Genomic DNA, 54,792 nt, shown 5'->3' on the forward strand with positions numbered 1-54,792 from the left:
GTGGGCTACGGAAACCGCCGTGTCCAGAACTGGCGGGCGGAACGCAAGCTGAAACCCTGGCGGGACGCGGCAAAGGCGGAACAGGCGGCGGTCAAGGCCAATGCGGATTTCTACTATCGGAAAGCCGTGGCGGAGAACCCCCAGCTTGCATCCAATCCCATCTCCCGCCTGTGGCAGAAACGGAAGCTGCAAAAGCAATATGCGGCGGCATACCGGGCGGCGGGCAAGACCGCCCAGGCTGGAAAAACAGCGGAGGCCACGGCAAAGGCGGCCAAGAAAACCGCCCAGGAGTCCAAGCGCACCGCCCTTTTCCTGAAACGGCATTGGAAGGGCTCTCTGATCGTGGGCGGCATCGGCCTTCTGTTGGTGATGCTGCTGGGCTCCCTGCAATCCTGTTCCTCCATGTTCGGCGGCGGTGTGTCCAACATTATGGCGTCCTCCTATCTCTCTGAGGATGCCGACATGCTGGCGGCGGAAGAAGCCTACTGCGCCAAAGAGGATGAATTGCGGGAGTACCTGGACACCTACGAGGCCACCCACGACTATGACGAGTATCACTTTGACCTGGACGAGATCGAGCACGACCCCTATGTGCTGATCTCCATTCTGTCGGCTCTCCATGAAGGGGTATTCACCATTGACCAGGTACAGGGCGACCTTCAAACCCTCTTTGACAAGCAATACATCCTCACCGAAACTGTGACCACGGAGACCCGCTATCAGACAGAGACACGGACGGACAGCGAGGGCAACACTTATACGGTTCGGGTGCCCTATACCTGGACCATCTGCACCGTCACGCTGGAAAACTTCGACCTCTCCCATGTGCCGGTCTACATGATGGGCGAGGAACAGCTTTCCTTATATGCCACCTATATGTCCACTCTGGGCAACCGCCCCGGCCTGTTCCCATCCTCCGGGTATGTGAGCAAGTACATCGAGAACCCACCGACTGCCTGGGAGATTCCCGCTGAATACCTGACGGACGAACGGTTCAACACCCTCATTACCGAGGCGGAAAAGTATCTGGGCTATCCCTATGTGTGGGGCGGCAGCAGCCCAAGCACTTCCTTTGATTGCAGCGGCTTCGTCAGCTATGTGCTGACCAACAGCGGCCTGTGCAATACCGGGCGGCTGGGCGCCCAGGGGCTCTACAACATTTCCACCCCGGTATCCGACCCCCAGCCCGGCGATTTGGTGTTCTTCGTGGGCACTTACGACACCAGCGGCGTATCCCATGTGGGCATTTATGTGGGCGACGGGATGATGCTGCATTGCGGTGACCCCATCCAGTATTCCAACCTGAATACGAGCTACTGGCAGTCCCATTTCTACGCATACGGCAGACCGCCGTACAACTGATTTGATTGGAGGAATGATTTATGGCAACGGTTGAGAAAATCCGCAAGGACATCGAAAAGACGAAGGAGAAGATTTCCGCCCAGCAGAAGCGCCTTCGGGAGCTGGAGGCGCAGCTTACCGAGGAGGAAAACCTGGAGATCGTCCGCATGGTCAAGGCGGTGCGCATGGACAACAAGGAACTGACCGCCTTCCTGAAGGCTTACGCCAGCGGCCTGATCACCCTGCCCGTCGGAATGATGGAGGCGGAGGCGATGGCGACTATTACACCGGGGAGCCTGCCGAGACGGCCCCGGAACCCACCGAGGAACCCGCCACCGGCGGCATGGAGCCGGAGGGCCAGCCCCTAACCCCGGAGGGCAACGCCACGCTGGTGGACGACTATTACGGCGACAAGCAGCTTATTACCGTGACCACAAAAGCGGGCAACTATTTTTACATCCTGATCGACCGGGCCAACGAGGACAAGGAGACCGCCGTTCACTTCTTGAACCAGGTGGATGAAGCCGACCTGATGGCGCTGCTGGAAGATGGGCAGACGGAGGAAACTCCTGCGGTCTGCACTTGCACCGAGAAATGCCAGGCTGGTGCGGTGAATACCGCCTGTCCGGTCTGTGCGGTGAATATGAGCGAGTGCGCCGGGAAAGCGCCGGAGGTGGGGCCGGAGCCCGAACCAGAGCTGGAGAAGGAGTCCGGCAGCGGCGGAGCCTTGGTCCTGATCCTGCTGCTGGCGGCCCTGGGCGGCGGAGCCTTCGCCTATATCAAGTTCATCAAGCCTAAACAGGGCACAAAGGTCAGCACCGACCCGGACGATTATGAGTTTGAGGACGAGGAATACGAAAACGAGGATGTTGAAAAGATGAACTGATACAAAAATGGCCACCATAAATGGTGGCCATTTTCTATTCATAGTCAGATAAAGAGTAACAGCCTTTCCGCTCTCGCTTGCCATAACTTTCCCAATAAGAATAGCGGCTCAAAAGAAATTCTTTTCGTTCAGGCGAAATTTTTGTCATGCGTGAAATAGCGGTTACAAATCCGCTCACCAAAGTCAAATTATCGGCTGTTCCTGGCGAGTATCGATATGTAGGCGGAACTGTTTTTACTGTGTATGTTCCGTGAGATAAAGTCGTACATAATAGATCACTACATTTGGGCTCTGGATACAGTCTATCAAACGAAATAAGGCTTACACCCTCTGGAGCAAGGTGAGCACGCTTGTTCGATAAAAGTGTGTTAGACTCAAATTCTGATCGTCTCCCATAAATAAGCCCATATTGTGGAGCAAATTTTTTTGTCTGACCCAATCAGGAATTTTGAAACATTCATAGAATTGCAGTACATTTACTGGGTTGTTTAAAATAGCCTGCCATTCTACTATCTGACCAAATGCCTGGGTTAAATCAGCAGTCTGCGTCCCTGCTTTTGTAAAGTTTTTTTTATTTGGCTTTTCGATTTCAATTAACACTGGAGTAAAAGACAGGCTATCCTGTGCCAACCAAATAAAATCAGGAATGCGGTCAAAAAGGCCACCGCAAAGCTCTGGTTCGGCAATTAAAGACTGTGTAAATGGATAGTGACCGGATGGAGCAGACAATTCAAACGCACCCGGAACGAATGATGGATTTTGCTCGAAGAAGCGCTGAAAAACAGACTCGTCATCCCCGTAATTTTGAAGAAGTGACTGATATTCCTCATAACTTTCTTTAGCGTATTTTTCCCATGACATAGGGGCAGGTGCATCTCGAGTTATTTCGTATGTTTGTTCTAACACGACTAAATCTCTCCCCGCTGTAGTTTCCAAATAATTATATGGTTTGAGTCATTAGAAAGCAATAACTCAAGGAGGAATTTTATTGAAACTAATTGTCTGTGAAAAACCGAGTGTAGCAAAGAGTATTGCGTCGGCCCTGGGTGTCACATCCAGGGCCGATAGCTATTTTGAGGGCGGCGGCTGGCTCATTTCCTGGTGCATCGGGCATCTGGTGGGGCTGGCGGACGCGGCCGCCTACGATGACCGCTACAAGAAGTGGCGGTATGAGGACCTTCCCATCCTACCCAACCCCTTCCGCTATGTGGTGTCCGAGGAAAAGGATGCCCAGTTCCGCATTCTCCGTTCTCTGATGGAACGCCCCTATGTGACGGAACTGGTCAACGCCTGCGACGCGGGGCGCGAAGGTGAATTGATCTTCCGGCTGGTCTATGAGGCCGCCGGATGTTCCAAGCCCTTCTCCCGCCTCTGGATTTCTTCGATGGAGGACGCGGCGATCCGGGAAGGCTTTGCCGATCTGCGCCCCGGTAAGGACTATGATCCCCTGTATCAATTGGCGCTTTGCCGCCAAAAGGCGGACTGGCTTATTGGGATCAATGCCTCACGGCTCTTTTCGGTGTTGTATCATCGAACGTTAAATATTGGGCGGGTGCAGACGCCCACCCTGGCAATGCTGGCCGACCGGGACAGCAAGATCGTCTTGTTCCGCAAGGAGAAATACCATCATGTGCGGCTGGCGCTGGATGGAGCCGAGGCGGTTTCTGAAAAAATCCCGGCTATGGAGGATGCCCAGGCTATCCGGGACGCCTGTGACGGGCAGCAAGCCGTGTGTGTATCCCTGGTGCGGGAGAAAAAGGCGGAGAAGCCGCCCAAACTGTACGACCTGACCACCTTGCAGCGGGAGGCAAACCGGGTGTTCGGCTACACGGCCAAGCAAACCCTGGATTATGCCCAGTCGCTCTATGAAAAGAAGCTGCTGACTTATCCTCGCACGGACAGCCGGTATCTGACGGTTGACATGGCGGAGACTGCCTACGTTGTACTGCATCTGGCGGCGCGGGTGCCCCCCTTCGACGCCTGCCCGGAGTTTTTCCCCGATGTTGCGGCGCTGGTGAACGACAAGGAGGTATCCGACCACCACGCCCTGATTCCCACTCTGGAGCTGGAAAAGGCGGATGTGCCCGTGCTGCCTGTGGGCGAGCGAAATATCCTTCTGCTGGTCTGCTGCAAACTGCTGTGTGCGGCGGCGGAGCCTTTCGTGTATGAGGCGATCACAGCCACCTTTGATTGCGGCGGGCACACCTTCACGGCAAAGGGAAAGCAGGTGCTTTCCCAGGGCTGGCGGGCCATTCAGGAGGTGTTCCGTTCCTCCCTGAAGGAGAAGCCGGCGGATGAAGATGCCGGGGGCGTTCTTCCGGCCTTGACCGAGGGACAGGTCTTTGAGCCGGTCACCGCCTCCGTCACCGAGCATTTCACTTCACCGCCCAAACCCTACACGGAGGACACCCTTCTGTCGGCCATGGAGAACGCGGGCAAGGAAGATATGCCGGACGAGGCAGAGCGTAAGGGCCTGGGTACCCCGGCGACCAGGGCGGCCATCATTGAAAAGCTGGTGTCCAGCGGGTTCGTGGAGCGCAAGGGCAAGAACCTGATCCCCACAAAGGCAGGTGTCAACCTGGTCACGGTGTTGCCGGAACTGCTGACCTCTCCCAAGCTCACAGCGGATTGGGAGCAGCGATTGAACGAGGTGGCAAAGGGTCAGGCATCGCCGGAGGACTTCATGGACGGGATCGAGGCGATGGCGGCGGAGCTGATGCGGAAATACTCCCACATTTCCGAGAATGGGCAAAGGCTGTTCCAACCGGAGAGGGAGACTGTGGGACTCTGCCCCCGCTGCGGTAAGCCGGTCTATGAGGGCAAGAAAAACTTCGCCTGTTCGGACCGGGCCTGCCAGTTTGTTATGTGGAAGAATGACCGTTTCTGGACCAGCCGCCGCAAGGAGATGACCAGAAAGATGGCGGCCGATCTTCTGAAAAAGGGCCGTACTTCCGTCAAAGGGATGTGGTCGGAGAAGAAAGGTTCCACCTATGATGCGGTGGTGATCCTGGACGATACCGGCTGCAAGTATGTCAATTTCAAGCTGGAGTTTCCCAAGCGAAAGGATGGTGTGCATGGCAAAAAGTAAAACCGAGGCCAACTTCATGGAGCATTTGAAACCGCTGCTTCCCGCAGGGAGCGACGCAAGCGAGCTGGAGGCAGCGGCCCAGGCGCTTGCCGGACTTTCCCCGGAGGGCCGTGACCTCCTGGCCGCTGTCCAGGAGTCGCCCTATCGTCTGACCACCCTGGATCAGTTCCGGGAGTTCCCCGCCAACACCGAGTATTTTGTCCTGGAGCCCAGCATCCGCAAGGTGGAGGATGTGGGCTGGCGCTATCTGGCGCAGCATTTGGACGTCCTTCTGCCCCCGGAGCTGCTGGATGCCATTGATCCCGTTCCCTTCGGCAACCACGCCATGCAGGAGGAACAGGGCTGCTTCACCAGTAGAGGCTATCTCACCCTCTCCGGCGACGAGTGGGAGCATGAGCGCCGCAGGGAGAGGCAGACGGAGAAAAAGCCCTCCATCAAGGAACGGCTGGAACAGAGCCGGAAAGAATGTGCCAATCAGAGCAAGGCGCAGACCCATCGGGAAAAGCCTGCGCCGGAGCGATAAGGAGGTGTCGCTATGCCCCATTATGACTATGACAAAGATTATCCCTTTGCCGCCTTCATCACCAACCTGGGCAAGTACAACGAGGGCGCCCTTGTGGGCGAATGGGTGAAGTTTCCCACCACGGCGGAGGAACTGAAACAGGTCTTTGAGCGCATCGGAATCGGTGCGAAAGACGACTTCGGGCAGACCTATGAGGAATGGTTCATCACGGACTACGATTGCTATGTGGACGGCCTCTATGACCTGCTGGGTGAGTATGCCAACCTGGACGAGCTGAACTTGGCCTCCAAACTGGACAACATGAGTCAGGATGAATATGAGCGGTTCCAGGCGGCCATGGAGATCGGCGACCACACGGGCAGCATCCAGGAGCTTATCAACCTGACGGAGAACCTGGACTGCTACGATGTTTACCCCGACATCCACGACCACGATGATCTGGGCAGGTATTACATCGAGGAACTGGATGCCATGCAGGTGCCGGAGCATCTGCGCAACTACATCGACTATGAGGCCTACGGGCGGGACATCGCCCTGGAGGAAAGCGGCCAGTTCACCGACCTGGGCTATGTGCGGGATACCGGGGACAGCTTCCATGAGTATTATGATGGCGAGCGCGGCAGCATCCCGGAGGAATACCGGGTAATGACCTTCCAGGATGACATCCCCGAAGAAGAAATTTCAGAATGGACCATGGACCTTGCCTACGATATGGACGAGTTTTTTCGGCAGAACGACCCGCAGTATGCCGCCGAGCACCCGGAGGAACACGCGGCGAAGGAAGAAATCTACGAAAACCTGATGGCCGGGCGCATCTCCGCTCTGGACGAGAAACTGGCCGCTCTGGGACAGACCCAGGAGGACTATCTTCCTTCGGAGATCGAGAAGTTCAAGGACGCCACCGGCTATGAGGAAATTCTGGATGTGGACCCCCAGGCAATCCGGGAGGCCATTGAAAACCCGGATCAGTCCCATGTGGACGAGAGGCTGTCCTTTGCGGAACAGGCAAACCAGGAGTATGAGGCGGAGCTGTACGGTCAACAAGCGGCGCCCAGCCCGGATGACCGGGAGACCGGCGAGACGGTGCGGACTCCCAGGGGCACCTTCCATGTGACAGATATGAGCCGGGAACAGATGGAAGCGGCCGGATACGGTTTTCACCATGAGTCCGAGGACGGGAAGTATCTCATCATGGCCAACGGCAGCCGTGCCTTTGCCATCCCCAGCGGAGCCACCCCCGAACATACCGCGCCGGAGAGGCTGACCGTCCTGGTGGTGGAGCCCATGAAGGAGCCCTATGTGAAGGAGATCGACCCCGGCCTCCATGCCCTGCAAGTGGAGGTGGGCGGCGATATTGCCGCCTCCTATCCCTTTGACGATCCGGTGGGGCTGGTCCTGAACGACGAAGGCAAACTCATCGGCCTGGACCTGAACCGTTCCCTCCGAGACGAGCATGGGGAGATTTACGACATTGTAGCGGGCACCTTCCTGGTGGTGGGCCTGGGGCCGGAGAGTTTCGCGTCTCTGCCCCCGGACATGATCCAGAAGTACACCGAGCAATTCAACCGGCCGGAGCTGTTCGCCAGCATCAACGGGATCATCAACAACGGCCGCCGTGGTGAGGAATTAGAGAAAGCCCAGGCCGAGGTGCACAGGACTACGCCGGAGAAAAAGTCCTCCATCCGGGAACGGCTGGAGGACGCGAAATGGGAGTGCGCGGAACGGAAAAGCCCGGACAAGCCTGCCCCGCAGAAGAAGCCCCCGGAGCTGGGCGACTTATGAGCCGGAGCAAGAAATGGTGTCTGGAATGGGCGTTCTTCCTGGGCGAGAACGGCAGGCGCCAGTATAACAAGCTCTGCAAAGGCGGTGTCCATCCCTGCAAGCAGAGTTTCCGGGCGGTGGTGGTGTCCTGTCCGCACTATCTTTCCCGCCACTCCAAAAAGTGCGGGAATTAGTGTTCAAAATGGGTGAAGAAACTGCCTGTGGTGGCTTTTCTGTGTAGGGGTAGTATGATTTCCTATGTGGGGCGGCAGGGCGTTTCTACATAGGGAAAACGCCGGATTTTCACCTTTTATCAAGCAAAATGGGAGTGCCGTCATCGGATCAACATGGTCCGGTGGCGGCGCTCCTTTTCTTTTTGTGTTAAAAATTAAAAAACAGGCGCATAAAACACATACAATTGAGGAAAAATCTCAAATAGATGTTGATTTTATTGGAGTTTGCGTATATAATAATAATTAGGGGGTAGTTTATATGCTAATACAATTTTGCTTTAAAAATTTCAAATCTTTTCGTGATGATACAATTTTAGACTTATCTGCTACTAAAATTACGGAAAATAGCAATCATGTAATTCATATTGGAACAGAAAAAATATTACCCATAGCAGCTATATATGGTGCAAACGCAAGTGGGAAGTCAAATGTTGTTGATGCATTTCGCTTTATGGCAATTTATGTTTTGGATTCTTTTGCCTATGGCGGTGAAAATGACGACAAGAAGTCAAGATCAAAAAGGCTAAAGCAGACACCATTTCTTTTTGATACAACAAGCAAAGAAAATGTTTCGTCCTTTGAAGTATATTTCATTTCTTCTGAAAGCGAAGGAAGCAAATGCTATAACTATGGTTTTACTTTGGATCAAAATGGCATTGTAGAAGAATGGCTTAATTCGAAGACAAGAACTGCTAGAGAATATCGAAGAATTTTTTATAGAAACAGATTAGAAAAAGAATTAGACTTGTCTGGGCTGTCAGCAAATCGGCAAGAAAATATTAAAATTGCGTTAGAGGATGAAACGCTAATTGTATCTCTTGGGGCCAAATTGAAGATACCTAAACTTAAACTCATTCGCGATTGGTTTTATGATTCGAACCTAGCGGATTTTGGTGACCCCATTGAAAACGCAGTCTTGTCGAGAATCATTCCGCCTGGGTTTGCGGATGATAAAGCAGTTCAAGACAAAGTTGTTAAATATTTTTCTGCTTTTGATTCGTCAATTATTGGATTTAATGTTGAAACTATTGCTTCGGATGATGACGATGATGATTCCAAGCATATAAAAATTGATGCAGTGCATAGGATTGCGGATTCTAACGAAACTGCAACAATCCCATTGGCAGAAGAATCTGCAGGCACATTAAAAATGTTTGCTCTTTATCCCGCTTTACAAGACACTCTTGAAAACGGAGGAGTGTTATTTGTTGACGAGTTAAATGCCCGACTCCATCCTTTGTTAGTAAGAGCATTCTTGGTTGCATTTCTCAATCCTGAGACTAATCCTAAACATGCGCAACTAGTCTTTACGACCCATGATTCTTGGCAACTTTCGAACAACTTGCTGCGTAGAGATGAAATCTGGTTTACGGCTAAAGATTCAAAAGGGGTTTCTGTGTTATATTCCTTGGCCGACTTTGTTGATGATGATGGAGTCAAAATCCGTAAAGACGAGAACTATGAGAAGAATTACCTTTTAGGAAAGTATGGTGCAATTCCTACCTTATCATATTTTGATATGTTTAAGGGGGAATAATTGTGGCAAGAGCCGATAGAACTGGAAAGCGCATTCCAAGATCAGCATTTAAAAACCGAATCCCTGATTTGGGAAGATACTTCATTTATACGGACGCAGATGAAACCGAAGAAAAATATATGTATGGTCTTAGGGATTCGTTGCCCAAAGAATTTCAAGGACGAATCGTAATAAAAGTATCTAAAACTAAAACCGAAAAATTGATAGAAGCATGTAGCGAACAGGTTTCTCTCCAACCACAATATTGTGAGCCTTGGATAGTTTTTGATCGGGATGAAGTACCTAATTTTGACAGGATAATAAGGGATGCAGAAAGATATGGAATCCATGTGGGATGGTCAAATCCGTGCATTGAAATTTGGTTTGATGCATACTTTGGGACTATGCATGCAGACTGGTTGACCTCCCCAGTTTGCTGCCAAAGATTTGGCGATATTTTTGAAAAACGAACTGGGCAGGAGTATATAAAGTCAAATCCGCAAAATTATAATCTTCTAACTCGGTTTGGAGATGAAAATACTGCAATAAAGATAGCGGAGAAAAGATTACAGCATTATTTATCCAATGGTCAAACTACTCCTTCAAAAATGTGTCCTTGCACAACATTACATCATTTGGTTGGTGAAATTTTGAGAAAAACCGTGCTGTCCAAGAACGACTAAATAAAATTTCCCCACTTCTCTTATTGAGAGTGGGGAAATTTTATTATTGGTACCAATGACTGTTATTTTAGAATGATTTTGAGTAAGGCTTCTACACTTCTCTGAAAAATTATCTACATCCGCCAGATAGTTTGTAAAGGCTGTAAACCGCCCAATCTCTGTTACTCCAAATCGTTGCTCCGCTGCCGCTTCTGTTCCTGTTCGTTCGGTCTTTCCATTAGGTCGTCCACATTCTGCCGGACATTATCATACTCCTTTTCCTCCCGTTGTATCTTCCGAAGTTCCGCTTGCAGGGTAATCTTGCGGGTAGCGAGCCCATCTAGCTCTGCTTTCAGTTTCTCGATGGAAGGGAGTTTGGTAATCCCGGCCTTCTTGATTTCCCTGGCGGCCGCCTCAAACAAGATGATCTCGCTCTCAAAACCGCGCAGGAAATTTTCCTTGTCCTTTGATGCCTTGTATCGGTCATAGACAGGTTTCAGCTTGCGGTAGGTGTCGATCTGCTTTCCCAGAAGGGCAAGGTCGACGATCCGTTGTTCCGTATCCTGCAGGTTTTCCCTGGTACGGATGGAGGCGGCGGAAACGGCGTCGCACCGTTCCACCAATTCCTCATAGCTGCCGATGCCGTGTTCGGTGAGAAAGTTCATGGTGGCGGCCGCCCGTTTCAGATTCTCAATGGTCGCCCACCGCTGATAACCGGCGCTCTGCTGGGCCTTGATATTGTTCTGAATGTCAATGAGCAAGCTGACCTTCCCGCTACGCTGCCGGGGCTGTCTGGAGGGCCTGGGGCCTCCGGCAATGCGGGAGACAACGGCTTCTTCCGTGTAATCGGCGCCCAGGGTTTTCAGCCGGGTGAACCTTTCCTGGTCCGGCGCCCTGGCGGAGATATACTTTCCTCACTTGATCTCGTACCCTTCCCGCTGCAACCGGGTAAGTAAATCTTCCAGGCTGGAGGATGTAGGGATCAGCCGGTCAATGGCGGCTTTCAGTTTTGCCTTGTAGCTGGTGCCGTTCTGTGCGGCCTGAGGCTCGATGTAGCTCTTGCCTTTGTCCCGGCCGGGGACGATGACAGACAGGCCGTGTTCTCGGCACAGTCGGTCGCTGGCTCGGCGTATCTCGTGATAGCTGCGCTTGTTGGAATGGTAGTGCTTGTGGTCGGTGAAGCTGACTGCATTGAAAATCAAATGGTTGTGAATATGCCCCTTGTCAATATGGGTGGTAAGTACAAACTCGTACTTGCCACCCAATATTTCTTTTGCCAACTGCATCCCGATCTCATGTGCTTCCTCTGGCGACACCTCACCAGGCTCAAAGGCTTGGATCAGGTGGCGGCCCAGGTGCATGCCCTTGTCGATGGAATGGCGGCGTGTCCATTCAAATTCAATGTCGGCGGTCTCGGCAGTGCAGCCGAAGGAGGACACCAGCAACTTCCCGTCCGTCTTGTCAGGGTTGCAGATATAGTCAATGGCCGCTTTCAGCGTTGACTTAATAGGATGCGTCTTTGTAACTGCCATATCTGATCCAGCCTTTCCCGGATTTCCTCCATGTCGGCCTGATAGGTGGGGCCTCCGGCGTTGACTCGTTTGGCGATCTGATTGATGTTCCGGCCAATGGCGGACAGGAGCTTGTTCATCTCCTTAATGTCCCTGGTGTCCACATAGATGATATACCCGTCTATCGCCATCTTCCGCAGGTAGGCGCCGATCCGCTTGGTCTTAAGTTGGGCCATCTTCTGTTCCATCAGTCCCTTTTCCTCGGCGGTGACATAGAACTTCACCTGGATATTCCGTTTCCTGTTTTCCATCGTAGTATCTCGCCTCTTTTCGTATCAGGGTTTGGGATGTTCCCAACAAGCATTTTGCGGGTTTAGAGGGAGGGTTCCCTAAAGCCAAAAATCGCAAGTGGGTACTCACTTGCTGTGCTTGCTATCGTTTCTTAACAACCGTTTCGCCCTCTACTAATACTACAATTCACAACACCTCAAATGGCAACTACAAGGGGACAATCTGCAAAGAAAAACGCCGCAACCACCATAGGTTACGGCGTTCAAACATTCATCAGAAAATCAATCTTTTTCGCTTTCAACTTCCACCACTTCTTTTGCGGTAGCTGCCACGATCCGGAGTCCGGCATCGCTCATATTGTCCAAAAGTGTATCAAGCTGGCGGCGCTGCGTGGACTTCTCGGCTTCATTATCCGGGAAGAAAAACTGATCTACCGATATATTGTAACGGGCAACAAGCTCATAGAAAATTTGGAGGCTCGGATGCTGCCCTTTATTCTCAATATTGGCAAGATAGCGCGGAGAAATATACATCTCATCGCTTACTTGCTTGCGACTTTCTTTGCGTTCTTTACGAGCCGCCTTAATTGCCGCTCCAAACGCCTTGAAGTCATATTTTGGTACAGGTCTCTTTGCCATCTTAATTCACCCAATTGTATTTTACAGTTCACCTCTGCTTTTAGATATGTCTACTCAATTCATATTATTGCTTTATATAATTCCTATTTTTGAAGTGAAAGCCTTGCTGTACTTAGCGGCCCAAGCATATAATTGTTAATAGGCGCAGACAAGTAAAGAAAAACATGGCATGATTAATAATGATGTCCCTCACCAATGTGACGAGATTCTTTACGCAACTAAGTATAACATTTTTTGCTTGCATCGGTTGGTGGAACTTCTGTGTGTCAATGGATATAATGACTTTAAGAGGTGCGAAAAGTATGAAAAAGCAGAAAAGTAATATTGCTCGTAATTTAACCATGTTGCGTCAGCTTAATAAATACTCCCAAGAAGATGTAGCTGAACAAATCGGTGTCTCCCGCCAGGCCGTAGCAAAGTGGGAATCCGGCGAGTCCGTACCGGACATTGTAAATTGTGACGCACTGGCGCAGTTATATAATGTAGAGCTTAATGACCTGATTCATCACGATCAGGAACAAACCGGGTTAAATGTTCCGCCCAAGGGCAAACACATTTTTGGTATGGTCCGTGTGGGCGAGCGTGGACAGATTGTACTTCCCAAACAAGCCAGAGAAGTATTCCGAATCAAGCCGGGAGATCAACTGGTCATTTTAGGAGACGAATCTCTGGAACATCCAGGAATTGCCCTGATGAAAGAAGAATTTTTCTTGGGCATTGCTCAGTTATTCAATACTGCCTTGAATATTGCCGATGTCCCAGATGAAAAGGAGAGAAAATAATGGAAGCTGTGCTGTGCGTCCAGGGCCTTTACAAGCATTATCCTGGATTTGCGCTGGAGGATGTGAGTTTTTCTCTTGCCCCCAAACGTATCATGGGGCTGATCGGTAAAAATGGGGCCGGAAAAAGCACGACTTTAAAATCCATCCTCAATATGGTGTCCCCAGAGAGTGGGAGCGTGGAGATTTTTCAAAAGGATTTTATTCAGTATGAAAAAGAGTGTAAGCAGAGAATCGGCGTTGTATTTGGCGGGATTGATTTTTACCCGTTAAAGAAACTCTCTAGCATTACAGCTGTTACCCGAAAGTTTTATACTGACTGGGATCAGTCGCAATACCAGAAGTACATCAAACGTTTTTCTTTAGATGAAAGCAAGAAATTCAAAGAACTTTCAAACGGTATGAAAGTAAAATATCTGCTTGCTCTGGCCCTGTCGCACCATGCGGAGCTGTTGATTCTGGATGAACCAACTTCGGGCCTTGACCCCGTATCCCGTGAGGAGCTGCTGCACATTTTTCGCCAAATCGTGAAAAACGAAAACTGTTCCATTTTGTTTTCTACGCATATTACTTCTGACTTGGACAAATGCGCAGATGACATCACCTATATTCAGAATGGACGTGTGCTGAAAAGTGCGGACAAGGACACATTCCTGCGCTCTTTTGAGCATTTAAAAACGCCAGAGGATATGGGGCCGCTCACTCTGGAAGAAATCATGCTGCGGACGGAAAGGAGTGAGTGGGATGATGACGCTGCTGTATAAGGAAATCAGACTTGCGGCCCATCCAACCTCGATTGTATTTGCATTTTTGGGTTGCCTTGTTCTTGTGCCAGCCTATCCTTATAGTGTAATCTTTATGTTTGGCTGTCTGGCACCCTATATCACATTTCTGAATGCGCGTGAGACGAATGACGCTTGGTACACTGCAATCCTTCCAGTGACAAAGCGCGAAAGTGTTTTGGGAAAATGCCTTCTGATTGTTTCCGTTCAGATATTTCAGTTGCTATTTTCTATCCCATTCGCTTTTCTTCGCAATGCTCTAAGCATTGAAAACAATCCCGTAGGGCTGGATGCAACGCTCGCTTGGTATGGCTTTGGCCTTATCGTGTACGCTGTCTTTGATTTAGTGTTCTTTCCGACATTCTATAAAAGCGGTTACAAGGCGGGAAGATCCTTTATTTTGGCATCAATCCCTATGGTAGTGTTGATGATTGCGGTGGAGGCAGTCGCCCATACACCGGAGCTCGCTTGGTTGGACAGTTATCAGCCGAAATATTTGCTGATGCAGTTACCTATATTGGCTGTAGGCATCCTTTGCTACACGGTGTTCCTATTACTTGCCTATCATATATCTATAAAACATTTCGATAAAGTTGATTTGTGATATAGCACATTAAGAAGTGAAAAGAGGATAGCTATACAAATAAAACAATAATAAATCTGCCCAGCGGCAGAAAAGAAAAAAACCATCGCTGGGCAGATCAATTTTCACGCTATAAATATAATTTCAGCGGCGGTTTTGAGAAATCAAGGCCGCCGTTTTCTTTTTTCAAAAAATGAGAATACGGGGGGTGTGTTAAAGTCACCCTTTTTTAAGGATACGGCGGTATCAAGGAGGTCCCGCCGTGTCTATTTTTTACTACGACTTGCCTAGCTCTTTGCAATCAAAAAAAGTCATCATAAGCCAGCGGAATATTCCGACCATGATTATGAACTATCAGTACATCTAAATACTTCTTACATTTCCTTTGCGCCTGTCCGCATCTTGCGGGCGGGTGCTTTTTGTCGGTTTTTCTGTTTTTCCGTCGGCTGCCGTTCTCCGCCCTTTCGCTTCGATCCGGCCATCAACCGCACGAAGCGAAAGGAGCAATCATGGAGAACAAAATTTTTTCTGATAAACACGGTTTAGGGCTGCCAAAAGCCCCCTTTAGCGAACGAGTAGTAGGCGAAAGGGGACAAAAAGACCTGCCTCCTGGCACGGAGGGAGGTGAGAAATTGAGACCTGACCGCCACTACGAGCACAAACAGCACGCCTTTGACAGCTATTGCAAGAAGGTGTTGAAATGCGAAGCGTACAACGGCTATCGAGAGATCAGTCGCCGCCAGAAGCGCGAAACACCGTTCAGCGAGTTGTCAGAGGAAGAATTGGCCCAGCTTGCGGTCTATGACCGCTATCCCTGGGAATACACCGCTTTCCCCGTGGGAGGCGATGTCATTCTAATCAAGGATGACCGGCTGGCCGAAGCGCTGAACACGCTGCCTCCGGATAATCGGGACATCTTCCTGATGTACTGGTTCTTGGGAATGGCAGACCGTGAGATCGCTGAACATCTGCACATGGTTCGCCGGACGGTCAATGCCCGCAGGCAAAGTGCCTATCGGCTGCTGAAAGAACTGATGGGAGGTGAAGCGGATGACTAAATCTGCAAACATGCGGGTGGCGCTGCTCCCTTACCCAGTCATTGCCGCTGCGGTGGGAGGAAATCCCGACGCAATAGCAAGGGTAATCCGGCACTATTCCAGTTACATAGCCGCATTGTCTATGAGGACAAGCTATGATGCAAATGGCTTTCCCCGCTTCCAGGTGGATGAAGATTTACGCAAGCGGCTGGAAACGAAACTCATCGTTTCTATACTAGGCTTTGATCTGAACTGATTCGGGACAAGCTGTATGAACCCCTTTCCATACAGCTTCCCATCCCCACCTTGACAAAGAAAGCCTACGGGCAGCATAAGGCAGACGGATACGATCTGTCTGTGTGGAGCCGGTCGGCCGGTGCGCCACGAAGCCTGTTGCAAGTCCGCAGGACGGGACCCCTACCAAACAGGCGAGCGACAAAACCGAGCCGTAAAACAGGTGTGGCAGCCTGTGGGCGAGGATGCACAGGCAGGATAATGAGACTCCCGCGTTGAACGCCCTCAAAGCATTGCGCGGCACACCCATCAGCATGGGCCGGGGTGAGATTCCCGTGGAGCTGTGACCGAAGGAAATACCTTTAGGTACTGCCAGCAGCCATCCGTTTTTTGCCTCTTTTATTTTCAGATTTTATTTTCAGATAAATCTTCTGCTTTTCTGTTTACGGATAGTTCGTAAACTTTCCATTAGCAGCAGACAAACCCGAAACGGCGCGGTACAATGAGGATGGAAGTTATGAATGAACACCCTTTTGCGTGCCGTTTCTGACTGGAAAGGAGGCTGCTGTGTCAGAGATTCAGAACGGTACGGAGAAAAGGCCTTTGGAGTACCGCACCTATACGGTCAACGAGGTTGCCCGTATATTAGGTGTCAGCCGGACACAGGCATACCGTCTTGTGCAGGAGGGCCTTTTCAAAAGCGTACGAATTGGTAACGCCATACGAATTCCCAAACGGTCGTTTGACAAGTGGCTGGAGCCGCTTGATCTGTGACATCAGAAAGAAAGGTTCGTTATGGCATCCATCATCAAAAGAAAGAAAAACTATTCTATTGTTTATACCTATGTGGACGAGAACGGTGAGACCAAGCAGAAGTGGGAAACCCGCACTTCCTACCAGGAGGCATTGAAGCGCAAGGCAGAGATTGAGAGCCAGAAAAGTTCCAACTCCTTCCTTCCTCCCACCAATCAGAATATTGCGGAGTTCCTATCGGACTTCGTCTCCCTCTATGGCGAAAAGCGGTGGGGCGTGTCCATGTATGACAGCCAAAACTCGCTGATCGCCAACTATATCAACCCCATCATCGGGGACATGAAGGTGCAGGACATCACCACGCGGGTGGTGGACAAGTACATCCAGACCTTGCAGAAAACCCCTGCGGTGAACACCAGGACGCACCACGCCAAAACGGAGTTCGTGACCAACGCCACCATCGAGAAGATCATCAAACTTCTCCGTTGTGCCTTCAAGCAGGCGGTTCGGTGGGAGCTGGTTGCCAAAAACCCCTTTGACAATGTGGTACTGCCCAAAGTGGAATACAAGAAGCGGGACATCTGGACCGCCGATATGATCCGCACCGCCTTGGACCAGTGTACGGACAGCAAACTCTATGTAGCAATGAATCTGGCTTTTGCCTGTTCGCTGCGTATGGGTGAGATTCTGGGACTGACCTGGAGCAATGTCCACATCTCCGATGAAGAAATCGCTGATGACAACGCCTATGTCTACATTGATAAGGAGCTGGCGCGTGCCTCCAAGCGGGCCATTGAGATGCTGGGGCAAAAGGACATCTACCATGTGTTCACGCCGCTGTTTCCCAATACCAGCACCAGAGTCATCTTGAAAAAGCCAAAGACCGATTCCAGCATCCGCAAGGTATGGCTGCCCAAGACTCTGGCTTACATCCTGCGGGAATGGAAATCTGCGCAAGACGAGTTGCGGGCGTTGCTCCGTGACGAGTATCAGGATTACGATCTGGTGGTGGCGCTGGCCAATGGCCGCCCCTGTGAGGACCGTATTATCCTGAAGTCGTTTGAGAAGCTGCGGGAGAAAGCAGGGCTTCCCAAAGTGGTCTTTCACTCCCTGCGCCATTCCAGTACCACCTATAAGCTGAAGCTCAACCACGGCGACCTGAAGGCCACTCAGGGCAATACGGGCCACGCTCAGATCGACATGATCACCAGCGTGTATGCGCACATTCTGGACGAGAACCGCAAGATCAACGCCCAGAAGTTTGAGAGCGCCTTCTATGCCAATCCCGACCTGCGTTCGGTTCGTCCCCCGGAGGAGCCAAAGGAACCGGCGCCCGCCACATTGGATTTGGAGGCCCTGGTGGAGCAGCTTCGCAAGTCGCCGGAACTGGCCAACACACTGGCCGCATTGCTGGCATCGGCCCCATCCGAAAAATAGGGCGGGAAAATCGTATTAGCAAATCGGCGTTTTTTATTAGCAAGGCCGGAAAAAATGTTCGAAGCCAATTAGCAGGGATACAGCGGAAAATGTATAAAATCGTTCCGGCGGAGCGGCAAGACCGTTCAAAAGAGACGATAATAAAAAAGCCGCTGTAAACCAGCGAAAAATGGCTTACAGCGGTTGTTTTGGCACCCCCGGCGAGACTCGAACTCACTACATTCCGCTTAGGAGGCGGACCCTCTATCCCGGTGAGGTACGGGGGCTTATACAGAGAATATTCCATTTTACAAGACTCCTGGATTCGAACGATTCGATTTTTAGAAATTTTTTCTTCTTCCGTTGTCATGTTCTCTTTTTGTTCCTTACCGATCGATCAAAGTCATACCTTCCATCCCTTTTGATTCACAGCCCTAGATCGTTCAAAACATCAACATCATTTTCCAACTTTTATTTTTCAACTCTATTTTCCTTCTAAAAATATAGCGATTGTATGTATACCATGTGCAACGGCTTTTTCCCATTCCAGTATTCTTACAATCAACGGGAAAGAGCGCTTTTCGAATATCCATTGGGAACACTTATAATGGTTCTAAATCATATGATAAACCGCTTATACCATCAGTAAAATACAGGGGAATTCCCTAAACAAAAGGGTGGGACGAATTTCGTCCCACCCTTTTAGCTTTTCATTCCTTACCGGTTGTCCACAGCAATTTTGCCGCGTGCAATAACCATTTTAATATTCAAATCATTGTCCAATACCACTAGATCGGCACGTTTTCCCACTTTAATGCTGCCAATATTGGCATCCTCGTGGATTTCACGGGCTGGATTAATGGTTGCGCTCTTAATTACCTGTTTAAACGGTACACCGAATCGCACCAAATTGCACACTTCCTGGTGCATATTGGTGGTCGATCCAGCAATTGTTCCATCCTTTAAGCGCGCCTGACCATCTTTGACATAGACCGTTTGCCCTCCTAGCTCGGAAATGCCGTCCGGTTCACCCGCCGCACGCATGGAATCACTGATAATCACCGTACGATCCTCCCCAAGCTGGCGGAATGTAATCCGCAACACTGCTGGATTAATATGGAACCCATCGCATATGATTTCTGCGCGCACACGCTCATCGTCAAATACAGCGCCAACTACACCCGGAGAACGATGCGTCATACCACTCATCGCATTGTATAAATGGGTGGCATGCGTTATGCCGATATTAAAGGCATGCTTTGCTTGATCATAATCGGCATCCGTATGGGCAATCGAAACAGTGCAAAGTTTGCTCGCTTTTTTGATGAATTCATCGGCTCCCTCACACTCTGGCGCAATATCTACCAGTTTGATAATGCCTCCACACCCATCGTAGAACCTCTTGAACTCCTCCCAATCTGGATTTTTGACATATTCACCCTTCTGTGCGCCTTTTTTATTAATAGAAATATACGGCCCTTCCATATTGACTCCCATAATTGCCGCACCAAAGGGACGGTCATCCATGCAAGCTTTTACACTAGCCAAAGCATCTTCAATTTCTTCATGGGAAACCGTCATCGTTGTAGGACAGAAGCTGGTCACCCCCTTCGTAACTAAATGGGCGGCCATTTTTGCCAGTCCCGCAGTAGATGCATCACAAGTATCCGCACCAACACAGGCATGAATGTGAATGTCTACGAAACCAGGGACTATTACACATCCGGAAAGATCAATCTCTTCATCCCCATGGAGTTCTGGGGCGATCTCCGCAATTTTTTCGCCATCTGTAGATAGGCAGGCATCCACCAATGTAAACGTATCATCCATAATCTTTGCATTCTTCAGAATCATTTTTTCACCTCATCTGGGAGTGCGTTCTGAAAGCGGCTGTATGCTTCCCTAGCCCTCTGCAAAATTCCTTCCCATGGAACAAGCATCACTTCGCAGTTCTTGTTGTAAAGTCGATGTATTTGCAAAGAGGACCACAGATATTCCTCCGCTGTAGAAGCCTCTTTTTTATTTTGATAACTTCATTATAGCCCAAAGTTTTTCCTCTTACAACTCACTAGGCAAGAAATATCAAAAGAATACACAATTATGCACGTTTCGTTTCATCTTAAAAAATTTTCCAATAAGCCATATCTTAAATAATAAATTGTATATTTATATATTATAATACTATTTGTATATAAGTTTCTAAAAAGTATTGTATTATTAACAATCTATACGATTTGCATCCTATATAGAGATGGAACATTGTAAAGTCGATGCATTTCGTGGTACAACCTTTAAAAAACGACAGCTCTTATTATTTAAGACCTTTCAAAAAATCACCTCAAGGATATAAATTAACTATACAGGAATGCAAAATTAATAAAAAATTCCACGGCGGAGCTGGTAGTTTTTCATTAACGGATGAAACCACATGTTACTAGCCACGCGTCACGCCATGTCGGTACGATCTGACATCTGCATAAGTTTTTATTTGCTACCCCTAAACAGATTTCTTAGAAGTTTCCCATCTTCAGACGTTCTCCACCTTTATCTTCTTCTAACTGTCTTTGAATATATTCTTTTATCTTTTTCACATTCTTTCCTGCTATACCCACATAATATCTGCGGTACTAAAACATCTCGGTTCGTTTATCTGTAGGAGGGACCTATTAAAATGACCATCGCCAACAAATTGAATGGCATCCCTGTCGCTACTATACTTCCGGTACTTATACTTCCATTCCGCATACTTTTCATATCCTGGTAGCCTATACAACTGGTCATATTTCCTTTCGATGGAATCTCTACAAGCATAGGTACATAATCCGAGTACACCTCTTCTTTTATTATTTTTAATCTTCTTCTACTCGCATAACATTTGCAAGATCTTTACTACTTCTCCTTGCAAAATACCTTTCTCCGATATTTCGGCGCAAATACCACATGGAGCTGAATCACACATTTCTCGATGGGGAAAGGTCATATGAAACATAATTTTCTCTTTTTGATAAACTACGGCCCCGATCTGTTTCGGTTCCTATCAATAGCTCTGTATGCTATTTGTATTTCCAAGTCGTATGTGCTTAACTCTGCTTGTCATTCATTTTTGGGGGTTCTCTCCTTTTGTTGTTCCTTGCAGTTATCAAACTGTAAAAACAACAAAAGGGATTTTTCGATTGTCATCTCCGGCATTAATCTTCTTTTGAAACATTCCCCTAACGAATGGTTTTCTCTGTACAAAAAATGGACCAGCGTGATACATTCACACTGGTCCATTGTAAAATAACTAAATCTGCAAATGTGTTGGGCCCGACAAAAGCCGTCTATTACCATGGCCTACTTATCAGCCGTAAGCGATTTGTCCCTCACAGTGCAGAACCACTTTCGAATCACCGGGCATCTGTGTATACAAACCTGTCTTTTCGCCAGGATTTCCAACCGCCCATACACGGAATGTATATACGTTTCCGCTCTTTCCTACATACTGGGTCTTAAATACATTTCCATTGCCCACTGTAAAGCTCGGCATATTATTGGAACCCGTCACAGTCATTTGAACGTCATAGCTTCTTCCCTTGTACACACCGAAGTTAACACTCGGATTGCAAAAGGCAGAACCATTCGGAGAAGTCCCTACTGTCACAGGGAAAGAAGCGCTGTAACTGCCGCTCGTGATGGTAATCGTTGCCGTGCCAGCGGATTTTCCTTGAATCTGATACAGATAGGCATGGGAATAATTGCCACGCAGGTCTGCGCGATTGGAACGGTCTGCCTGGTACTTGACCGTAACCACATTTGGATTACTGCTTGTACAAGTCGGCACCGTCGCAGCGTTGGTTCTTGCCAAAGGATAATATACATTCCCAACATTGAACGAATAGGAACTGGTATCCAAAGATAGAGCAGAGCCGGAATTTACAATTGCATTGGTCGAAACCGTCACGGTCAGCGTTGCTGAAGCATATCCCGTCGCAGATACAGTCAGCGTAGCTGTTCCAGAAGAAACACCTCTCACCGTAACCGTAGAACCGCTCTGCGTTACACTCACTGCGCTGGAATTGGAGGATACGCTAAAACCTCCATTGGTTGGGTTGGTCACTGTAAACGTATTGGTCCCATTGACTGCTACGGTCAGAGAGGTTGTGCTCAAACGAACAGCTGCACCATAAGAGGAACCAAGATTCTCAAAATCAATATCGTTTTCCTCGGCATATTTCTGCGCCGCGGTTCCATTATAGCCTTTAATCAGAGTAAAGTCGTCAAACGCATCATAACCGATTCGAGTGACATTGGGTGGAATGGTAACTTCCTCCAAACTGTCGCATCCAGCAAAAGCACTGTCACCGATACTCGTCACATAACTCCCGATGGTGACAGAACGCAAATCCGTGCAATCCTGAAAAGCATTATCCGGTATCTTCGTTAGACTTGTCGGCAAAGTTGCACTTCTCAGGGAAGTACATCCACTAAACGCTTCAATTCCCATCTTTGTGATACTATCGGCAAAGGTAACAGAAGTCAAGTTCTCACAATTGGCAAAAGCACGCTCACCGATCTCTACAGGACCTTCTTCCATCGAAACACGTTTGACGGTAGAATCCTCAAAAGCGCCGTCTGAGATAATGTCAACCGTATCCGGCAAATAAACATTCTTTTCCGAACCGCCGCTTGCAAAAATGGAAGAATCGCCGTCCCCTATACGGGTGATCGTTCTGCTCTTTATTTTACTCGGAATTGTAATCGAGGACTTTGAATCATAATATTCACCGTCATCCTCCACCCGTACAACGGCATATTTTCCATCCACACGGTCGACTTCATATGCGTCGTCCATATCGGACGCAAAAGCTGTGCTGCTAAAAGTAGAAACAAACATAGCCGCCGCTAAAGCCAGTGACAGCAACTTTTTTGCTCTTCTCATACGTTCCTCTCCTTTTTTGAATCATATTGCAGCATTTTCGCAATAGGAACGAAACTTTGCTGCCCAAATTTGGCGGTTTTGGTAAGTACTATTATACTCTACCGCTACGAAATTGGCAAGCATACAGGCGGTTACACTTGTGTAATTTCGATTAACAATATCTGGATGTCTCTTCACATTTTGCCACGCCGGGTTACCTCCGCATATAGACAATTTTTTGTTTCAAATTACTGCGTACATTCTAATTGTCTCTTTCACTTCGGATCAAAACCAGTGTCATACAAATGATCGTAGATACCGCAAAAAAGCCCCGCACAAAATTGTGCGGGGCCTGTTCTTATGGAATTTAGATAAGCTCAATGATCGCCATCTCGGCTGCATCGCCGCGGCGTGGTCCGAGCTTTGTAATGCGCGTATACCCGCCATTGCGGTCAGCATACTTCGGCGCAATTTCTGTGAAAAGCTTATTTGTAACAGCTTCCTTTGTGACAAATCCCATCACAAGGCGCTTGCTGTGCAGATCGTTCGTCTTTGCGATCGTAATCATCTTTTCTGCCAGGGAGCGGACCTCCTTAGCACGTGTGACTGTGGTTTCGATCTTGCCGTTCTCAAGAAGGAATGTGACCATCGCACGCAGCATTGCGGTTCTGTGGCTGGTCGCTCTTCCGAGCTTTCTGGTTCCGGGCATCGAATATCACTCCTTTACCTTTGGTTCGCAAGGTCTTATTCGTCGTCCTTGCGCAGATTAAAGCCGAGGGAGGCCAGCTTCCAAACGACCTCCTCCAAGGACTTGCGTCCCAAGTTGCGGACCTTCATCATATCTTCTTCCGATTTGTTGATAAGGTCCTCCACTGTATTGATTCCAGCGCGCTTGAGGCAATTGAAAGAGCGGACGGAGAGGTCCAGCTCTTCAATCGTCATTTCCAACACCTTCTCCTTACCCTTGTCGTCCTTCTCGACCATGATCTCTGTGCTGCTACCCTTATCGGACAAATTGACAAAGAGATTCAAATGCTCGGTCAGAACTTTTGCGGCCAGAGAAACTGCTTCTTGTGCTCCGATAATCCCATTGGTCCACACTTCCAAGGTGAGCTTATCGAAATCAATGCGCTGTCCCACACGAGTGGGTTCTACGTTGTAATTCACTTTATAAACAGGAGTGTAGATAGAATCAACCGGGAGTTCGCCGATCACGCCCGCAGGCATGTTCTGCTTATTCCGCTCTGCGGGGACATATCCGCGGCCTTTGTCCAGGGTCAGTTCCATATACAGCTTTGCGCCTTCCCCCAGTGTTGCAATATGCATATCCGGGTTCAGGATCTCAACCTCGCTGTCGCACTTGATAGAGTCGGCCGTAACCTCACACGGGCCCTCTGCACAGATCTCCACTGTTTTGGGGCCGTCGCAATGGAGTTTCGCGGTCAAACCTTTGATGTTCAAAACAATCTCGGTGACATCCTCCTTGACGCCCGGGACAGTCGAAAACTCATGCAGAACACCGTCGATCTTCATCGATGTAACTGCAACACCCGGCAGGGAGGAAAGCAGTACCCGCCGCAGGCTGTTGCCCAGCGTAGTACCAAAGCCGCGTTCCAGCGGTTCCACTACAAATTTACCGTAGGTTCCGTCATTGCTTAGGATTTCTGTTTCAATTTTTGGCTTCTCAATCTCGATCATTAGCGACCCTCCTTGACATAAAGCGGATGATTCTGCCTGCCATCCTGGTTTTTATGTGGTTAGGCAACTGCATTACTTGGAGTACAACTCAACGATCAAAGTCTCATTGATATCGAAATCAATGTCGCTTCTCTCAGACAATGCAACAACCTTGCCCTGCAGAGTCTCTCTGTTCAGCTCCAGCCACTTCGGGATCATCGTAGCTGCATTCTTCTCCAGAATCTGCTTCACATGCTCAGAACCACGGCTCTTTTCCCGAATAGAAATGACTTCACCCGGGCTAACCTGATAGGACGGAATATCCACACGCTTGCCATTTACCGTGATATGTCCATGGTTGACCATCTGTCTAGCTTCTCTTCTAGTGTTGGCAAAGCCAAGACGGTAAACAACATTGTCAAGTCTTCTTTCAAGGAGCTGAAGCAGTGTTTCACCTGTAACACCTCTGGTTTTACTTGCTTCCTCATAATAATGACGGAACTGCTTCTCAAGTACACCATAAATGAACTTTGCTTTCTGCTTCTCATTCAGCTGGACAGCATATTCGCTCTGCTTTCTTCTGCCCGGCTTCGGATTGCGTCTTGTCTCTTTATTGACACCCATAACGGTGGGGCTGATTCCCAGTGCCTTGCATCTTTTCAGAATCGGCTGCATATTTTTCGCCATAGCTCGTTTCCTCCTTTTACAAAACTATACACGTCTTCTCTTCGGAGGACGGCATCCATTGTGCGGAATCGGGGTGACATCTTTGATCATGCTGACTTCGAGACCTGCACCCTGCAGTGCGCGGATCGCAGCCTCACGTCCTGCACCCGGACCCTTAACGTAAACCTCAACCGTCTTCATGCCGTGCTCCATCGCTGCTTTTGCTGCGGTTTCTGCTGCGGTTTGTGCGGCAAAGGGGGTGGACTTTCTAGAACCTCTAAAGCCCAACTCACCGGAACTTGCCCAAGAAATCGCGTTACCCTGGGTATCGGTGATGGTCACAATCGTGTTATTAAAGGTGGACTGGATATGAGCAGCTCCACGGTCAATATTTTTGCGTTCACGGCGTCTGCGAACAGTGGTACCTCTCTTAGCGCCCTTCTGTGCTGCCATCTTTTAAATCCCTCCCTACTTATTTCTTCTTGTTGGCCATGGTCTTTCTCGGACCCTTCCGCGTACGTGCGTTGGTCTTAGAACGCTGGCCTCTTACGGGCAGACCCTTGCGGTGACGGAGACCGCGATAGCAACCGATTTCAATCAGTCTCTTGATGTCGAACGCAACGTCGCGGCGAAGGTCGCCTTCCACGCGGCAGTTGTGATCAATGTATTCTCTCAACTTCGATGCGTCGTCTTCCGTCAGATCTCTTACGCGGATGTCGGGGTTCACACCCGTTGCCTTGCAAATATCCGTGGCGGTCTTGCGGCCAATGCCATAAATATAGGTAAGAGCAATTTCGATGCGCTTGTCTCTGGGCAGATCAATACCTGCTATACGCGCCATACTGTTGCACCTCCAAATTAGTCTTTCAAATTAATGGGGACAAGCCCCCAAGCGGAACACGGGTTTTTGGGGCATCATTGCCCCATCCCCGCGGTCCCCGCCGTCTTAGGCGGGCCGTGTCTGAAAGCGCAGCTTTCAACCCTGGCGCTGCTTATGCTTCGGGTTGTCACAGATCACCATGACTTTTCCCTTGCGCTTAATGATTTTGCACTTCTCACAAATCTTTTTGACAGAAGGTCTGACTTTCATTTGTGCGCCCTCCCTTAGTGAAGTCTCATGTTGAAATCCCGCAGTTCTTACAGCTCTGCGAAATCCCTTTATTTCGAACGCCACGTAATGCGGCCCCGGGTCAGATCGTACGGAGAAAGTTCGATCGTCACCTTATCGCCCGGCAAAATACGAATGAAGTTCATCCGGAGCTTACCGGAAATGTGGGCCAACACCTGGTGGTGGTTTTGAAGCTCTACCATAAACATTGCGTTTGGGAGTGCTTCCGTCACAATACCCTCGGTTTCAATTACGTCCTGTTTCGACATACTGTAGCCTCCTCTTGCGGAAAACAGCCCTTCCCTTCAAATGGACGAAGGGCATGGCGAATTTCACGGTTGGTTTGCAATGAACCCTCTTCCAAGATGGTCTTGGTTATCAGAAGGTGTTTTTGCTTCTTTCTCTTTGGATGCTCCAGACTTCGACGTTTGCCGTTACAAATCACGGCCATATCGTCGCTCGCCTCTAGCACCGTAAAGAAGCCGCCTTTGTCCCGCCCGGCGAGGGCACGGACAACGAGTCCTCTCACAAAGTCCATGGTCTCCCCCTTTTATTCCGGCAAAGTCATAATCACCGGTCCATCCGGGGTGATGGCGATGGTGTGCTCAAAGTGTGCAGAAAGTTTGCCGTCCGCCGTGACAGTCGTCCAACCATCCTCCAGCGTCTTTACTTCCTTCACACCGGCGTTGATCATTGGTTCAATCGCGATGGTCATGCCTGGTAACAGGCGCACGCCTCTGCCTGGCGTGCCGTAATTGGGAACACTCGGGTCTTCATGCAGCTTCGCACCTACTCCGTGGCCGACAAAATCCCGTACCACCGAGTAGCCGCGCGCCTCGACATACCGCTGGACCGCGCTACCAATATCCCCAACGCGGGCTCCGGCCTGAGCGGCCTTGATACCCTCAAAGAGGCTCTCGCGTGTGACATCCATAAGGCGCTTGGCTTCTTCACTCACATCCCCACAGGGGAAGGTATAAGCGTTGTCGCCGTTAAATCCATCATAAAAGGCGCCGGTGTCAATGCTGACAATGTCGCCTTCCTTGAGGATAATCTCCTTATGGGGTATGCCGTGGATCACCACGTCGTTTACAGAGACACATGCGCTGCCCGGGAATCCGCCGTAACCAAGGAAGTTGGGCTTTCCGCCCTCTTCCTCGATTACCCGACGGACAATGCGGTCGATCTCCCAGGTAGAAACCCCAGGCTCGACCGCCTCGCCGGCCAGCTTCAGTGCTTTTGCAGAGATCCTGCACGCTTCCCGCATAATCGCGAGCTCGCGGCTGGTTTTAAGCACAATCATGATTACGCCTCTAATGCCGCCAGCGTCAGTTTGGTGGTATCCGCCACTTCTTCCTGACCTTCCACGATACGGAGCTTCCCCTGTTTCTCGTAATAATCCTTGAGGGGTTCAGTCTGTTCGTGGTATACATGCAGGCGTTCTTTCACTGTATCCGGATGGTCATCCTTACGCTGAATGAGGGCGCCTCCGCATTTGCCGCACTTACCTTCCTCCTCCGGCTTGTTGTACAGCAGGTGGTAGGTAGCACCGCAAGTCTCACAGACGCGGCGTCCGGACATGCGCTCCACAATCTTGTCATCGGCAACTTCAATATCAATGACCTTGTCGATCACAATGCCCATCTTATCCAGAGCCTCGGCCTGGGGGATGGTGCGCGGGAAACCGTCCAACACAAAGCCGTTCTTGCAATCGTCCTGGGCCAAACGCTCTTTGACGATGCCGATTACAACTTCATCGGGCACAAGCTTGCCTGCGTCCATGAAGGACTTTGCCTTCAAGCCCATCTCCGTGCCGCTCTTCAGCGCTTCGCGGATCATATTCCCCGTAGAAATTGCGGGGATGGATAAATGCTGGCAGATGACCTCTGCCTGGGTTCCTTTACCGGCGCCCGGTGCGCCAAGAAGAATCAGATTCATATCATTTCCTCCTTATCAGTCAAGGAAGCCTTTATAATGGCGCATCATCATCTGAGATTCCATCTGCTTCATGGTATCCAGCGCAACACCAACCAAGATGATGACGGAAGTACCGCCCAAAGACAGGTTGTGCATACCGGTAGCAGCTCCGAACAGAATCGGAAGAAGTGCAATCACAGCGAGGAACAACGCGCCAATCAATGTGATCTTAGAAAGAATCTTTGAAATGAAGTCAGAAGTCGGCTTGCCAGGACGAATGCCCGGAATCGTGCCGTTATTCTGACGAAGATTATTGGCCATCTCAATCGGATTATACTGAATGGTTACATAGAAGTAAGCAAACATGATAATCAGAAGGAAATACAGTACGGAATAAAGCCAACCCGTGGAAGAGAAGGCGTCAAAGAAAGATTTCCAGAAGCCTGTTACATTCCCACCCATAAAGAGCTGAATCGTACTCGGAATCGAGAGAATCGAGCTTGCAAAGATGATCGGCAAAACACCGGACATTGCAACCTTGATCGGAATGTGTGTGCTTTGGCCACCGTACATCTTGCGGCCAACAACGCGCTTTGCATACTGAACCGGGATACGGCGTTCCGAATTATTCATAAACGCAATCACCCAGATCACAGCCAGGAAGAGGACAACAAACAGCGGAACCAGGAAGTAATACTTGCCATAGTTTGTCGGGTCCTGATTTGCAGCAGAGAGATACTGGCCCAACAAACGGATCGTCTGCGGCAGTCTTGCCACAATGCCTGCAAACAAGAGAATGGAAATACCATTTCCAATACCCTTCTGGTTGATCTGCTCGCCCATCCACATCATCATCGCCGTGCCAGCAGTAAATGCTAGGATAATGACGATTGCAGCGAACACCTGTTCCCAACCGGAGGTATACAGAGCGATCGGAGCGCCCTGATACGTACTGTTGCGCAAATAAAAGTAATAGGCAGTACCCTGAATCAAGCCCAAAGCAACTGTGACATAACGCGTGATTGTCGCAATTCTCTTGCGACCCTCTTCGCCTTCCTTCGCCATACGCTCCAAAGGAGGAATGGCAACCGTCAACAGCTGCATGATGATGGAACTGTTGATGTATGGAGTGATACCCATTGCAAACATGGTCGCATTTGCAAAAGCACCACCGGACAACATATCCAAATAACTGAGTGCATTGCCAGTTTCGTTGACCGTACCCATCAAGCCCTTCAGAGCATTGACATCCAGGAACGGAACTGGGATCGTGGCGCCAAAACGGAACACCACAATAATCAGCAGGGTGAAAAGAATCTTTTTACGCAGATCCGGAATACCCCAGGCATTCTTAATTGTTTTAAACAACTCAGATCACCTCTGCCTTCCCACCAGCGGCCTCAATCTTCTGCTTTGCAGCTTCGGAATAGGCAGTGACCTTAACGGTTAACTTCTTTGTGAGTGCGCCATTGCCGAGAATTTTCACGCCGTCGCAGGTCTTCTTGACGATTCCTGCGTCCTTGAGCGCCTGCGCGTCAACAACCGCGCCCGTCTCGAATTTCTCCAGCGCGCTTACATTGATCGCCACGATGGTTTTGGCAAAAATATTATTGAATCCTCTTTTCGGAATACGTCTCTGCAGAGGCATCTGGCCACCTTCAAAGCCCGGACGCATGCCGTGTCCTGCTCTGGCCTTCTGGCCTTTATGGCCTTTGCCCGCGGTCTTGCCCTGTCCGGAGCCGTGGCCTCTGCCGATCCGCTTGGATTCCTTGGTGGAACCCGGCGTCGCAGTTAGATCATGCAAATTCATTTTACTCGCACCTCCTTGCTTGCTTAGCTTACGCTTCGACTACCTCGACGAGGTGGATGATCTTGGCCACCTTACCTTTGGTCTGGTCGTTGTCCGGCTGAACGGACTCGTCACCAATTTTGCGAAGACCAAGCGCCTGGGCGGTTGCAATCTGGTCTTTCTTGCTGCCGATAAGGCTTCTTACCAGCTTCACCTTTACCTGTGCCATCTTGCTACCCCCTCCTTAAAGAATGTCCTGCACCGACTTACCGCGGATCGCGGCAACTTCGTCGGCTGTGCGCAGCTGAGCCATACCGGCCAAGGTTGCGCGGACTACATTGCACGGGTTGTTGGAACGCAGTGCCTTGGTACGGATATCTTTGATACCCACAGCCTCGACAACCGCACGAACCGGGCCGCCAGCGATTACGCCGGTACCAGGTGCTGCAGGCTTCATCAAAACTCTGCCTGCGCCGTACTCGCCGATGATCTCATGCGGGATCGTACCGCCGCGCATTGCGACCTTAATCAGGTTCTTCTTGGCGTCCTCAATGCCCTTGCGGATCGCCTCGGGAACTTCGCCTGCTTTACCAATGCCGAAACCAACGGTGCCTTTTCCATCGCCTACCACGACGAGCGCAGCAAACTTGAAGATACGGCCGCCCTTGACGGTCTTACTTACACGGTTGATTGCGACTACATGCTCTTGCATCTCATCCTGAGACTGCTGTCTGGGTGCGTCAAATCTAGCCAAAAGTATCCCTCCTTCTTAGAACTTGAGGCCGCCCTCGCGGGCGCCTTCGGCCAGCTCTTTGACGCGGCCGTGGAAAATATAACCGCCGCGGTCAAATACGACCTGGGAAATGCCCTTTTCAGCGGCGCGTTTAGCGATCAGCTCGCCAACCTTGCGTGCGGCTTCCTTGTTTCCGCCGTTACCATTGAACTCCTTGTCCAGGGAAGAAGCTGCCACGAGGGTAACTCCTTTTACATCGTCGATGATCTGGGCGTAGATGTTTTTGGTAGAGCGAAATACATTCAGGCGCGGGCACTCTGCGGTGCCGGAAATCTTGCCGCGCACTCTCTTGTGGCGGTTCAATCTGGCTTTGTTTGTATCAGCCTTATTCACCATTTGTCATTCACTCCTTACTTCTTGGCGCCCTTACCGGCCTTGCCTTCCTTATGACGGACAAATTCGCCAGTATAGCGGATACCCTTGCCCTTGTACGGCTCTGGCGGACGCTTCTCGCGGACTTCCGCTGCAAACTGGCCGACCTTCTGTTTGTCCGAGCCGAGGATCACGATCTTGTTCGCGGACGGGCACTCGATTGTGATGCCGTCGATTTCGGGAACAATCACCTGATGGGAATAGCCCAGGTTCATTACGAGGTTCTTGCCCTGCTTCTGCACACGGTAGCCGACGCCGTTGACGTCCAGCTCTTTCTTAAAGCCCTCCGTTACGCCGATCACCATGTTGTGGATGAGCGTACGGGTCAGGCCGTGCAGAGAGCGGTTCTCTTTTTCGTCATTCGGACGGGTCACGAGGATTTCGCTACCCTCGACAGCCACCGTCATATTCGGGTGGAACTGCTGGGTGAGGGTTGCCTTCGGGCCCTTGACCGTGATAACGTTGCCATCAACTTTCACATTGACGCCAGCGGGAATATTTATGGGTTTTCTTCCAATTCGAGACATTTCTGCACCCCCTTATTTACCAAATAAATGCGAGGACCTCTCCGCCAACATTTTCCTTACGCGCCTGACGGTCCGTCATGACGCCCTTGGACGTGGAGATGATGGCGACGCCCAGGCCCTTCATGACCTTCGGCAGTTCCTCAGCGCTGGAATAAATGCGAAGGCCCGGCTTGGATACCCGGCGCAGCCCCTTGATAACCGGGGTCTTGCCCTCGCCATACTTCAAGTTCACTTTGATGATGCCCTGTTTGCCGTCCTCAACGACCGTAAAATTCTTCACATAGCCCTCATCCACCAGAATCTGCACAATGGCCTTCTTCATGTTGGAAGCAGGGATGTCGACGGAATCATGCTTTGCGGAAACCGCATTGCGAATACGGGTGAGCAAATCAGCAATTGTATCTGTAATTTGCATACCGTTACCTCCTTTGCTAAGCTTTACCAGCTGGCCTTTTTCACGCCCGGAATCTCACCCTTATAGGCGAGTTCGCGGAAGCAGATACGGCAAATTCCGAACTTGCGAAGATAGGCATGCGGCCTGCCACAGATTTTGCATCTGTTATACGCACGGGAAGAATACTTCGCCGGTCTACGCTGTTTGATTTTCATAGAAGTCTTGGCCACAATAATCCCTCCTTATTTCGCAAACGGGGCGCCCATGAGGGACAAAAGCTCTCTGGATTCCTCGTCGGTGTTTGCGGTAGTCACGAAACAGATGTCCATTCCGCGGACCTTATCGATCTTATCATAGTCGATCTCCGGGAAGATCAACTGTTCTTTGATGCCCAAATTGTAATTGCCGCGGCCATCAAAAGAGTTCGGGTTGATACCTCTAAAGTCTCTGACGCGCGGAAGCGCTACATTGAAGAGACGGTCGATGAACTCATACATACGGTCTCCTCTGAGCGTTACCTTCACGCCAATGTTCATGCCCTCACGGAGCTTGAAGTTTGCAACCGACTTCTTCGCTTTGCAGATCATCGGCTTCTGGCCGGTGATGGCAGCGAGGTCCACCATAATGGCGTCGATCACTTTTGCGTTATCCTTCGCCTCGCCAGCGCCAACATTGATGACGACCTTGTCGAGCTTTGGAATCTGCATCACGCTTTTGTAGGAAAACTTCTTCATCAGCGCCGGAGCGACATCTTTTTTATAGTAATCCTTAAGTCTGGCCATGTTTTATCCTCCCTTACAGCGACTCGCCGCATTTTGCACAAATGCGTTCCTTGGTGCCGTCTTCATAAACTTTATGTGCGACACGCGTCGGTTTGCCGCAGCGCGGGCAGACAATCTGGACCTTGCAGGCATAGATAGCGCTCTCAGCCTGGACAATGCCGGCCTGGTCGCCCATCTTGCGAGCCTTGACATGCTTGCTGACCATGTTGCGGCCCTCAACGATGACTTTGCCTTCCTTCGGGCTCACGGCCATGACCTTGCCCTTCTTGCCGCGGTCCCTGCCGCTGATAACGATGACGGTGTCACCCGTTTTTACATGAACTTTGTTATTCATCAGTGAGCACCTCCCATTACAGCACTTCGGGGGCAAGGCTCAGGATCTTCATATAATCCTTATCGCGCAGCTCTCTTGCCACAGGCCCAAAGATACGCGTCCCCCTCGGATTCTTATCTTCTTTGATGATGACTGCCGCATTCTCGTCAAAGCGAATGTACGTGCCATCGTCGCGGCGTACGCCGGAAGCGGTGCGGACTACAACCGCCTTCACAACGTCGCCCTTCTTCACCTGGCCGCCGGGGGTTGCTTTTTTCACAGAAGCAACTACCACGTCGCCAATATTTGCATACCTTCTGCCGGTACCGCCGAGAACGCGGATGCACATAAGCTCCTTCGCGCCGGTGTTGTCGGCCACTTTCAGGTAGGTCTGCTGTTGTATCACAGTGCGTTCCTCCTTTGCTTAAGCCAAACGAACTTATTTGGCCTTCTCAATAATCTCGACGAGACGCCATCTCTTCTCTTTGCTGAGCGGACGGGTCTCCATCACACGCACGCGGTCACCGATGGAGCATTCGTTGTTCTCATCATGTGCCTTCAGCTTAACGGTACGTTTGATAACTTTCTTATACAGCGGATGCTTCACGCTGTCCTCAATGGCAACGACGACGGTCTTATCCATCTTGTTGCTGACAACTCTGCCAACCTCTGTTTTTCTCAAATTACGATCGCTCACAGTTAATCCTCCCTTCCGTTACGCCTTCGCGCTGTCCTTGATCTCGTTCTCGCGCAGAACCGTCTTTACGCGCGCGATGTCCTTCTTTACAGCGGAGATGCGCATCGGGTTATCGAGCTGATTAATAGCAAGCTGGAAGCGCAGGTTGAAAAGCTCGGCCTTGAGGTCTTTCAGCTTACTTTCCAGTTCTGCAGTTGTTAAATCTCTGACTTCTGAGGCCTTCATTACTGCTCACCACCCGTTCCTTCCTTTTTGACAAACTTGCACTTAATCGGCAGCTTGTTGGATGCAAGACGCAATGCTTCTCTAGCGGTCTCTTCGGAGACACCGCCGATTTCGAACATCACTCTGCCTGGCTTAACAACGGCTACCCAGTATTCCGGGGAACCTTTACCGGAACCCATTCGGGTCTCAGCCGGCTTCTCAGTAATCGGCTTATCCGGGAAAATTTTGATCCAAACTTTACCGAATCTCTTGCAGTAACGTGTCATGGCAACACGAGCTGCTTCGATCTGGTTCGAGGTGATCCATGCCGGCTCCATGGCCTGGAGGCCGAAATCGCCGTAGGTCACTGTATTGCCGCGATATGCCTTGCCGGTCAGACGGCCACGATGCACTCTGCGGTATTTTACACGCTTAGGCAACAGCATTATTTACTGCCTCCTTCCCTGCGGGGCTTGCGGTTATCGTTGAGAACCTCGCCCTTATAGAGCCACACCTTAATGCCGATGCGGCCATAGGTGGTGGCGGCTTCTGCAAAGCCATAATCGATGTCCGCGCGGATGGTCTGCAGCGGAATCGTTCCGTCGTGATACTGTTCCGTTCTGGCGATTTCAGCACCGCCCAAACGGCCGGAAACCTGGGTCTTGATACCCTTTGCACCGAGCTTCATTGCACGGCCGATGCACTGCTTCATCGCGCGGCGGAAAGAAATTCTCTTTTCCAGCTGCTGTGCAATGTTCTCTGCGATCAGCTGCGCGTTGAGGTCCGGGGACTTCACTTCAACAATATTGATGGCAACCGGCTTGCCGAGCATCTTTTCGCACTGGAGGCGGAGCTTCTCAATCTCTGCGCCACCCTTGCCGATGACCATGCCGGGTTTTGCACAGTGGATATGAACGCGCACCTTGGAGGCATCACGCTCGATTTCAATCTTGGGAACGCCGGCAGCCGCCAGCTGCTTCTTCAAAGTTCTGCGCAGGTTGTAATCTTCAACGAGCGTATCGCCGAAAACATTGTCCTTCGCGAACCAGCGGGAATCCCAATCTTTAATTACGCCCACACGGAACCCATGTGGATTTACTTTCTGGCCCATAGTTTACCTCCTCATCTGCTTATTCTTTTTCCTTGAGCACGAGGGTGACGTGCGAAGTTCTCTTCTCGATTCTATACGCGCGGCCCTGCGCTCTGGGACGGATGCGCTTGAGGATCGGGCCCGGACATACGAAGCACTCTGCTACGTACAGTCTGGATACATCCATGTTGTGGTTATTCTCAGCGTTCGCCATGGCCGACTTCAACAGCTTTTCAAGATATTCACAAGCGGCCTTGGGGGTATTCTTGAGGATAGCCATTGCAACGTCCACCGGCTTGTTGCGAATCAGGTCCAGTACGATGGACACTTTACGGGGAGAAATACGGGCGTATTTCAGATAAGCCCTTGCTTCTGCTTCCATTGTCTATACTCCTTTCGGCCCTTATTTACCAGTTGTTTTGGAACCGGCATGGCCCTTAAAGGTTCTGGTCGGGGCAAACTCGCCGAGTTTGTGGCCAACCATGTCCTCTGTGACATATACCGGAACATGCTTGCGGCCGTCGTGGACCGCGATGGTGTGGCCTACGAAATCCGGGAAGATAACGGAAGCTCTGCTCCAGGTCTTCACGATTTTCTTTTCGCCGGCCGCATTCATTTCCTGAATCCTTTTCAGCAGCACAGGCTGTACAAAAGGACCCTTTTTAATGCTTCTGCTCATAAATTACAAGCTCCTTTCCGTACGCCTTATTTGCCGTTTCTGCGTTTCACAATGAACTTATCGGAACGGTTGTGGTGGGCGCGCGTCTTATAGCCGAGCGCCGGCTTGCCCCACGGGGTCATCGGGCCCGGATGTCCAATCGGCGATTTGCCTTCGCCGCCGCCGTGCGGGTGGTCGTTCGGGTTCATAACAGAACCGCGGACAGTCGGTCTCCAACCCATGTGACGCTTGCGGCCTGCTTTACCGATCTTCACATTTTCATGGTCGATGTTGCTGACCTGGCCAACCGTAGCCATGCAGGTTGCAGAAACGTTGCGGAGCTCGCCGGACGGCAGTCTCAAAAGAGCCATGCCGTTCTCCTTTGCCATCAGCTGTGCCATGTTGCCAGCTGCACGCGCCAGCTGTGCGCCCTTGCCGGGATACAGCTCGACGTTGTGGACAAAGGTACCGGTCGGGATATTTGCCAGCGGAAGCGCGTTGCCCGGCTTGATGTCCGCAGACGCACCGGAAACGACCACGTCGCCGACCTTCAGGCCGTGCGGCGCAATGATATACCGCTTCTCGCCATCCTCATACTGAACAAGCGCGATAAACGCGGAGCGGTTCGGATCGTACTCCAATGTGAGCACGGTTGCCGGCATATCCGCCTTCTGGCGCTTGAAGTCGATGATACGATACTTCTTGCGATTGCCGCCGCCGCGATGACGGACGGTAATTCTGCCATAGCTGTTGCGGCCGGAACGATTCTTTTTGGAAGCCAAAAGGCTCTTTTCCGGTGCAACCTTGGAAAGGCCCGTGTAGTCTGTTACGGACATATTCCTTCTGGCATTGGTTGTCGGTTTATAATTAGTAATAGGCATTTCGGTTTCACACTCCTCATGATGGCTTTGCGGGACGTTGCCAACGCCCCATACCTTGCCGAAAGCACTGGGTACGCTCTATAAGCGCATCCGGCTTTCTTACATCATACCTTCAAAGAATTCAATGGACTTGCTGTCCTCGGTCAGGGTAACGACAGCCTTCTTCCAAGAAGGAGTGTAGCCCTCGGTTCTGCCCTGGCGGCGGAGATGTCCGCGCACATGCAGGGTGTTGACCTTACTGACCTTTACGCCAAAGAGCTCTTCAACCGCTCTTTTGATGTCGACCTTTGTCGCACTCTTTGCGACTTCAAAGGTGTACTTTTTCATGCCGATACCGGCCATGCTTCTTTCCGTGATAATGGGGCGGATCACGATGTCCTGTGCTGCCATTATGCATACACCTCCTCAATCTGAGAGACGGCGTCCTTTACAACGACAAACTTGTCGGCGTTGAGGATGTCGTAGACGTTCAAGGTGTTCACCATTGCGGTCTTCACGCCCGGGATGTTTGCTGCGGAAGCAACCACCTTGCTGTTGAGCTCGGGCAGAACGATCAGCGTCTTCTTTTCGGAGCCGATTGCCTTAAGCATGTTAGCAATGGTCTTGGTCTTGTATTCGTCCAATGTGATCTGATCCAGCACGATCATATTGCTGCTGGCAACTTTGCTGGAAAGTGCAGACTTCATTGCAAGACGGCGTACCTTTTTATTTAAAGTATAACGATAGCTGCGCGGCTTTGGCGCAAACACGATGCCGCCGTGCGTCCACTGGGGCGCGCGGGTGGAACCCTGTCTGGCATGGCCGGTGCCCTTCTGTCTCCACGGCTTTTTGCCACCACCGGAAACTTCAGCGCGGGTCAGCGCGGACTGTGTGCCCTGACGCTGGTTGGCGAGGTAATTCTTTACCACGTCGTGCATCACGCTCACATTGGGCTCAATTCCAAATACGGACTCGGACAGGTCGATCTTTTCGATCTCCTTGCCAGCCATATCGAGTACTGCTACTGTAGGCATACCAAATCCTCCTTCCCTTACGCCTTCACGCTGTCACGGATCACGACGGTGCCGCCGTTTGGACCCGGAACTGCGCCTTTGACGGCGATGAGGTTGTTTTCGACGTCCACCTTAACGACCGTCAAGTTCTGGACGGTGACCTTCTCCGCGCCGAGGTGGCCGGGCAGATGCTTGCCCTTGAACACTCTGGACGGATCGGAACATGCGCCGTTGGAACCAGCATGGCGGGCAACCGGGCCGGAACCGTGGGTTTCCTTGAGCCGGTGCAAATTCCAGCGCTTAATGCCGCCAGCATAGCCCTTACCTTTGCTGGTGCCGCACACATCCACCTTGTCGCCAGCCGCAAAGACGTCGACTTTGACGAGGTCGCCCACATTGTAGGCATCCGTGTTTTCCAGACGGAACTCGCGCAGAACCTTCTTCGGAGCGACATCGCCCTTTGCGAAATGGCCCTGCATCGGCTTGTTGACCTTGTGGGCCTTCATGTCGCCATAGCCCATCTGGACTGCTGCGTAGCCGTCGTTTTCAACGGTTTTCTTCTGCGAAATCACGCAGGGACCCGCCTCGATGACGGTTACCGGGACTACTTTCCCGTGTTCGTCGAAGATCTGTGTCATACCGATCTTCTTGCCGATAATACCTTTTTGCATTATTTTACCTCCTGTACAGGTTATTGGTTGGCTCTCGCCAACTTGACCTCGACCGCTGGTAGGTTAAAATCAGAGTTTAATCTCGATTTCAACGCCTGCGGGGAGTTCCAGACCCATCAAAGCCTCAACGGTCTTATTGGAAGGTCTGAGAATGTCGATCAATCTCTTGTGGGTGCGCATTTCAAACTGCTCACGGCTGTCCTTATACTTATGAACAGCGCGCAGAATCGTGATGATCTGCTTCTCGGTCGGCAGCGGCACCGGCCCGGAAACTCTTGCGCCCGTGCGTTTCGCCGTCTGCACAATCTTTTCTGCGGACTGGTCAACCAGCTGATGGTCGTACCCCTTGATTCTGATCCTGATCTTTTCCTTGACTGCCACTTGAATCGCCTCCTTATTGTAGTTGGCGGGCGGCGTTTTAAATCCTAACACGGCGCCGGGTGTTTCTTCAACCGGCATTGAAAAACCGGATCATCTTTTGCAAGATGTATCCGGGTGTAGGCAAAAACGTCTGAGCGCAGAAGGGCGCATTGCAACCCAATCCCTTCGCATGCTCAAAATATCTGTCGCCCGGTTTAAAATCGGACATACTCCACGGAAAAACCGGCATCTTTCAGCCGCAACCTCCCGCTTCAACGCATATCTGTCGCAGTCATGCTAGATTATAATACCATATAGGTCACCAAATAGCAAGTCCTATCTTCTCTTTTTTGCAAGAATTTTCTTGCAATATTTTGGCTATTTCGCCTAATTCTTCCTATAACACCCAAAAGGGGACTTCTCCTCCCAGAAGAAGCTGAAAATTCAGAGAGAACCCCCTTTAACGCCTCTTTCTGCGGAACTGGCGAACGCGGAACTGTGCTATTTTAGAAAGCACCCTACAGCCATGTACCCAGACCGTTCTCCAAAGGGATGAACGGGAATGCCCTGCCACAAACACAGCCGTCGGGCCATCCATACCGCTGATGACTGTGACCAAATGGCCTTCCTTACTTCGAATGTGGGGAAGTTCGTGCAGTTTCTGGCAAACCACGCCCACGGTCCCCACAATCCCAAAGAGCGTCGCCAGAACAAGCCAACCTTTTTTCATCGCATGATCCCCTTACGTCTTACCTTCATTGAGCAGCAGTGATGAAAGCCTCGCTTGAAGGGTTTTACCCCCCTCTAAGAATTCCATATCCCTTTTCGCTCGCTTCTTCGGGCAACATCCTGCAATCGGCTCGATTGAATGATCTTAACGAAGATGGGGCAGCGGAAAGCGATTCCGCAGCCCCATCCATCCCATATCAGGTACATGTAAGGAACCTATCCAAGCATGTTCCTACATTGTTCCTTATTCGATCTCTTCCTGACCAACAGATTCTTCCAACGTCTCTTTTCTTTCTGCTTCTTCTGCCAAATGCTTGCGATTCGGCATCGCGATGCGCTTCTCCTGGATCTCCTCCAGAAATTGTTCCTTGTTCTCCGGTGAAATCTCCAGCCAGTATTCTTTACTTTTTATGCGGTAACGAATGTAAATCCGGTCTTTGCTCAAAGCAACTCTGGAAGATCCATGGCGCGCCTCGCCCTTTTCCTCCGTTACCTCCATCATCTGGCGGTAGAGGATGGTCACTTTATCAAACAGACCGTTTTTAATAAGTAAGCCAGTGTCCCCCACAATATAATAGGTACTTTTGTACTCCGGCAAAAAAATCAAGAGAAGCGCCACAAACATCCAAGTCCCTAAAAAGCCGACCAGGATATTATGGAAGATAAAATAAACCGCCAAAAACACAATCCCCAAAAGGAACACAGCCAACGCCTTCATATAAAAGGAACGATCCATTTTGGATTTGTATTTTGTCCCTGTTACCACTTTAGAAGCTTTGCGCATATCCGTCAACTTCCTTCCCCACACAGTCGAAGCGGTTTCTTGCTAAACCGGCATCAATATGCTTTGCCCCAGTAGACCATGGTCTTTGCAGGTTTGCCGCAGCACACACAGGTATCCGATAGATGTTCCTGCTCAAACGGCATACAACGCGAGGAGACGCCAGCCACTTCCTTGAGCTTCTCCTCACACGCCAGGTCGCCGCACCACATTGCTTTGATGAAGCCCGGCTTGTTCTCTGCGATCTCTTTGAGCTCATCCAGCGTGGCCGCTGTGTAGGTCATGGACTCGCGGCGCGCCAGTGCCGTCTCGTACATCGTCTTACGAACCATCTCCAACTGTTCTGCAATCGCCGTTTCCAGTTGCTCCAGCGGCACAAAGACCTTTTCCCGGTCCGTACGGCGCACCAAAACACACTGATTCTTTTCGATGTCCTTGGGTCCAATCTCCAGACGAAGCGGGACCCCCTTCATTTCATACTGTGCAAATTTCCAGCCCGGGGACTGTTCAGAGTCGTCCATCCGCACGCGGAAAGTTTTCTTCAAACGAGCAAGCAGCTCTCCAGCCTTATCCAGGACGCCCTCTTTGTGCTGGGCAATCGGGATAATCATCACCTGAATCGGCGCCACAGCGGGTGGAAGCACCAAACCATTGTTGTCGCCATGAGTCATAATGATTCCTCCGATGATGCGGGTGCTCATCCCCCAGGAGGTCTGGTGCGGGTATTGGATCGAATTATCGCGCCCAGTAAAGGTTACATCGAACGCGCGCGCAAATCCATCGCCAAAGTAGTGGCTTGTGCCGCTTTGCAGAGCCTTGCCGTCATGCATCATCGCCTCGATGGTATAAGTCGCCTCTGCGCCGGCAAATTTCTCCTTATCTGTCTTCTTGCCCTTGATGACCGGGATGGCCAGATCCTGCTCGCAGAAGTCCGCGTACACCTTGAGCATCTGCTCTGTTTCCGCTTTTGCCTCCTCTGCCGTCTCATGCATGGTGTGGCCCTCTTGCCAATGGAACTCCACACTGCGCAGGAACGGGCGGGTTGTCTTTTCCCAACGCACCACGCTGCACCACTGGTTATACAGCTTCGGCAGGTCGCGCCAAGAATGAATGACACGCGCATAGTGATCGCAGAACAACGTCTCTGAGGTCGGACGCACGCACAGGCGCTCTTCCAACTGCTCATTGCCGCCCATTGTCACCCAAGCCACTTCCGGCGCAAACCCCTCTACATGGTCCTTTTCCTTTTGAAGCAAGCTTTCCGGAATGAACATCGGCATGGAGACATTCTCGTGCCCCAGCTCTTTAAACCGCGCGTCAAGATTGTCGCGGATATTCTCCCAAAGCGCAAAGCCATACGGCTCGATCACCATGCAGCCGCGCACACTGGTATAGTCCATCAGTTCAGCCTTTTTCACGATGTCGGTGTACCATTTGGCAAAATCCTCCTCCATAGGAGTGATTGCCTCCACCATCTTCTTTTGATCCGCCATTGTTTACTCCCCTTTATCCTTTGTGGTCGATTGTTCTATAAGTTTGCCGTCGTCTGCGGCATTGTGGGTGCGCGGAGCGTCCGCCCTGTTGCCGCGTCTACGCCCAACGAAATTGACCAGTACCAACACCAACCCGATCAGAGCCATAAAAGCGAGAATACCTAAAAAGCACTGTCCCGCCAGAGCCAGCGCGTCCATTTGCCCCATATCCATCACCTCAAGTAAGTCCGGTACTTTCTTTTATATCAGGAATTCTATCGTAACTTTCATTATATAAGAAGGCCCCTTGCTTTTCAAGTAAAAAATCCGCCGTGCATGCACGGCGGATTTCCAGTCAGGAGCGGGTTACGGGTTAACGTGGTCTTCGATGTACTTGACGAGCTCCCCAACCGTCTTAATGTTGTCAATTTCTTCATCGGGAACTTCGATTTCAAACTCGTCTTCAATAGACATCAGCAAATCGACAACGTCCAAGGAATCAGCGCCCAGATCGTCAGCGATGCTCGTATCGACGGTGATCGAATCCTCCTCCACATCGAACTGCTCGCTCAGAATCGCTTTTACCTTTTCCAGAACCATGTCTTTTCCTCCTTCTGATTTGTGTGAATGAGCATACAAAAAGCGCCGCTGTACGCCATCTTCCAAATATGGACAAAGCAGCGCCAGATGTGATACAATTGCCCCGGGCCGCCTAAAAATACTGGCTGCCCGTGTTGCTTAACAACATATTATTAGCAATCCTTCGCTTTGTCAATATGATTCTTAAAGTTTTTTAAGGATTTTCAAATTCCCCGAAAAGCCGGGGATTCTAAGGAGTTTGCCATGGACGAGAAAACATATTGTGAAAAAACCAGCTTTCCCATTCACAACTTCGCTGTGATTGGCCATCCAATCGCACACACCATGTCCCCCTTTATCCACAGCTGCCTGTTCTCCTTGGCCGGATATGGCGCAGCATCCTATCGCGTGATGGATATTGCCCCGGAGGGTTTGGAATCCTTTCTCCCCCGCCTACGGGAACTTTCCGGCTTTAACATCACCATTCCCCATAAACAGGCAATCATTCCTTATCTGGATGATTTGGATGAAAAAGCTGCCTTTTTTCACTCGGTAAACACAGTCAAAAATGAAAACGGCCGGTTGATTGGATTCACCACCGACGGAGCGGGTTTTACAAAGGCGCTGGAGAGTGCCGGCGTTTCTCTGTCTGGGCGCATCGCCATTCTGGGAGCGGGGGGCGTTTCGCGCGTAATGGCTTTCGAGGCCTTGGAAACTGCGCAGGCGCCGGACATCACCATCGCTGTACGCGAACACAGTTTGCCCGCAGCACAGGCTTTGTGCAAAGAATTGACGGCCGTCTTGCAAAAACAGGGACGCGGGGGACGGCTTTCTGTGTCCCTCTTGGATGCAATCTCCGGCGATTTCGATCTGTTGGTCAATGGCACGCCGGTCGGGATGTATCCGCATGTGGACGCTTCTCCAGTTTCCGCAGAGGTCCTGGCCCACTGTGCGGCGGTCTTTGATGCAGTGTACAATCCGGACGAGACCCTTTTGCTTCGCTTGGCAAAACAAAACGGTGCAAAAGCGATCGGCGGTATGCGCATGTTGGTAGGTCAAGCGGCAGCCGCACAGGAGATCTGGTATAATGCCTCCTTCCGTGATGCGGACATCGATGCGCTATGCCGCGATGCCGTCAAAGAAATGGAGCGGATTTTTCAATGAAACAGAAGCCGAAGAATATCATCCTATGCGGGTTTATGGGCAGTGGAAAGACCACAGTAGGGCGCCGTTTGGCACAGAAAACGCATATGGAATTTCTCGATATGGACCACTACATTGAGGAGCGCGAGGGCCGAACCATCGCCGACATCTTCGCCCAGGATGGGGAGGAAACCTTCCGGCGCATGGAAACGGAGGCAGCCAGAGAACTGGCGAGCCGTCGAGGGCTGATAATCGCTTCTGGTGGAGGGACATTGCTCCGCCTGCAAAATGTAAAAATATTTCGTAAAAGCGGTGTCACGGTGTTACTGGACACCCCCATTGGGCTGATTCAGGAACGGTTGAAAAACGACACCGTGCGCCCCTTACTGCAAAAGCCGAACCGGAAGAAAGTGATCTCTGACTTATACCGCAAGCGCCTCCCTGCATATTGTGCGGCAGCCGACATCATCGTCGATGGTTCCGGTGGCGCAGAGCGCGTTGCTGGGCGCATTTGGGAACAGGTCAAGCGGCTCGGTTAAGCTGTTTTCCATAGCGATAAGGAGGCCTTGCTTTGAAGAACCAACCGCTGAAATGCCGTGGCCACACTAAAAAATGCGCCAAGCGCCACAAAAAACATTCCTGGATCGCGCCCCACCTGCAAGTCCGCAAATAAACAGTCAATCGGAAATTGAGAAAAATTTGCAGGCTCCGAAAAAGGTGAAAAGAGCATGACAAAAAGACCGCCGCGCAAGCGCCAGTCAAATTGGGAGAGCATGGAAGCGGTTAATCCGGACTTTCCAGGGAGGTTTGTGACCTGGCCCCGAAGCTGCCAAACGTTCAATCTCCGGTAAGATGCCGTGGGCATTGGAAAATTTGAGTAAATTGGGTTTTCTACTTCGTAGGTTCCCATGGCAAAAGGCATACAAACATAAAGCCCCTGAAATTGGACGGCTCAAATGGCATATCGGCCGGAATGAGCTATAAGAGTTCGCCCCCCTTTTGGCTGCATATCCAGTCCAAGGAAAACATCAGCCGTATAAAAAAACAGAGCTATTTCAGTTTCCTCAAACGTTCAGAAAGTACTGTATTCGCTTTCTTTTTTGCGCGAAAAAAGTTCGACTTCTGCAACAATTCAAAAAATTCCTGCAAATTGGAAAGAATTCTTTCTTGACAAACCTCTTCTGTCGTATTATGATACTTACAAGAATTTTCCGTACAAGGAGTTCCATCATGCTTGAGATTGCAAAAACCACACGATTTACAGGCTTTGGTTATCCCCGCTTCTTTTGGGCGTGGGATTTTTACGCATGCAATCTTTGCGGTGCCAACCCCTGTAGTGGAAATAGCCATTTCTCTTGCATTGTAAAATAACCTGGCTGTTTTTATCATAGGCGGAGCTGCATCGCGCAGCTCCGCCTATTTTATTTTCCCCACAATCTAACATTCAAATTTTGGAGGGTATCAACATGATTATTGTATTGAAACCAAACTGCACAGACGAGCAAGTCAAACATTTCGCGGATAATCTCACCAAAGAATACAATGTCAAAGTCAATACTTGGGTCGGCACACAGAGTACCGTGCTCGGCTTGCTCGGTGACACCACATCCATCGATATCGACTACATTTCTGCACAAGATTTTGTCGAAAGCGTAAAGCGCGTGCAGGAACCGTACAAGAAGGCCAACCGGAAATTTCATCCCGACAACACGGTCATCACCCTCCCCACCGGGCAAAAGATCGGCGACGGCAGCCTTGCGCTGATTGCTGGTCCATGTTCTGTTGAGACAGAGGCCCAGATCTGCGAGGTTGCCGAGCGTGTAAAAGCCGCAGGGGCGGCCTTCCTGCGCGGAGGCGCCTTCAAGCCCAGAACCTCCCCTTACTCCTTTCAAGGCTTACAGGCAGAGGGCCTCGAGCTTCTGAAAAAAGCCAAAGCACAAACCGGCCTGCCGATCGTAACCGAGATTATGAGCATTGGGCACATCCCGCTCTTCGAGGAGGAGGGCGTGGACATCATTCAAGTGGGTGCACGAAACATGCAGAATTTCGAGCTGCTCAAAGCATTGGGCAAGATCAACAAGCCCATCCTGCTCAAGCGGGGCCTGTCCAACACCATTGAAGAGCTCCTAATGAGCGCTGAATACATCATGGCAGGCGGAAACGATCAGGTCATCCTCTGCGAGCGCGGCATCCGTACCTATGAAACCTATACCCGCAACACCCTGGACATCTCCGCAATTCCGATTCTCAAAAAGTTGTCCCATCTCCCTGTGGTGGTAGACCCCAGCCACGCCTCTGGCATTGCATGGTTGGTTGAGCCTCTCGCCATGGCCGCAGTGGCCGCTGGCGCAGACGGCCTGATTATCGAGGTCCATAATAACCCGGCCAAGGCACTGTCGGATGGTGCACAGTCCCTTACCCCGGATCAGTTCGACCGTGTAGCACATCATGTACTCCATACAAAAGAAGTCCTTTCCAAGTGGGACGCCTAAGGCGACCAGCTGATACGGTACAGCAAAAATCCCGATTCTACGGCTGTACGATGGTTCTGACAGCGTTCGCCCGGGCTCATCGTTCAATCTGGACGGGGGACTGAATTTTTGTTATACTAACGCTGTACATCCATGGTACTACAGCGGCAGGAAACGCCGTTTGAGGGTCCTTGTGGAAAAATCCACACGGGCGTGCAAACGGCGTTTTTGCGGAAAGAGGCATGATATGAAAAAGAACGTGGTCATCGTAGGCCTTGGCCTGATTGGCGGTTCCTTGGCCAAGGCTTTCCAAAAATATAGCGAGTGCACCGTCAGTGGGATGGACTGCGACCCGTCCGTACTGGATGCAGCTTTAAAATGCGGCGCAATTGACCGCATTGCCGGAGAACAAGAGTTGCGCGAGGCGGACATCCTCTATCTCTGTCTGTATCCCCAGGCGGATATTGATTTTATACAAGCACATGGCGCACAGATTTCCCCCCATTGCATTGTCACAGATACCTGCGGTATCAAACGGGAGATCTGTGCTCACCTGCCAAAGCTGGCAGAACAATTTGGGTTTTCCTTTGTTGGTGGGCATCCAATGGCGGGAAAAGAGCAAAACGGATTTGTATCCAGCGAGGCGGATCTCTTCGACGGCGCCAGCTACATTCTGGTCCCTTGTGGGGCGCCCCAACGTGCCGTGGACACGCTGAAAGCAATCGCCATCGAACTGGGTTTCGGCGGTACGGTGGTCACTACACCGGAACATCACGACACTATGATCGCCTATACCTCGCAGTTGCCCCACGTGTTGGCCTGTGCCTACGTGATGAGTCCTTGCTGCCCACAGCACAATGGGTTTTCCGCGGGCAGCTACCGCGATGTCTCGCGCGTAGCTCGGATCAACGAAACACTTTGGACAGAGTTATTCCTCGATAACGCGGATGCTCTTACCGAAGAATTGGACATTTTAATCGACAACATCACCCGCATCAGCGCCGCCGTCAAGCAGCGCGATGCGGATACCCTGCGCGACCTGTTGCGCCAGGGCAGACTCATCAAAGAAAGGCTTGGCGAATAAATGGAACTGACTGTCAATACCTCCAAACGTTATACCATTCGAATCGAACGCGGTGTGCTGGATCGGATCGGCGCCGAATGTGCATCGCTGTTTCCCCCTGGCACAAAAGCGGTCATTGTTACGGATACCCATGTTGCACCGCTCTACCTTGAGCGCGTCTCCACTTCTATGCGCAACGCAGGCTTTGATGTGACTAGCTGTGCCTTTCCTGCCGGAGAACCCTCCAAGCGGCTTTCTACCATCGAAGGTATCTATGGCCATATGGCTCAGGCCCATATCACCCGCAGTGATTTTGTGGTTGCCCTAGGGGGCGGTGTCACTGGAGATATGGCAGGCTTCGCCGCGGCAAGTTACCTGCGTGGCATCCCCTTTGTCCAAGTGCCAACTACCCTGCTGTCCCAAGTGGATTCTTCCGTCGGAGGAAAAACCGGCGTAGATTTACCACAAGGAAAAAACTTGGTCGGCGCATTTTGGCAGCCTTCTTTCGTTCTGATCGATCCGGATACGCTCAAGACCCTTCCGCCACACTTCTTTGCAGATGGCATGGGAGAAGTCATCAAGTATGGATGCATCAAAAGCCGGGCACTGTTCGACTTGCTCGCCCATACGGAAGATCTCGAGCCAATTATGGACGATGTGATTTACCGTTGTGTCGATATTAAACGCAAGGTGGTCGAGCACGATGAGTTTGATACCGGCGAACGGGCGCTGTTGAACTTTGGCCATACCTTTGGCCACGCCTTGGAAAAACTCAATCATTACGAAGGCCTTTCCCATGGTGCAGCCGTTGGCATCGGTATGGTTATGATGGCACGCCTGGGCGAGAAAGCCGGATGGACCGCAGCAGGTACAGCGGACACCATCGCCACGGTCCTGAAAAAATACCATCTGCCGGTGCACAGCGATTTTCCGCTCTCACACATTGTCGATGCGACCGCTTCCGACAAAAAGAGTATCGGTTCCTCAATCAATCTCGTTCTGCTGGAAGAGATTGGACAGAGCTTTGTGCAAAAGGTACCGCGCAGTGAGTTGGCCCCCTTGGCGGAGGGTTGCAATGAGTAAGGTGATTGTTTCCCCCTCCACCCTGCGCGGGACTGTAACCGTTCCATGTTCCAAAAGCGCGGCACACCGCGCCATCTTATGCGCTGCCTTGGCAGCTGGGGACAGCATTCTCTCCCCGATCGCTATCTCCAATGATATTCGCGTCACCGCAGAGGCCGCGCAGGCCCTTGGAGCTACCATTCGGGAAGAACAGCATACCTGGCATGTGACCGGCGGCCACCCCCCAAAAAAGCAAGCACAGATCGACTGTGGGGAGAGTGGCTCCACCTTGCGCTTTCTCATTCCAGTCTGCGCTGCCCTTGGCATAGAGACGGCTTTTATTGGGCGCGGGCGGCTTCCAGAACGGCCCATCGGCGTTTATCTTGACCTACTCCCAGCGCACGGAGTGACCTGCCGGACAAAAGGGGGGCTTCCGCTATCAATATCCGGTACGTTAAATCCAGGGGAATTTATACTTCCGGGAAATATTAGTTCACAGTTTATCACAGGCTTGTTGTTGGCATGTCCTCTGCTTCCCGAAGAAAGCACCGTACGTCTTTCCTCTCCTCTAGAGAGTGCAGCCTATGTGGATATGACTTTGGAGGCTATGCAGGCGTTTGGTATCCAAGTGGAACCAATCGAATTTGGATGGCGGATTCCTGGTAGCCAGTGCTATTGTGCGCGGTCTTTTTCTGTAGAGGGCGACTGGTCCCAAGCAGCATTTTTCCTGGCTGCAGGTGCACTGGGGGGGACGCTTGCGATTGAAGGACTGAAACGCCATTCGACACAAGGCGACCGTGCTGCCGCGTCGCTTTTTGATGCATTTGGAGCGGAAAGCCATTGGAATGGTGAAACCATTTGTATAAACTCAAAAAAACTATACGGAATGGAAATCGATGCCTCTCAAATTCCCGATCTTGTGCCGATTCTGGCTGTCACTGCAGCACTCGCAAAGGGGCGCACACGTATCTATAATGCCGCGCGCCTGCGTATCAAGGAGAGCGATCGCCTCGCCGCTATGGCCGACGGACTTCGCCGGCTAGGCGTTCCCGTCCAGGAGACTCCGGACGGCCTGTTGATCGACGGAGTGGAAACGTTGCACGGTGGAGAAGTAAACGGCTACAACGACCATCGGATTGTGATGGCTTTTTCCATCGCGGCGCTCCGTGCGGATAGCCCTGTTATCATTTCCGACGCGGAGAGTATCCGAAAGAGTTATCCCACCTTTTTTGAAGATTACAATCGACTAGGAGGAAAAGCAGATGTCGTCAACTTGGGGTGAAATTGTTCGAATATCCATCTTCGGCGAGAGCCATGGCGTCGCCATCGGTGTTGTAATCGATGGCCTTCCCGCCGGAGAACCGATCGACTTTGATGCGGTCCTTGCGCAGATGAAACGCCGGGCCCCTGGGCAGGACAAGTCTGCCACACCGCGCAAGGAAAGTGACTTTCCAAAAGTGATGAGCGGACTTCTCAACCATACCACAACGGGTGCACCGCTCTGCGCCGTGATTGAGAATACCAATACCCGCTCCCAGGATTACGGCAATCTGCTGGACGTCCCGCGCCCTGGCCATTCCGATTATCCCGCTTATCTGCATTATCGTGGGTACAACGATATCCGCGGCGGCGGGCATTTTTCTGGCCGTCTGACAGCGCCGCTGGTGTTTGCCGGTGCAGTCTGCCGGCAAATTTTAGAGCGCCGTGGCATCCATATCGGAGGGCACGTGGCCTCTGTCGCACAGATCGAGGATACCCTGTTTAACCCTGTTGACATTCCTGATGAGCTTTTGCGGACATTATCCACGGCTTATTTTCCCGTGATCGATTCGGACAAAAAAACGGCCATGGCCGCTTTGATTGAAGAAACACGTATGTCCCAGGACAGTGTGGGCGGCATCGTCGAATGTGCGGTCACCGGCCTTCCGGCCGGAATTGGCGGCCCTCTGTTCGGAGGAATCGAACCCGTTCTTTCCTCGATTCTGTTCGGTATCCCTGCGGTCAAGGGGGTTGAATTTGGCGATGGGTTTGGCTCCTGTGCGTTGCGGGGTAGCCAAAATAACGACCCCTTCTACTTTGCAGCTGGCACGGTGAAAACAACGACCAATCATGCCGGCGGAATCCTTGGTGGAATCACCACGGGAATGCCCTTGCTTTTTCGCGTGGGTATTAAGCCAACCGCCTCGATCAGCCAGAACCAGCAGAGTGTAAATCTACAGACCGGAGAGAATCAGATTCTCTCCGTACACGGAAGGCACGATCCCTGCATTGTTCCGCGTGCAGTGCCTGTCGTGGAAGCCGCCGCCGCAGTTGCCCTGATAAACTTTGAGGGAATTCTCTCCGGCGGCAAGTCGGAAGGGAGGTGGCGCACATGAAATTGGAGGAAGTCCGCAAGGAAATTGACGCCATCGACCGCCAATTGCTGCCGCTGTTTTTGAAGCGTATGGACTGCGCAAAACAGGTGGCAGAGATTAAACGGGAACAGCACCTTCCCGTTCTAAATTCTGACCGCGAACAGGAAATTTTGGACAGCATGGCCCAGCGTGCTGGCAACTATGCTGGTGAAGCGTGTATGCTGTATGCCACTCTGATGGATATGAGCCGCGCTCTCCAGCACAATTTGCTCGGTAGTGGCGCTGCATTGCGGGAACTTGTGAAGGAGGCAGAATATGCGCCTTCCCGTGCAGAGCATATCGCTTGTCTAGGGGTAAGCGGATCGTTTTCCCATGAAGCAGTCCAGCGCCTGTATCCCCACGCTGAACCGCTCTTCTTTGACAATTTTGCGGCCATCTTCGCCGCCGTGGCAGATGGGCGCGCAGACCTGGGCGTGTTGCCAGTCGAGAATTCCTCTGCCGGTTCTGTCAGCGAGGTGTACGATTTGATTCTGCGCTATCGCTTTTATATTGTTGCGGCGGAGACACTGCACATCCATAATTGTCTTGCAGCGGCGCAGGAGTGCCCTGTTTCAGATATCCGCCTGGCTTATTCGCACCCTCAACCCCTGGCCCAATGTTCCAACTTTATTGCTCAGCATCATTTACAGACGGTCCCCTGCTCTGCAACTGCCGCTGCGGCGCAAAAGGTCGCCATAGAACGCAATCCCGGCACTGCAGCCATTTGTTCTGCATCAGCAGCGGAGGAATATGGCCTGCACATCTTGGCTAGGGACATCCAGAACAATGCCGACAACTGCACCCGTTTCATCGCTATCAGCCGGCATCTGTTTATCCCCGAAGGGGCCAATAAGATCAGCCTCTGTTTTTCTCTTCCACACCGTACCGGTACACTACACGGTGTTTTGGCTCGTTTTTCGGCAGCAGGTTTGAATCTTACCAAGATTGAGAGCCGTCCTATTCCAGGGAAAAATTTTGAGTACGACTTTTACCTTGATTTTACTGGCAATGTCCACGAAAGCCACACGTTAAATCTGATTGCTGCTTTGAGCGATGAACTGCCACGCTTTTCTTTTTTAGGAAATTATCGCGAGCAAGAGTAACCCACATATACCCTGCTTCATTCGGCAAAACGGCATGAGGCTGGACAACTTATACGATATAAACAATCTTGAGCGCCAAAGAGGGCATCCCACAAGTCATGAAATGACGGAAGGATCCCCCTCTTTTTTTTAGAAACGCAGATATTTTTTCAAACAGAAAGAGGATGCCCCCTTCCTATGAATCCAACGATTCGTAGTTTGGGGACACCCTCTCTGTTTTCCCGTCTTTATGCCGACACGAGCGGCCTCGCCGCCAAAGCAATCCAGCCTTTCTCTTCCCTGCGTGCAATCACCTCAAAGCGTCCTTTCAATGCATCCAATACATCCTTCTCCCGGGTATCAATGATTCCACTCATCAGATATACGGCGCCAGGAGCCAGAAACTTTGAAACATCCTCTGTAAGGGAGATAATAATGTCTGCCACAATATTGGCTACGACAATATGATAAGTCCCTTGAACACGCTCGGTCAGGTTTCCGCATAGCGCAGTAAAACGCTCCTCGACATGGTTCAGCCCGGCATTTTGAATCGCTGTTTTGACCGCAAGTTCGTCAATGTCCACGCCGACCGCCCGTTCTGCCCCCAGGAGGAGCGCTGCCACGGATAAGATTCCGCTGCCACAGCCTACGTCCAGCACAGACATGCCCGGTTTCACAAACTGTTCCAACAGCTCCATGCAAAGGCGCGTTGTCTCATGTGTTCCCGTCCCAAACGCCAAACCCGGCTCCAAATGCAGGACGGTACGCCCCTGTGCATCGTATTCGTTCTCCCAATTGGGACGAATCAGCAGTTTCTCTCCCACCGGGATGGGTTTAAAATATTTCTTCCAATTATGAATCCAATCCTCCTCCGCACAGGCCGCTGTAGAAATGGTGTGCGTGATTCCTTCAGCATGGTACCGCTCGCTCAAAAAAGCGATGGCCTCTGCCGGATTTTCCTCCGGGCTGATGTATACATGTACCAAGGCCTTTGTGCGGTCCTTCTTCAAAAGATCTTCATCAATTAAGTCAATGTGTGCGATCTCCCAGGCCTCTTCCTCCAGGTGCGAATAATCCTCTACATAGATGCCATACGGCACCACCATCTGTGCAATATCCCCTGCACGGTCGACATCTTTTGCATCAACCGATACCGTTACTTCCGTCCAATCCATAAAACGTCCTCCAAAATTTTAATGATAAATTTAATTATATACCAATATACATGGTATGTACAAGGCGGGAATCCGGGATGGGGGTGTGCGCGTGAAGAAACAGGCCAAATTTTTGGCCAATACGGCGATTTTGACAGGCGGCACATTGCTACTCCGCTTCTCCAATATTTGGTTTCGTGCCTATATTCTCGGCAAGATTGGCACACAGGGCATGGGCGTTTATCAGCTCACCTTTTCCATTTTTGCATTGGCAATCGCCACCTGTACCAGCGGCGCAAGCCTCTCTGTAACACGTATGGTCGCGGAAGGACGTGGCTCTCCGGTCTGTATCCGGCGTTGTCTACTGTTTTCCCTCTGCGTCAGTTTTGCCGCTGCCGCTATCTTATGGGTGGGTTCGGACTTTCTCGCACAGCATTTTTTAGACCTTTCCAGCGGGCTTCCCCTGCGGCTACTCGCACCGGGCCTTCCTTTTATGGCGATTTGCGCCTGCCTCAAAGGATATTTTCTGGCCATTCGCAACAGTGTTATACCAGCAATCGCAGAACTGCTGGAACAGTTTACCACGATTGGCGCAACTGTAGGGTTCTTTTTTATCTTTACTCCCTTCAGTGCACTCATGCTTGGTTCCACTGCTGGAGAAGTCGCCTCCTGTGCGGTCGTCTTTTTGGCCTACCGTGTTATGACGCGAAAACGGCCGCCAAAATGCTTCAATGATTCCGGCAGCTACCGGCAGATCTGCCACATCGCCGTACCAGTGCTCAGTGGTTCTTTTATCCGCAGTTTTCTCAATAGTACAGAAAATCTATTGGTCCCGCGTGGGCTCAAACATCACGGAGCGGGATCGGACGTCGCACTTTCGCAATATGGCATCATTCAAGGAATGGTGATGCCCATCTTGCTGTTTCCCTCATCCTTTCTGACCTCATTATCCTCGCTCCTAATCCCCGAGCTTGCTGAGGCAAATGCGCGTGGCAAACATCAGGCGATTGAACATTCCGCCTCGCGAGCATTCCGATTTACATTGCTTTTTTCCTTTTTAATTACGTCGGTATTGATCGTCTATGCGGAGGACTTGGGCGAGCTGTTTTATGGAAGTCAACAGGCCGGCGCCTTTTTGCGCATCATGGCGCCGATTATTCCTTTAATGTATGTGGATAGCATCGTCGACGGCATGCTCAAAGGGCTGGACCAGCAGGCCTATTCCTTCCGATACAATTTTATCGATTCGATCATGCGCGTGATTTTAATTGCGGTTTTACTTCCTCTGTTTGGCGTGAAAGCCTATATCTTCATCCTCTTTTTAAGCGAAATTTTCAACGCTTCCCTCAGTATCAGCCGCCTCTTAAAAGTTGCTCGTGTGGATGTGGATATTATTGGATGGATTTTAACTCCTGCGGTCAGTGCAGCCCTGCTTTACTACCTTTTGACCCTGCTGCGAACAGTCTGTTGACAAATTTTGCCAGATAAGCGTATGATAAAGGTTATAAAAATGGATAAGGGGGGATTTTGTGCCGCATTGGGCCGAATGCATTTTGTTATTTGCGGTATATAGCCTGCTGGGATGGATCTGTGAAAGTACATGTTGTTCCATTCAAGCCAAAAAGTTTATCAACCGCGGTTTTTTAAACGGGCCGTTCTGTCCAATCTATGGAGTAGGTGCACTGTTAATTATCAAGCTATTGGCGCCTTTTTCTGCCAATATCATTGTTCTCTATCTCGCTTCGCTATTCCTCACCAGCATCTTGGAATACTTCACCGGCTTTGCGATGGAAAAGCTTTTCCATGCCAAATGGTGGGACTACTCCCACCGGCGGTGGAATATACACGGACGTGTCTGCCTTGGCAATTCGCTCATCTTTGGTGTAATGGGCGTCGTTGTCATGCGGGTGGTTCACCCTTTTGTGATGAATATACTTGAGAGAATCCCTTCCTTCTTAATACCGTTTCTCGCAGCTGGATTGGCCGTCTATTTCATCGGGGACACCATTGTAACCGTACATACTATCTTGGATTTCAACAA

The 54,792-nt window shown here is 50.8% G+C and carries 70 protein-coding genes, 1 tRNA gene and 3 pseudogenes (1 of these 74 running past the window's edge); 26 read left to right on the top strand and 48 right to left on the bottom strand.

Features of this window, described 5'->3' with window-relative positions:
- The 3 genes and pseudogenes from B9Y59_RS11220 to B9Y59_RS11230 form a co-directional block, all read left to right on the top strand.
- The coding region (locus B9Y59_RS11220) for a C40 family peptidase (protein WP_143255301.1) at positions 1–1,362 on the top strand (1,362 nt) is incomplete at its 5' end.
- 20 nt (positions 1,363–1,382) lie between these two features.
- Positions 1,383–1,709 (top strand): DUF4315 family protein, encoded by a 327-nt coding sequence (locus B9Y59_RS16260; protein WP_085533529.1) that lies wholly within the window; start codon positions 1,383–1,385, stop codon positions 1,707–1,709.
- Positions 1,637–2,227 (top strand): annotated as a pseudogene (locus B9Y59_RS11230) (DUF4366 domain-containing protein); the annotation flags it as partial. The gene B9Y59_RS16260 and the pseudogene B9Y59_RS11230, both read left to right, overlap by 73 nt.
- A 321-nt stretch (positions 2,228–2,548) precedes the next feature.
- Here the strand turns inward: B9Y59_RS11230 and B9Y59_RS11235 are convergent.
- Positions 2,549–3,133 carry a Shedu anti-phage system protein SduA domain-containing protein gene (locus B9Y59_RS11235; RefSeq protein WP_085533531.1) on the bottom strand — a complete coding sequence of 195 codons (585 nt, stop codon included), beginning with the start codon at positions 3,131–3,133 and terminating at the stop codon, positions 2,549–2,551.
- A gap of 76 nt (positions 3,134–3,209) precedes the next feature.
- On the opposite strand from B9Y59_RS11235, the gene B9Y59_RS11240 reads away from it, so the two are divergent.
- The 6 genes from B9Y59_RS11240 to B9Y59_RS11265 all read left to right on the top strand — a co-directional run bounded on the left by B9Y59_RS11240 (position 3,210) and on the right by B9Y59_RS11265 (position 10,031).
- On the top strand, positions 3,210–5,315 hold the full coding sequence (locus B9Y59_RS11240) for a DNA topoisomerase 3 (RefSeq protein WP_143255302.1): 2,106 nt from the start codon (positions 3,210–3,212) through the stop codon (positions 5,313–5,315).
- The gene (locus B9Y59_RS11245; protein ID WP_085533535.1) at positions 5,302–5,838 is read left to right on the top strand and encodes a hypothetical protein; all 537 of its coding nucleotides are present in this window, start codon (positions 5,302–5,304) and stop codon (positions 5,836–5,838) included. Before B9Y59_RS11240 ends, B9Y59_RS11245 begins: the two co-directional genes overlap by 14 nt.
- Positions 5,839–5,850: 12 nt before the next feature.
- Positions 5,851–7,620 carry an antirestriction protein ArdA gene (locus tag B9Y59_RS11250; protein ID WP_085533537.1) on the top strand — a complete coding sequence of 590 codons (1,770 nt, stop codon included), beginning with the start codon at positions 5,851–5,853 and terminating at the stop codon, positions 7,618–7,620.
- Positions 7,617–7,793, top strand: a complete 177-nt coding sequence (locus B9Y59_RS16025) for a hypothetical protein (protein ID WP_198945618.1) — start codon at positions 7,617–7,619, stop codon at positions 7,791–7,793. The genes B9Y59_RS11250 and B9Y59_RS16025 overlap by 4 nt, the downstream gene beginning before the upstream one ends.
- Positions 7,794–8,091: 298 nt before the next feature.
- On the top strand, positions 8,092–9,369 hold the full coding sequence (locus B9Y59_RS11260) for an AAA family ATPase (protein WP_085533541.1): 1,278 nt from the start codon (positions 8,092–8,094) through the stop codon (positions 9,367–9,369).
- Between the two features lie 2 nt (positions 9,370–9,371).
- Entirely contained in the window at positions 9,372–10,031 is a 660-nt protein-coding gene (locus B9Y59_RS11265; RefSeq protein ID WP_085533543.1) for an RloB family protein, read from the top strand.
- 161 nt (positions 10,032–10,192) lie between these two features.
- On the opposite strand, the pseudogene B9Y59_RS11270 reads toward B9Y59_RS11265, so the two are convergent.
- The 3 genes and pseudogenes from B9Y59_RS11270 to B9Y59_RS11280 form a co-directional block, all read right to left on the bottom strand.
- A pseudogene (locus B9Y59_RS11270) lies at positions 10,193–11,542 on the bottom strand (relaxase/mobilization nuclease domain-containing protein).
- Complete coding sequence (locus B9Y59_RS11275) at positions 11,503–11,832, bottom strand: plasmid mobilization protein (RefSeq protein WP_085533545.1); 330 nt, start codon at positions 11,830–11,832, stop codon at positions 11,503–11,505. Before B9Y59_RS11275 ends, B9Y59_RS11270 begins: the two are co-directional and overlap by 40 nt.
- 261 nt (positions 11,833–12,093) lie before the next feature.
- Complete coding sequence (locus B9Y59_RS11280) at positions 12,094–12,450, bottom strand: helix-turn-helix transcriptional regulator (RefSeq protein ID WP_085533547.1); 357 nt, start codon at positions 12,448–12,450, stop codon at positions 12,094–12,096.
- A gap of 302 nt (positions 12,451–12,752) precedes the next feature.
- On the opposite strand from B9Y59_RS11280, the gene B9Y59_RS11285 reads away from it, so the two are divergent.
- The 7 genes from B9Y59_RS11285 (at position 12,753) to B9Y59_RS11315 (ending at position 18,055) form a co-directional block, all read left to right on the top strand.
- Complete coding sequence (locus tag B9Y59_RS11285; RefSeq protein ID WP_085533549.1) at positions 12,753–13,232, top strand: helix-turn-helix domain-containing protein; 480 nt, start codon at positions 12,753–12,755, stop codon at positions 13,230–13,232.
- Positions 13,232–13,993 carry an ABC transporter ATP-binding protein gene (locus tag B9Y59_RS11290; protein WP_085533551.1) on the top strand — a complete coding sequence of 254 codons (762 nt, stop codon included), beginning with the start codon at positions 13,232–13,234 and terminating at the stop codon, positions 13,991–13,993. Before B9Y59_RS11285 ends, B9Y59_RS11290 begins: the two co-directional genes overlap by 1 nt.
- A complete protein-coding gene (locus B9Y59_RS11295) occupies positions 13,974–14,615 on the top strand; it encodes an ABC-2 transporter permease (protein ID WP_242967300.1) in 642 nt (213 codons plus the stop codon). Before B9Y59_RS11290 ends, B9Y59_RS11295 begins: the two co-directional genes overlap by 20 nt.
- Before the next feature lie 611 nt (positions 14,616–15,226).
- Complete coding sequence (locus B9Y59_RS11300) at positions 15,227–15,652, top strand: sigma-70 family RNA polymerase sigma factor (RefSeq protein ID WP_242967301.1); 426 nt, start codon at positions 15,227–15,229, stop codon at positions 15,650–15,652.
- Complete coding sequence (locus tag B9Y59_RS11305; RefSeq protein ID WP_085533555.1) at positions 15,645–15,887, top strand: helix-turn-helix domain-containing protein; 243 nt, start codon at positions 15,645–15,647, stop codon at positions 15,885–15,887. Before B9Y59_RS11300 ends, B9Y59_RS11305 begins: the two co-directional genes overlap by 8 nt.
- Positions 15,888–16,432: 545 nt before the next feature.
- Positions 16,433–16,639 (top strand): helix-turn-helix domain-containing protein, encoded by a 207-nt coding sequence (locus tag B9Y59_RS11310; RefSeq protein ID WP_085533557.1) that lies wholly within the window; start codon positions 16,433–16,435, stop codon positions 16,637–16,639.
- Between the two features lie 21 nt (positions 16,640–16,660).
- The gene (locus tag B9Y59_RS11315) at positions 16,661–18,055 is read left to right on the top strand and encodes a site-specific integrase (RefSeq protein WP_198945619.1); all 1,395 of its coding nucleotides are present in this window, start codon (positions 16,661–16,663) and stop codon (positions 18,053–18,055) included.
- A 189-nt stretch (positions 18,056–18,244) separates the two neighbouring features.
- Here the strand turns inward: B9Y59_RS11315 and B9Y59_RS11320 are convergent.
- The 41 genes and pseudogenes from B9Y59_RS11320 to acpP all read right to left on the bottom strand — a co-directional run bounded on the left by B9Y59_RS11320 (position 18,245) and on the right by acpP (position 42,404).
- Positions 18,245–18,321, bottom strand: a tRNA-Arg gene (locus B9Y59_RS11320).
- Positions 18,322–18,751: 430 nt separating this feature from the next.
- Positions 18,752–19,888 (bottom strand): N-acetylglucosamine-6-phosphate deacetylase, encoded by a 1,137-nt coding sequence (nagA, locus tag B9Y59_RS11325; RefSeq protein WP_085533559.1) that lies wholly within the window; start codon positions 19,886–19,888, stop codon positions 18,752–18,754.
- A 656-nt stretch (positions 19,889–20,544) separates the two neighbouring features.
- Positions 20,545–21,001: pseudogene (locus B9Y59_RS16840) on the bottom strand (IS200/IS605 family transposase).
- A gap of 373 nt (positions 21,002–21,374) precedes the next feature.
- A complete protein-coding gene (locus tag B9Y59_RS11330) occupies positions 21,375–22,952 on the bottom strand; it encodes a leucine-rich repeat protein (protein WP_054324044.1) in 1,578 nt (525 codons plus the stop codon).
- A 346-nt stretch (positions 22,953–23,298) separates the two neighbouring features.
- A complete protein-coding gene (gene rplQ / locus B9Y59_RS11335; protein WP_054324043.1) occupies positions 23,299–23,640 on the bottom strand; it encodes a 50S ribosomal protein L17 in 342 nt (113 codons plus the stop codon).
- Between the two features lie 35 nt (positions 23,641–23,675).
- The gene (locus tag B9Y59_RS11340; protein ID WP_085533561.1) at positions 23,676–24,629 is read right to left on the bottom strand and encodes a DNA-directed RNA polymerase subunit alpha; all 954 of its coding nucleotides are present in this window, start codon (positions 24,627–24,629) and stop codon (positions 23,676–23,678) included.
- Between the two features lie 72 nt (positions 24,630–24,701).
- Positions 24,702–25,295 carry a 30S ribosomal protein S4 gene (rpsD, locus tag B9Y59_RS11345; RefSeq protein ID WP_054324042.1) on the bottom strand — a complete coding sequence of 198 codons (594 nt, stop codon included), beginning with the start codon at positions 25,293–25,295 and terminating at the stop codon, positions 24,702–24,704.
- Positions 25,296–25,319: 24 nt separating this feature from the next.
- Positions 25,320–25,727: a 30S ribosomal protein S11 gene (gene rpsK / locus B9Y59_RS11350; protein ID WP_054324041.1), complete on the bottom strand. Its 408-nt coding sequence runs from the start codon at positions 25,725–25,727 to the stop codon at positions 25,320–25,322.
- A gap of 19 nt (positions 25,728–25,746) precedes the next feature.
- Positions 25,747–26,115 carry a 30S ribosomal protein S13 gene (gene rpsM / locus B9Y59_RS11355; protein WP_054324040.1) on the bottom strand — a complete coding sequence of 123 codons (369 nt, stop codon included), beginning with the start codon at positions 26,113–26,115 and terminating at the stop codon, positions 25,747–25,749.
- A 135-nt stretch (positions 26,116–26,250) separates the two neighbouring features.
- Positions 26,251–26,364 (bottom strand): 50S ribosomal protein L36, encoded by a 114-nt coding sequence (gene rpmJ / locus B9Y59_RS11360; protein ID WP_054324039.1) that lies wholly within the window; start codon positions 26,362–26,364, stop codon positions 26,251–26,253.
- A 68-nt stretch (positions 26,365–26,432) separates the two neighbouring features.
- A complete protein-coding gene (gene infA / locus B9Y59_RS11365) occupies positions 26,433–26,651 on the bottom strand; it encodes a translation initiation factor IF-1 (protein ID WP_054324038.1) in 219 nt (72 codons plus the stop codon).
- A complete protein-coding gene (locus B9Y59_RS11370) occupies positions 26,633–26,920 on the bottom strand; it encodes a KOW domain-containing RNA-binding protein (RefSeq protein WP_242967302.1) in 288 nt (95 codons plus the stop codon). The genes infA and B9Y59_RS11370 overlap by 19 nt, the downstream gene beginning before the upstream one ends.
- Before the next feature lie 12 nt (positions 26,921–26,932).
- Positions 26,933–27,685: a type I methionyl aminopeptidase gene (map, locus tag B9Y59_RS11375; RefSeq protein ID WP_054324037.1), complete on the bottom strand. Its 753-nt coding sequence runs from the start codon at positions 27,683–27,685 to the stop codon at positions 26,933–26,935.
- 2 nt (positions 27,686–27,687) lie between these two features.
- Positions 27,688–28,320, bottom strand: a complete 633-nt coding sequence (locus B9Y59_RS11380; protein ID WP_054324036.1) for an adenylate kinase — start codon at positions 28,318–28,320, stop codon at positions 27,688–27,690.
- Between the two features lie 15 nt (positions 28,321–28,335).
- Complete coding sequence (secY, locus tag B9Y59_RS11385; RefSeq protein ID WP_054324035.1) at positions 28,336–29,667, bottom strand: preprotein translocase subunit SecY; 1,332 nt, start codon at positions 29,665–29,667, stop codon at positions 28,336–28,338.
- Between the two features lies 1 nt (position 29,668).
- Positions 29,669–30,109: a 50S ribosomal protein L15 gene (gene rplO, locus B9Y59_RS11390; protein WP_054324034.1), complete on the bottom strand. Its 441-nt coding sequence runs from the start codon at positions 30,107–30,109 to the stop codon at positions 29,669–29,671.
- Positions 30,110–30,137: 28 nt separating this feature from the next.
- Positions 30,138–30,317, bottom strand: coding sequence for a 50S ribosomal protein L30 (rpmD, locus tag B9Y59_RS11395; protein WP_054324033.1), 180 nt, complete (start codon positions 30,315–30,317; stop codon positions 30,138–30,140).
- 15 nt (positions 30,318–30,332) lie between these two features.
- Positions 30,333–30,800 (bottom strand): 30S ribosomal protein S5, encoded by a 468-nt coding sequence (rpsE, locus tag B9Y59_RS11400; protein ID WP_143255384.1) that lies wholly within the window; start codon positions 30,798–30,800, stop codon positions 30,333–30,335.
- Positions 30,801–30,857: 57 nt separating this feature from the next.
- Positions 30,858–31,217: a 50S ribosomal protein L18 gene (gene rplR, locus B9Y59_RS11405; RefSeq protein WP_054324031.1), complete on the bottom strand. Its 360-nt coding sequence runs from the start codon at positions 31,215–31,217 to the stop codon at positions 30,858–30,860.
- A gap of 14 nt (positions 31,218–31,231) precedes the next feature.
- On the bottom strand, positions 31,232–31,780 hold the full coding sequence (gene rplF / locus B9Y59_RS11410; protein ID WP_054324030.1) for a 50S ribosomal protein L6: 549 nt from the start codon (positions 31,778–31,780) through the stop codon (positions 31,232–31,234).
- Positions 31,781–31,796: 16 nt separating this feature from the next.
- Positions 31,797–32,195 carry a 30S ribosomal protein S8 gene (gene rpsH, locus B9Y59_RS11415; protein WP_054324029.1) on the bottom strand — a complete coding sequence of 133 codons (399 nt, stop codon included), beginning with the start codon at positions 32,193–32,195 and terminating at the stop codon, positions 31,797–31,799.
- 23 nt (positions 32,196–32,218) lie between these two features.
- Positions 32,219–32,404, bottom strand: a complete 186-nt coding sequence (locus B9Y59_RS11420) for a type Z 30S ribosomal protein S14 (RefSeq protein ID WP_054324028.1) — start codon at positions 32,402–32,404, stop codon at positions 32,219–32,221.
- A 12-nt stretch (positions 32,405–32,416) separates the two neighbouring features.
- Complete coding sequence (gene rplE / locus B9Y59_RS11425; protein ID WP_054324027.1) at positions 32,417–32,956, bottom strand: 50S ribosomal protein L5; 540 nt, start codon at positions 32,954–32,956, stop codon at positions 32,417–32,419.
- A gap of 13 nt (positions 32,957–32,969) precedes the next feature.
- The gene (rplX, locus tag B9Y59_RS11430; protein ID WP_054324026.1) at positions 32,970–33,290 is read right to left on the bottom strand and encodes a 50S ribosomal protein L24; all 321 of its coding nucleotides are present in this window, start codon (positions 33,288–33,290) and stop codon (positions 32,970–32,972) included.
- A gap of 16 nt (positions 33,291–33,306) precedes the next feature.
- On the bottom strand, positions 33,307–33,675 hold the full coding sequence (rplN, locus tag B9Y59_RS11435; RefSeq protein WP_054324025.1) for a 50S ribosomal protein L14: 369 nt from the start codon (positions 33,673–33,675) through the stop codon (positions 33,307–33,309).
- Positions 33,676–33,708: 33 nt separating this feature from the next.
- The gene (gene rpsQ, locus B9Y59_RS11440; protein WP_054324024.1) at positions 33,709–33,966 is read right to left on the bottom strand and encodes a 30S ribosomal protein S17; all 258 of its coding nucleotides are present in this window, start codon (positions 33,964–33,966) and stop codon (positions 33,709–33,711) included.
- Between the two features lie 18 nt (positions 33,967–33,984).
- On the bottom strand, positions 33,985–34,191 hold the full coding sequence (rpmC, locus tag B9Y59_RS11445) for a 50S ribosomal protein L29 (RefSeq protein ID WP_054324023.1): 207 nt from the start codon (positions 34,189–34,191) through the stop codon (positions 33,985–33,987).
- A complete protein-coding gene (gene rplP / locus B9Y59_RS11450; RefSeq protein ID WP_054324022.1) occupies positions 34,191–34,616 on the bottom strand; it encodes a 50S ribosomal protein L16 in 426 nt (141 codons plus the stop codon). Before rplP ends, rpmC begins: the two co-directional genes overlap by 1 nt.
- Positions 34,616–35,281: a 30S ribosomal protein S3 gene (gene rpsC, locus B9Y59_RS11455; protein WP_085533564.1), complete on the bottom strand. Its 666-nt coding sequence runs from the start codon at positions 35,279–35,281 to the stop codon at positions 34,616–34,618. Before rpsC ends, rplP begins: the two co-directional genes overlap by 1 nt.
- Positions 35,282–35,300: 19 nt before the next feature.
- Entirely contained in the window at positions 35,301–35,642 is a 342-nt protein-coding gene (gene rplV / locus B9Y59_RS11460) for a 50S ribosomal protein L22 (protein WP_054324020.1), read from the bottom strand.
- A gap of 21 nt (positions 35,643–35,663) precedes the next feature.
- Entirely contained in the window at positions 35,664–35,939 is a 276-nt protein-coding gene (gene rpsS, locus B9Y59_RS11465) for a 30S ribosomal protein S19 (RefSeq protein WP_054324019.1), read from the bottom strand.
- Positions 35,940–35,965: 26 nt separating this feature from the next.
- Positions 35,966–36,799 (bottom strand): 50S ribosomal protein L2, encoded by an 834-nt coding sequence (rplB, locus tag B9Y59_RS11470; protein ID WP_054324018.1) that lies wholly within the window; start codon positions 36,797–36,799, stop codon positions 35,966–35,968.
- A 99-nt stretch (positions 36,800–36,898) separates the two neighbouring features.
- Entirely contained in the window at positions 36,899–37,189 is a 291-nt protein-coding gene (rplW, locus tag B9Y59_RS11475) for a 50S ribosomal protein L23 (RefSeq protein WP_054324017.1), read from the bottom strand.
- On the bottom strand, positions 37,189–37,812 hold the full coding sequence (rplD, locus tag B9Y59_RS11480; protein ID WP_054324016.1) for a 50S ribosomal protein L4: 624 nt from the start codon (positions 37,810–37,812) through the stop codon (positions 37,189–37,191). Before rplD ends, rplW begins: the two co-directional genes overlap by 1 nt.
- 17 nt (positions 37,813–37,829) lie before the next feature.
- On the bottom strand, positions 37,830–38,462 hold the full coding sequence (gene rplC / locus B9Y59_RS11485; protein ID WP_054324015.1) for a 50S ribosomal protein L3: 633 nt from the start codon (positions 38,460–38,462) through the stop codon (positions 37,830–37,832).
- Positions 38,463–38,531: 69 nt separating this feature from the next.
- Positions 38,532–38,843, bottom strand: coding sequence for a 30S ribosomal protein S10 (rpsJ, locus tag B9Y59_RS11490; RefSeq protein ID WP_038325938.1), 312 nt, complete (start codon positions 38,841–38,843; stop codon positions 38,532–38,534).
- Positions 38,844–39,282: 439 nt separating this feature from the next.
- Positions 39,283–39,552 carry a hypothetical protein gene (locus tag B9Y59_RS11495; RefSeq protein ID WP_085533566.1) on the bottom strand — a complete coding sequence of 90 codons (270 nt, stop codon included), beginning with the start codon at positions 39,550–39,552 and terminating at the stop codon, positions 39,283–39,285.
- 243 nt (positions 39,553–39,795) lie between these two features.
- Positions 39,796–40,335 (bottom strand): PH domain-containing protein, encoded by a 540-nt coding sequence (locus B9Y59_RS11500; protein WP_085533568.1) that lies wholly within the window; start codon positions 40,333–40,335, stop codon positions 39,796–39,798.
- Positions 40,336–40,388: 53 nt separating this feature from the next.
- Positions 40,389–41,825: a proline--tRNA ligase gene (gene proS, locus B9Y59_RS11505; RefSeq protein WP_054324011.1), complete on the bottom strand. Its 1,437-nt coding sequence runs from the start codon at positions 41,823–41,825 to the stop codon at positions 40,389–40,391.
- A 3-nt stretch (positions 41,826–41,828) separates the two neighbouring features.
- Positions 41,829–42,032 carry a hypothetical protein gene (locus B9Y59_RS11510; RefSeq protein WP_054324010.1) on the bottom strand — a complete coding sequence of 68 codons (204 nt, stop codon included), beginning with the start codon at positions 42,030–42,032 and terminating at the stop codon, positions 41,829–41,831.
- A gap of 138 nt (positions 42,033–42,170) precedes the next feature.
- Positions 42,171–42,404: an acyl carrier protein gene (gene acpP / locus B9Y59_RS11515; RefSeq protein ID WP_054324009.1), complete on the bottom strand. Its 234-nt coding sequence runs from the start codon at positions 42,402–42,404 to the stop codon at positions 42,171–42,173.
- A gap of 243 nt (positions 42,405–42,647) precedes the next feature.
- Between acpP and B9Y59_RS11520 the strand changes: the two genes are divergently transcribed.
- Both B9Y59_RS11520 and B9Y59_RS11525 read left to right on the top strand, forming a co-directional pair.
- Positions 42,648–43,547: a shikimate dehydrogenase family protein gene (locus B9Y59_RS11520; RefSeq protein WP_085533570.1), complete on the top strand. Its 900-nt coding sequence runs from the start codon at positions 42,648–42,650 to the stop codon at positions 43,545–43,547.
- A complete protein-coding gene (locus B9Y59_RS11525; RefSeq protein WP_085533572.1) occupies positions 43,544–44,065 on the top strand; it encodes a shikimate kinase in 522 nt (173 codons plus the stop codon). Before B9Y59_RS11520 ends, B9Y59_RS11525 begins: the two co-directional genes overlap by 4 nt.
- On the opposite strand, the gene B9Y59_RS11530 is transcribed toward B9Y59_RS11525, so the two are convergent.
- Both B9Y59_RS11530 and B9Y59_RS11535 read right to left on the bottom strand, forming a co-directional pair.
- Positions 44,062–44,448, bottom strand: a complete 387-nt coding sequence (locus B9Y59_RS11530; protein WP_085533574.1) for a hypothetical protein — start codon at positions 44,446–44,448, stop codon at positions 44,062–44,064. The genes B9Y59_RS11525 and B9Y59_RS11530 overlap by 4 nt on opposite strands.
- A gap of 128 nt (positions 44,449–44,576) precedes the next feature.
- Complete coding sequence (locus B9Y59_RS11535) at positions 44,577–44,915, bottom strand: hypothetical protein (protein WP_085533577.1); 339 nt, start codon at positions 44,913–44,915, stop codon at positions 44,577–44,579.
- 77 nt (positions 44,916–44,992) lie between these two features.
- Between B9Y59_RS11535 and aroF the strand changes: the two genes are divergently transcribed.
- From aroF to B9Y59_RS11565, 6 genes are all read left to right on the top strand, one after another.
- Positions 44,993–46,018 carry a 3-deoxy-7-phosphoheptulonate synthase gene (gene aroF / locus B9Y59_RS11540; RefSeq protein ID WP_054324005.1) on the top strand — a complete coding sequence of 342 codons (1,026 nt, stop codon included), beginning with the start codon at positions 44,993–44,995 and terminating at the stop codon, positions 46,016–46,018.
- Between the two features lie 226 nt (positions 46,019–46,244).
- Positions 46,245–47,081, top strand: a complete 837-nt coding sequence (locus B9Y59_RS11545) for a prephenate dehydrogenase (protein ID WP_085533579.1) — start codon at positions 46,245–46,247, stop codon at positions 47,079–47,081.
- Complete coding sequence (gene aroB, locus B9Y59_RS11550) at positions 47,082–48,143, top strand: 3-dehydroquinate synthase (protein WP_085533581.1); 1,062 nt, start codon at positions 47,082–47,084, stop codon at positions 48,141–48,143. It abuts the gene before it with no gap.
- Positions 48,136–49,404 (top strand): 3-phosphoshikimate 1-carboxyvinyltransferase, encoded by a 1,269-nt coding sequence (gene aroA / locus B9Y59_RS11555; protein ID WP_085533583.1) that lies wholly within the window; start codon positions 48,136–48,138, stop codon positions 49,402–49,404. Before aroB ends, aroA begins: the two co-directional genes overlap by 8 nt.
- Entirely contained in the window at positions 49,385–50,497 is a 1,113-nt protein-coding gene (gene aroC, locus B9Y59_RS11560; protein WP_085533585.1) for a chorismate synthase, read from the top strand. The genes aroA and aroC overlap by 20 nt, the downstream gene beginning before the upstream one ends.
- The gene (locus tag B9Y59_RS11565; RefSeq protein WP_085533587.1) at positions 50,494–51,618 is read left to right on the top strand and encodes a bifunctional chorismate mutase/prephenate dehydratase; all 1,125 of its coding nucleotides are present in this window, start codon (positions 50,494–50,496) and stop codon (positions 51,616–51,618) included. Before aroC ends, B9Y59_RS11565 begins: the two co-directional genes overlap by 4 nt.
- Positions 51,619–51,845: 227 nt before the next feature.
- On the opposite strand, the gene prmA is transcribed toward B9Y59_RS11565, so the two are convergent.
- Positions 51,846–52,772 (bottom strand): 50S ribosomal protein L11 methyltransferase, encoded by a 927-nt coding sequence (gene prmA, locus B9Y59_RS11570; RefSeq protein ID WP_085533589.1) that lies wholly within the window; start codon positions 52,770–52,772, stop codon positions 51,846–51,848.
- A 91-nt stretch (positions 52,773–52,863) separates the two neighbouring features.
- On the opposite strand from prmA, the gene B9Y59_RS11575 reads away from it, so the two are divergent.
- Together B9Y59_RS11575 and B9Y59_RS11580 are read left to right on the top strand one after the other, a co-directional pair.
- Complete coding sequence (locus tag B9Y59_RS11575) at positions 52,864–54,222, top strand: MATE family efflux transporter (protein ID WP_158089018.1); 1,359 nt, start codon at positions 52,864–52,866, stop codon at positions 54,220–54,222.
- Between the two features lie 58 nt (positions 54,223–54,280).
- Positions 54,281–54,792 carry the 5' portion of a putative ABC transporter permease gene (locus B9Y59_RS11580; protein WP_158089019.1) on the top strand. Its footprint extends 307 nt past the window's final position, so 512 of the gene's 819 nt are visible here — the first part of the coding sequence; it begins with the start codon at positions 54,281–54,283; its stop codon lies off the right edge, out of view.

The organism is Anaeromassilibacillus sp. Marseille-P3371 (assembly GCF_900169665.1).
Lineage (GTDB): Bacteria > Bacillota > Clostridia > Oscillospirales > Acutalibacteraceae > Anaeromassilibacillus.

Coding starts and splice junctions, on each gene's coding strand:
- rpsM (WP_054324040.1), bottom strand. CDS start 26,115: ATGGCGCGTATAGCAGGTATTGATCTGCCCAGAGACAAGCGCATCGAA.
- B9Y59_RS11305 (WP_085533555.1), top strand. CDS start 15,645: ATGACTAAATCTGCAAACATGCGGGTGGCGCTGCTCCCTTACCCAGTC.
- rpsS (WP_054324019.1), bottom strand. CDS start 35,939: ATGAGCAGAAGCATTAAAAAGGGTCCTTTTGTACAGCCTGTGCTGCTG.
- rplP (WP_054324022.1), bottom strand. CDS start 34,616: ATGCTGTTGCCTAAGCGTGTAAAATACCGCAGAGTGCATCGTGGCCGT.
- acpP (WP_054324009.1), bottom strand. CDS start 42,404: ATGGTTCTGGAAAAGGTAAAAGCGATTCTGAGCGAGCAGTTCGATGTG.
- rplV (WP_054324020.1), bottom strand. CDS start 35,642: ATGGAAGCAGAAGCAAGGGCTTATCTGAAATACGCCCGTATTTCTCCC.
- rplC (WP_054324015.1), bottom strand. CDS start 38,462: ATGCAAAAAGGTATTATCGGCAAGAAGATCGGTATGACACAGATCTTC.
- B9Y59_RS11315 (WP_198945619.1), top strand. CDS start 16,661: ATGGCATCCATCATCAAAAGAAAGAAAAACTATTCTATTGTTTATACC.
- rpsH (WP_054324029.1), bottom strand. CDS start 32,195: ATGCAAATTACAGATACAATTGCTGATTTGCTCACCCGTATTCGCAAT.
- B9Y59_RS11380 (WP_054324036.1), bottom strand. CDS start 28,320: ATGAATCTGATTCTTCTTGGCGCACCGGGCGCCGGTAAAGGAACCCAG.
- rplX (WP_054324026.1), bottom strand. CDS start 33,290: ATGAATAACAAAGTTCATGTAAAAACGGGTGACACCGTCATCGTTATC.
- B9Y59_RS11285 (WP_085533549.1), top strand. CDS start 12,753: ATGAAAAAGCAGAAAAGTAATATTGCTCGTAATTTAACCATGTTGCGT.
- rplR (WP_054324031.1), bottom strand. CDS start 31,217: ATGGTGAATAAGGCTGATACAAACAAAGCCAGATTGAACCGCCACAAG.
- B9Y59_RS11565 (WP_085533587.1), top strand. CDS start 50,494: ATGAAATTGGAGGAAGTCCGCAAGGAAATTGACGCCATCGACCGCCAA.
- B9Y59_RS11280 (WP_085533547.1), bottom strand. CDS start 12,450: ATGGCAAAGAGACCTGTACCAAAATATGACTTCAAGGCGTTTGGAGCG.
- rplO (WP_054324034.1), bottom strand. CDS start 30,109: ATGAATTTGCATGATCTAACTGCGACGCCGGGTTCCACCAAGGAATCC.
- B9Y59_RS11535 (WP_085533577.1), bottom strand. CDS start 44,915: ATGATAAAAACAGCCAGGTTATTTTACAATGCAAGAGAAATGGCTATT.
- rpsC (WP_085533564.1), bottom strand. CDS start 35,281: ATGGGCCAGAAAGTAAATCCACATGGGTTCCGTGTGGGCGTAATTAAA.
- prmA (WP_085533589.1), bottom strand. CDS start 52,772: ATGGATTGGACGGAAGTAACGGTATCGGTTGATGCAAAAGATGTCGAC.
- rpmJ (WP_054324039.1), bottom strand. CDS start 26,364: ATGAAAGTCAGACCTTCTGTCAAAAAGATTTGTGAGAAGTGCAAAATC.
- rplB (WP_054324018.1), bottom strand. CDS start 36,799: ATGCCTATTACTAATTATAAACCGACAACCAATGCCAGAAGGAATATG.
- B9Y59_RS11500 (WP_085533568.1), bottom strand. CDS start 40,335: ATGCGCAAAGCTTCTAAAGTGGTAACAGGGACAAAATACAAATCCAAA.
- proS (WP_054324011.1), bottom strand. CDS start 41,825: ATGGCGGATCAAAAGAAGATGGTGGAGGCAATCACTCCTATGGAGGAG.
- infA (WP_054324038.1), bottom strand. CDS start 26,651: ATGTCGAAACAGGACGTAATTGAAACCGAGGGTATTGTGACGGAAGCA.
- rpsE (WP_143255384.1), bottom strand. CDS start 30,800: ATGCAAGAGCATGTAGTCGCAATCAACCGTGTAAGTAAGACCGTCAAG.
- rplQ (WP_054324043.1), bottom strand. CDS start 23,640: ATGCCCGGAACCAGAAAGCTCGGAAGAGCGACCAGCCACAGAACCGCA.
- B9Y59_RS11530 (WP_085533574.1), bottom strand. CDS start 44,448: ATGCCTTTTGCCATGGGAACCTACGAAGTAGAAAACCCAATTTACTCA.
- B9Y59_RS11250 (WP_085533537.1), top strand. CDS start 5,851: ATGCCCCATTATGACTATGACAAAGATTATCCCTTTGCCGCCTTCATC.
- aroC (WP_085533585.1), top strand. CDS start 49,385: ATGTCGTCAACTTGGGGTGAAATTGTTCGAATATCCATCTTCGGCGAG.
- rpmC (WP_054324023.1), bottom strand. CDS start 34,191: ATGAAGGCCTCAGAAGTCAGAGATTTAACAACTGCAGAACTGGAAAGT.
- rpmD (WP_054324033.1), bottom strand. CDS start 30,317: ATGGCACAGGTAAAGGTGAAGCTGGTAAGAAGCCTTATCGGCAGCAAG.
- B9Y59_RS11330 (WP_054324044.1), bottom strand. CDS start 22,952: ATGAGAAGAGCAAAAAAGTTGCTGTCACTGGCTTTAGCGGCGGCTATG.
- aroF (WP_054324005.1), top strand. CDS start 44,993: ATGATTATTGTATTGAAACCAAACTGCACAGACGAGCAAGTCAAACAT.
- B9Y59_RS11370 (WP_242967302.1), bottom strand. CDS start 26,920: ATGGACTTTGTGAGAGGACTCGTTGTCCGTGCCCTCGCCGGGCGGGAC.
- B9Y59_RS16260 (WP_085533529.1), top strand. CDS start 1,383: ATGGCAACGGTTGAGAAAATCCGCAAGGACATCGAAAAGACGAAGGAG.
- map (WP_054324037.1), bottom strand. CDS start 27,685: ATGATTGTGCTTAAAACCAGCCGCGAGCTCGCGATTATGCGGGAAGCG.
- B9Y59_RS11495 (WP_085533566.1), bottom strand. CDS start 39,552: ATGAAAAAAGGTTGGCTTGTTCTGGCGACGCTCTTTGGGATTGTGGGG.
- nagA (WP_085533559.1), bottom strand. CDS start 19,888: ATGATTCTGAAGAATGCAAAGATTATGGATGATACGTTTACATTGGTG.
- B9Y59_RS11525 (WP_085533572.1), top strand. CDS start 43,544: ATGAAACAGAAGCCGAAGAATATCATCCTATGCGGGTTTATGGGCAGT.
- B9Y59_RS11295 (WP_242967300.1), top strand. CDS start 13,974: ATGATGACGCTGCTGTATAAGGAAATCAGACTTGCGGCCCATCCAACC.
- B9Y59_RS11520 (WP_085533570.1), top strand. CDS start 42,648: ATGGACGAGAAAACATATTGTGAAAAAACCAGCTTTCCCATTCACAAC.
- B9Y59_RS11340 (WP_085533561.1), bottom strand. CDS start 24,629: ATGATCGAGATTGAGAAGCCAAAAATTGAAACAGAAATCCTAAGCAAT.
- B9Y59_RS11275 (WP_085533545.1), bottom strand. CDS start 11,832: ATGGAAAACAGGAAACGGAATATCCAGGTGAAGTTCTATGTCACCGCC.
- rpsD (WP_054324042.1), bottom strand. CDS start 25,295: ATGGCGAAAAATATGCAGCCGATTCTGAAAAGATGCAAGGCACTGGGA.
- rpsK (WP_054324041.1), bottom strand. CDS start 25,727: ATGGCAGCACAGAAGGGCGCTAAGAGAGGTACCACTGTTCGCAGACGC.
- rplF (WP_054324030.1), bottom strand. CDS start 31,780: ATGTCTCGAATTGGAAGAAAACCCATAAATATTCCCGCTGGCGTCAAT.
- B9Y59_RS16025 (WP_198945618.1), top strand. CDS start 7,617: ATGAGCCGGAGCAAGAAATGGTGTCTGGAATGGGCGTTCTTCCTGGGC.
- aroB (WP_085533581.1), top strand. CDS start 47,082: ATGGAACTGACTGTCAATACCTCCAAACGTTATACCATTCGAATCGAA.
- aroA (WP_085533583.1), top strand. CDS start 48,136: ATGAGTAAGGTGATTGTTTCCCCCTCCACCCTGCGCGGGACTGTAACC.
- rplW (WP_054324017.1), bottom strand. CDS start 37,189: ATGGCAGCACAGGACATCGTGATCCGCCCCATTATCACGGAAAGAAGC.
- B9Y59_RS11510 (WP_054324010.1), bottom strand. CDS start 42,032: ATGGGGCAAATGGACGCGCTGGCTCTGGCGGGACAGTGCTTTTTAGGT.
- B9Y59_RS11545 (WP_085533579.1), top strand. CDS start 46,245: ATGAAAAAGAACGTGGTCATCGTAGGCCTTGGCCTGATTGGCGGTTCC.
- B9Y59_RS11260 (WP_085533541.1), top strand. CDS start 8,092: ATGCTAATACAATTTTGCTTTAAAAATTTCAAATCTTTTCGTGATGAT.
- rplD (WP_054324016.1), bottom strand. CDS start 37,812: ATGCCTACAGTAGCAGTACTCGATATGGCTGGCAAGGAGATCGAAAAG.
- rplE (WP_054324027.1), bottom strand. CDS start 32,956: ATGGCCAGACTTAAGGATTACTATAAAAAAGATGTCGCTCCGGCGCTG.
- B9Y59_RS11290 (WP_085533551.1), top strand. CDS start 13,232: ATGGAAGCTGTGCTGTGCGTCCAGGGCCTTTACAAGCATTATCCTGGA.
- B9Y59_RS11245 (WP_085533535.1), top strand. CDS start 5,302: ATGGCAAAAAGTAAAACCGAGGCCAACTTCATGGAGCATTTGAAACCG.